The sequence below is a fragment of the Pseudobutyrivibrio ruminis genome, assembly GCF_015057245.1.
GTDB lineage: Bacteria > Bacillota > Clostridia > Lachnospirales > Lachnospiraceae > Pseudobutyrivibrio > Pseudobutyrivibrio ruminis_E.
In genome coordinates, this window is sequence record NZ_SVET01000001.1 from 1 (window position 1) to 57,671 (window position 57,671).

At 37.1% G+C, this 57,671-nt stretch carries 64 protein-coding genes (1 of these 64 running past the window's edge); 3 read left to right on the forward strand and 61 right to left on the reverse strand.

The genetic code is table 11. The features are described from left to right. Positions 1-327 precede the first annotated feature (327 nt). The 10 genes from E7274_RS00005 to E7274_RS00050 form a co-directional block, all read right to left on the reverse strand. On the reverse strand, positions 328-1,065 hold the full coding sequence (locus E7274_RS00005; protein ID WP_304172706.1) for a NifB/NifX family molybdenum-iron cluster-binding protein: 738 nt from the start codon (positions 1,063-1,065) through the stop codon (positions 328-330). A gap of 64 nt (positions 1,066-1,129) precedes the next feature. Beyond that, positions 1,130-1,651 (reverse strand): 2'-5' RNA ligase family protein, encoded by a 522-nt coding sequence (locus E7274_RS00010; RefSeq protein WP_304172708.1) that lies wholly within the window; start codon positions 1,649-1,651, stop codon positions 1,130-1,132. 135 nt (positions 1,652-1,786) lie between these two features. After that, positions 1,787-3,247 carry a carbon starvation CstA family protein gene (locus E7274_RS00015; protein WP_304172710.1) on the reverse strand — a complete coding sequence of 487 codons (1,461 nt, stop codon included), beginning with the start codon at positions 3,245-3,247 and terminating at the stop codon, positions 1,787-1,789. A 120-nt stretch (positions 3,248-3,367) separates the two neighbouring features. After that, positions 3,368-4,378: a LytS/YhcK type 5TM receptor domain-containing protein gene (locus tag E7274_RS00020; protein ID WP_304172712.1), complete on the reverse strand. Its 1,011-nt coding sequence runs from the start codon at positions 4,376-4,378 to the stop codon at positions 3,368-3,370. A 100-nt stretch (positions 4,379-4,478) separates the two neighbouring features. Continuing rightward, positions 4,479-4,715 carry a hypothetical protein gene (locus E7274_RS00025; protein WP_304172714.1) on the reverse strand — a complete coding sequence of 79 codons (237 nt, stop codon included), beginning with the start codon at positions 4,713-4,715 and terminating at the stop codon, positions 4,479-4,481. A gap of 23 nt (positions 4,716-4,738) precedes the next feature. Continuing rightward, on the reverse strand, positions 4,739-5,476 hold the full coding sequence (locus E7274_RS00030; protein ID WP_304172716.1) for an alpha/beta hydrolase: 738 nt from the start codon (positions 5,474-5,476) through the stop codon (positions 4,739-4,741). Between the two features lie 29 nt (positions 5,477-5,505). Beyond that, positions 5,506-6,438 (reverse strand): GGDEF domain-containing protein, encoded by a 933-nt coding sequence (locus tag E7274_RS00035; protein WP_304172718.1) that lies wholly within the window; start codon positions 6,436-6,438, stop codon positions 5,506-5,508. Positions 6,439-6,673: 235 nt separating this feature from the next. Further along, positions 6,674-7,222 (reverse strand): DUF3990 domain-containing protein, encoded by a 549-nt coding sequence (locus E7274_RS00040; RefSeq protein WP_304172720.1) that lies wholly within the window; start codon positions 7,220-7,222, stop codon positions 6,674-6,676. A 26-nt stretch (positions 7,223-7,248) separates the two neighbouring features. Further along, positions 7,249-7,995 carry a lysophospholipid acyltransferase family protein gene (locus E7274_RS00045; protein WP_304172722.1) on the reverse strand — a complete coding sequence of 249 codons (747 nt, stop codon included), beginning with the start codon at positions 7,993-7,995 and terminating at the stop codon, positions 7,249-7,251. 67 nt (positions 7,996-8,062) lie between these two features. Continuing rightward, positions 8,063-8,392, reverse strand: coding sequence for a LysM peptidoglycan-binding domain-containing protein (locus E7274_RS00050; protein WP_304172724.1), 330 nt, complete (start codon positions 8,390-8,392; stop codon positions 8,063-8,065). 171 nt (positions 8,393-8,563) lie between these two features. Here E7274_RS00050 and lexA point away from each other — a divergent pair, with 171 nt between their 5' ends. Then, positions 8,564-9,178, forward strand: a complete 615-nt coding sequence (gene lexA, locus E7274_RS00055) for a transcriptional repressor LexA (protein ID WP_044934479.1) — start codon at positions 8,564-8,566, stop codon at positions 9,176-9,178. Positions 9,179-9,228: 50 nt separating this feature from the next. Here lexA and rsfS read toward each other — a convergent pair whose 3' ends face one another. The 29 genes from rsfS to E7274_RS00200 form a co-directional block, all read right to left on the reverse strand. Further along, the gene (gene rsfS / locus E7274_RS00060; protein WP_033154117.1) at positions 9,229-9,576 is read right to left on the reverse strand and encodes a ribosome silencing factor; all 348 of its coding nucleotides are present in this window, start codon (positions 9,574-9,576) and stop codon (positions 9,229-9,231) included. Positions 9,577-9,590: 14 nt separating this feature from the next. Further along, positions 9,591-10,778: a nicotinate-nucleotide adenylyltransferase gene (gene nadD, locus E7274_RS00065; RefSeq protein WP_304172726.1), complete on the reverse strand. Its 1,188-nt coding sequence runs from the start codon at positions 10,776-10,778 to the stop codon at positions 9,591-9,593. Between the two features lie 10 nt (positions 10,779-10,788). Next, entirely contained in the window at positions 10,789-11,076 is a 288-nt protein-coding gene (gene yhbY / locus E7274_RS00070) for a ribosome assembly RNA-binding protein YhbY (protein WP_304172728.1), read from the reverse strand. A 12-nt stretch (positions 11,077-11,088) separates the two neighbouring features. Beyond that, positions 11,089-12,375, reverse strand: a complete 1,287-nt coding sequence (gene obgE, locus E7274_RS00075) for a GTPase ObgE (RefSeq protein ID WP_304172730.1) — start codon at positions 12,373-12,375, stop codon at positions 11,089-11,091. 68 nt (positions 12,376-12,443) lie between these two features. Continuing rightward, entirely contained in the window at positions 12,444-12,728 is a 285-nt protein-coding gene (gene rpmA / locus E7274_RS00080; protein ID WP_015549701.1) for a 50S ribosomal protein L27, read from the reverse strand. A gap of 3 nt (positions 12,729-12,731) precedes the next feature. Then, positions 12,732-13,058 carry a ribosomal-processing cysteine protease Prp gene (locus E7274_RS00085; RefSeq protein ID WP_033154120.1) on the reverse strand — a complete coding sequence of 109 codons (327 nt, stop codon included), beginning with the start codon at positions 13,056-13,058 and terminating at the stop codon, positions 12,732-12,734. 2 nt (positions 13,059-13,060) lie between these two features. After that, positions 13,061-13,369 (reverse strand): 50S ribosomal protein L21, encoded by a 309-nt coding sequence (gene rplU / locus E7274_RS00090; RefSeq protein ID WP_028236391.1) that lies wholly within the window; start codon positions 13,367-13,369, stop codon positions 13,061-13,063. 138 nt (positions 13,370-13,507) lie between these two features. Then, complete coding sequence (locus tag E7274_RS00095; RefSeq protein WP_304172732.1) at positions 13,508-13,876, reverse strand: hypothetical protein; 369 nt, start codon at positions 13,874-13,876, stop codon at positions 13,508-13,510. A 113-nt stretch (positions 13,877-13,989) separates the two neighbouring features. Beyond that, entirely contained in the window at positions 13,990-14,874 is an 885-nt protein-coding gene (locus E7274_RS00100; RefSeq protein WP_304172734.1) for a ribonuclease E/G, read from the reverse strand. Then, positions 14,864-15,580 carry a TIGR03936 family radical SAM-associated protein gene (locus E7274_RS00105; RefSeq protein ID WP_304172735.1) on the reverse strand — a complete coding sequence of 239 codons (717 nt, stop codon included), beginning with the start codon at positions 15,578-15,580 and terminating at the stop codon, positions 14,864-14,866. The genes E7274_RS00100 and E7274_RS00105 overlap by 11 nt, the downstream gene beginning before the upstream one ends. Then, entirely contained in the window at positions 15,570-17,435 is a 1,866-nt protein-coding gene (locus tag E7274_RS00110; protein WP_304172737.1) for a TIGR03960 family B12-binding radical SAM protein, read from the reverse strand. The genes E7274_RS00105 and E7274_RS00110 overlap by 11 nt, the downstream gene beginning before the upstream one ends. A gap of 7 nt (positions 17,436-17,442) precedes the next feature. Next, complete coding sequence (gene hisIE, locus E7274_RS00115; protein WP_304172739.1) at positions 17,443-18,723, reverse strand: bifunctional phosphoribosyl-AMP cyclohydrolase/phosphoribosyl-ATP diphosphatase HisIE; 1,281 nt, start codon at positions 18,721-18,723, stop codon at positions 17,443-17,445. 22 nt (positions 18,724-18,745) lie between these two features. Then, positions 18,746-19,339: an imidazoleglycerol-phosphate dehydratase HisB gene (gene hisB, locus E7274_RS00120; RefSeq protein ID WP_074788919.1), complete on the reverse strand. Its 594-nt coding sequence runs from the start codon at positions 19,337-19,339 to the stop codon at positions 18,746-18,748. Between the two features lie 75 nt (positions 19,340-19,414). After that, positions 19,415-20,701: a histidinol dehydrogenase gene (gene hisD, locus E7274_RS00125; RefSeq protein ID WP_304172741.1), complete on the reverse strand. Its 1,287-nt coding sequence runs from the start codon at positions 20,699-20,701 to the stop codon at positions 19,415-19,417. Further along, the gene (hisG, locus tag E7274_RS00130; protein WP_033154127.1) at positions 20,688-21,347 is read right to left on the reverse strand and encodes an ATP phosphoribosyltransferase; all 660 of its coding nucleotides are present in this window, start codon (positions 21,345-21,347) and stop codon (positions 20,688-20,690) included. The genes hisD and hisG overlap by 14 nt, the downstream gene beginning before the upstream one ends. Beyond that, entirely contained in the window at positions 21,344-22,333 is a 990-nt protein-coding gene (gene hisZ, locus E7274_RS00135) for an ATP phosphoribosyltransferase regulatory subunit (RefSeq protein WP_304172743.1), read from the reverse strand. Before hisZ ends, hisG begins: the two co-directional genes overlap by 4 nt. A gap of 107 nt (positions 22,334-22,440) precedes the next feature. Continuing rightward, positions 22,441-22,971, reverse strand: coding sequence for a Holliday junction resolvase RecU (locus E7274_RS00140; RefSeq protein ID WP_304172745.1), 531 nt, complete (start codon positions 22,969-22,971; stop codon positions 22,441-22,443). Further along, positions 22,958-23,893 carry an RluA family pseudouridine synthase gene (locus tag E7274_RS00145; RefSeq protein WP_304172746.1) on the reverse strand — a complete coding sequence of 312 codons (936 nt, stop codon included), beginning with the start codon at positions 23,891-23,893 and terminating at the stop codon, positions 22,958-22,960. The genes E7274_RS00140 and E7274_RS00145 overlap by 14 nt, the downstream gene beginning before the upstream one ends. Further along, the gene (locus E7274_RS00150) at positions 23,862-25,823 is read right to left on the reverse strand and encodes a YgiQ family radical SAM protein (RefSeq protein WP_304172748.1); all 1,962 of its coding nucleotides are present in this window, start codon (positions 25,821-25,823) and stop codon (positions 23,862-23,864) included. Before E7274_RS00150 ends, E7274_RS00145 begins: the two co-directional genes overlap by 32 nt. A 68-nt stretch (positions 25,824-25,891) precedes the next feature. Then, positions 25,892-26,605, reverse strand: a complete 714-nt coding sequence (locus tag E7274_RS00155) for an ATPase (RefSeq protein ID WP_033154132.1) — start codon at positions 26,603-26,605, stop codon at positions 25,892-25,894. Positions 26,606-26,610: 5 nt separating this feature from the next. Continuing rightward, entirely contained in the window at positions 26,611-27,099 is a 489-nt protein-coding gene (coaD, locus tag E7274_RS00160; RefSeq protein ID WP_033154133.1) for a pantetheine-phosphate adenylyltransferase, read from the reverse strand. Between the two features lies 1 nt (position 27,100). Then, the gene (gene rsmD / locus E7274_RS00165) at positions 27,101-27,652 is read right to left on the reverse strand and encodes a 16S rRNA (guanine(966)-N(2))-methyltransferase RsmD (RefSeq protein WP_304172750.1); all 552 of its coding nucleotides are present in this window, start codon (positions 27,650-27,652) and stop codon (positions 27,101-27,103) included. A 14-nt stretch (positions 27,653-27,666) separates the two neighbouring features. After that, on the reverse strand, positions 27,667-28,146 hold the full coding sequence (locus E7274_RS00170) for a CinA family protein (protein WP_304172751.1): 480 nt from the start codon (positions 28,144-28,146) through the stop codon (positions 27,667-27,669). Between the two features lie 2 nt (positions 28,147-28,148). Beyond that, the gene (gene pgsA, locus E7274_RS00175) at positions 28,149-28,691 is read right to left on the reverse strand and encodes a CDP-diacylglycerol--glycerol-3-phosphate 3-phosphatidyltransferase (RefSeq protein ID WP_304173298.1); all 543 of its coding nucleotides are present in this window, start codon (positions 28,689-28,691) and stop codon (positions 28,149-28,151) included. A gap of 11 nt (positions 28,692-28,702) precedes the next feature. Further along, positions 28,703-30,034 carry a 30S ribosomal protein S12 methylthiotransferase RimO gene (gene rimO / locus E7274_RS00180; protein ID WP_304172753.1) on the reverse strand — a complete coding sequence of 444 codons (1,332 nt, stop codon included), beginning with the start codon at positions 30,032-30,034 and terminating at the stop codon, positions 28,703-28,705. 3 nt (positions 30,035-30,037) lie between these two features. Then, positions 30,038-30,280, reverse strand: coding sequence for a DNA-directed RNA polymerase subunit omega (gene rpoZ, locus E7274_RS00185; protein ID WP_033154135.1), 243 nt, complete (start codon positions 30,278-30,280; stop codon positions 30,038-30,040). 2 nt (positions 30,281-30,282) lie between these two features. After that, entirely contained in the window at positions 30,283-30,918 is a 636-nt protein-coding gene (gmk, locus tag E7274_RS00190) for a guanylate kinase (protein ID WP_033154833.1), read from the reverse strand. After that, a complete protein-coding gene (locus E7274_RS00195; protein ID WP_304172755.1) occupies positions 30,914-31,174 on the reverse strand; it encodes an extracellular matrix/biofilm biosynthesis regulator RemA family protein in 261 nt (86 codons plus the stop codon). Before E7274_RS00195 ends, gmk begins: the two co-directional genes overlap by 5 nt. A 1-nt stretch (position 31,175) precedes the next feature. After that, positions 31,176-32,054, reverse strand: coding sequence for a YicC/YloC family endoribonuclease (locus tag E7274_RS00200; protein ID WP_304172757.1), 879 nt, complete (start codon positions 32,052-32,054; stop codon positions 31,176-31,178). Positions 32,055-32,194: 140 nt separating this feature from the next. On the opposite strand from E7274_RS00200, the gene E7274_RS00205 reads away from it, so the two are divergent. Then, positions 32,195-33,946 carry an Rqc2 family fibronectin-binding protein gene (locus E7274_RS00205; RefSeq protein ID WP_304172758.1) on the forward strand — a complete coding sequence of 584 codons (1,752 nt, stop codon included), beginning with the start codon at positions 32,195-32,197 and terminating at the stop codon, positions 33,944-33,946. On the opposite strand, the gene recG is transcribed toward E7274_RS00205, so the two are convergent. From recG to rsxC, 22 genes are all read right to left on the reverse strand, one after another. Continuing rightward, positions 33,914-35,962, reverse strand: a complete 2,049-nt coding sequence (recG, locus tag E7274_RS00210) for an ATP-dependent DNA helicase RecG (RefSeq protein WP_304172760.1) — start codon at positions 35,960-35,962, stop codon at positions 33,914-33,916. The genes E7274_RS00205 and recG overlap by 33 nt on opposite strands. Before the next feature lie 4 nt (positions 35,963-35,966). Further along, the gene (locus tag E7274_RS00215; protein ID WP_304172762.1) at positions 35,967-37,502 is read right to left on the reverse strand and encodes a DAK2 domain-containing protein; all 1,536 of its coding nucleotides are present in this window, start codon (positions 37,500-37,502) and stop codon (positions 35,967-35,969) included. A 13-nt stretch (positions 37,503-37,515) separates the two neighbouring features. Beyond that, positions 37,516-37,875 (reverse strand): Asp23/Gls24 family envelope stress response protein, encoded by a 360-nt coding sequence (locus E7274_RS00220; RefSeq protein WP_033154141.1) that lies wholly within the window; start codon positions 37,873-37,875, stop codon positions 37,516-37,518. A gap of 140 nt (positions 37,876-38,015) precedes the next feature. Further along, the gene (gene rpmB, locus E7274_RS00225; protein WP_015549663.1) at positions 38,016-38,201 is read right to left on the reverse strand and encodes a 50S ribosomal protein L28; all 186 of its coding nucleotides are present in this window, start codon (positions 38,199-38,201) and stop codon (positions 38,016-38,018) included. 135 nt (positions 38,202-38,336) lie between these two features. Next, positions 38,337-39,767, reverse strand: coding sequence for a peptidoglycan D,D-transpeptidase FtsI family protein (locus E7274_RS00230; protein ID WP_304172763.1), 1,431 nt, complete (start codon positions 39,765-39,767; stop codon positions 38,337-38,339). Continuing rightward, positions 39,760-41,088: an FtsW/RodA/SpoVE family cell cycle protein gene (locus tag E7274_RS00235; protein ID WP_304172765.1), complete on the reverse strand. Its 1,329-nt coding sequence runs from the start codon at positions 41,086-41,088 to the stop codon at positions 39,760-39,762. Before E7274_RS00235 ends, E7274_RS00230 begins: the two co-directional genes overlap by 8 nt. A gap of 2 nt (positions 41,089-41,090) precedes the next feature. Further along, positions 41,091-43,199, reverse strand: coding sequence for a U32 family peptidase (locus E7274_RS00240; protein ID WP_304172767.1), 2,109 nt, complete (start codon positions 43,197-43,199; stop codon positions 41,091-41,093). A 43-nt stretch (positions 43,200-43,242) separates the two neighbouring features. Next, positions 43,243-43,668 carry a cell division protein ZapA gene (locus E7274_RS00245; protein WP_033154144.1) on the reverse strand — a complete coding sequence of 142 codons (426 nt, stop codon included), beginning with the start codon at positions 43,666-43,668 and terminating at the stop codon, positions 43,243-43,245. Positions 43,669-43,733: 65 nt separating this feature from the next. Further along, positions 43,734-44,747, reverse strand: a complete 1,014-nt coding sequence (ruvB, locus tag E7274_RS00250; protein WP_033154145.1) for a Holliday junction branch migration DNA helicase RuvB — start codon at positions 44,745-44,747, stop codon at positions 43,734-43,736. A 12-nt stretch (positions 44,748-44,759) separates the two neighbouring features. Beyond that, on the reverse strand, positions 44,760-45,368 hold the full coding sequence (gene ruvA, locus E7274_RS00255) for a Holliday junction branch migration protein RuvA (RefSeq protein ID WP_044934530.1): 609 nt from the start codon (positions 45,366-45,368) through the stop codon (positions 44,760-44,762). After that, positions 45,365-46,795, reverse strand: a complete 1,431-nt coding sequence (gene miaB, locus E7274_RS00260) for a tRNA (N6-isopentenyl adenosine(37)-C2)-methylthiotransferase MiaB (RefSeq protein WP_304172769.1) — start codon at positions 46,793-46,795, stop codon at positions 45,365-45,367. Before miaB ends, ruvA begins: the two co-directional genes overlap by 4 nt. Positions 46,796-46,807: 12 nt before the next feature. Beyond that, positions 46,808-48,052 (reverse strand): glutamate-5-semialdehyde dehydrogenase, encoded by a 1,245-nt coding sequence (locus tag E7274_RS00265; RefSeq protein WP_304172771.1) that lies wholly within the window; start codon positions 48,050-48,052, stop codon positions 46,808-46,810. After that, positions 48,049-48,642 carry a 5-formyltetrahydrofolate cyclo-ligase gene (locus E7274_RS00270; protein WP_304172772.1) on the reverse strand — a complete coding sequence of 198 codons (594 nt, stop codon included), beginning with the start codon at positions 48,640-48,642 and terminating at the stop codon, positions 48,049-48,051. The genes E7274_RS00265 and E7274_RS00270 overlap by 4 nt, the downstream gene beginning before the upstream one ends. After that, entirely contained in the window at positions 48,623-48,844 is a 222-nt protein-coding gene (locus tag E7274_RS00275; RefSeq protein ID WP_177175553.1) for a DUF896 domain-containing protein, read from the reverse strand. Before E7274_RS00275 ends, E7274_RS00270 begins: the two co-directional genes overlap by 20 nt. A 2-nt stretch (positions 48,845-48,846) precedes the next feature. After that, entirely contained in the window at positions 48,847-49,680 is an 834-nt protein-coding gene (proB, locus tag E7274_RS00280) for a glutamate 5-kinase (protein WP_304172774.1), read from the reverse strand. A 101-nt stretch (positions 49,681-49,781) separates the two neighbouring features. Further along, positions 49,782-51,551 (reverse strand): flavocytochrome c, encoded by a 1,770-nt coding sequence (locus E7274_RS00285; RefSeq protein ID WP_304172776.1) that lies wholly within the window; start codon positions 51,549-51,551, stop codon positions 49,782-49,784. 9 nt (positions 51,552-51,560) lie between these two features. Further along, positions 51,561-52,352, reverse strand: coding sequence for an RnfABCDGE type electron transport complex subunit B (locus E7274_RS00290; protein WP_033154152.1), 792 nt, complete (start codon positions 52,350-52,352; stop codon positions 51,561-51,563). A gap of 13 nt (positions 52,353-52,365) precedes the next feature. Next, a complete protein-coding gene (gene rsxA, locus E7274_RS00295; protein ID WP_033154153.1) occupies positions 52,366-52,950 on the reverse strand; it encodes an electron transport complex subunit RsxA in 585 nt (194 codons plus the stop codon). Continuing rightward, on the reverse strand, positions 52,950-53,807 hold the full coding sequence (rsxE, locus tag E7274_RS00300; protein WP_304172778.1) for an electron transport complex subunit RsxE: 858 nt from the start codon (positions 53,805-53,807) through the stop codon (positions 52,950-52,952). Before rsxE ends, rsxA begins: the two co-directional genes overlap by 1 nt. Beyond that, positions 53,800-54,423: an RnfABCDGE type electron transport complex subunit G gene (locus E7274_RS00305; RefSeq protein ID WP_304172780.1), complete on the reverse strand. Its 624-nt coding sequence runs from the start codon at positions 54,421-54,423 to the stop codon at positions 53,800-53,802. Before E7274_RS00305 ends, rsxE begins: the two co-directional genes overlap by 8 nt. Then, entirely contained in the window at positions 54,416-55,354 is a 939-nt protein-coding gene (locus E7274_RS00310; protein ID WP_081821939.1) for an RnfABCDGE type electron transport complex subunit D, read from the reverse strand. The genes E7274_RS00305 and E7274_RS00310 overlap by 8 nt, the downstream gene beginning before the upstream one ends. Before the next feature lie 17 nt (positions 55,355-55,371). After that, the gene (gene rsxC / locus E7274_RS00315) at positions 55,372-56,691 is read right to left on the reverse strand and encodes an electron transport complex subunit RsxC (RefSeq protein WP_033154157.1); all 1,320 of its coding nucleotides are present in this window, start codon (positions 56,689-56,691) and stop codon (positions 55,372-55,374) included. A gap of 159 nt (positions 56,692-56,850) precedes the next feature. Here rsxC and E7274_RS00320 point away from each other — a divergent pair, with 159 nt between their 5' ends. Then, positions 56,851-57,671 carry the 5' portion of a ribonuclease H-like domain-containing protein gene (locus E7274_RS00320; RefSeq protein WP_304172782.1) on the forward strand. 238 nt of this gene lie beyond the right edge of the window, so 821 of the gene's 1,059 nt are visible here — the first part of the coding sequence; its start codon is at positions 56,851-56,853; the stop codon falls past the right edge of the window.

Genomic DNA, 57,671 nt, shown 5'->3' on the forward strand with positions numbered 1-57,671 from the left:
GAATAAGAATGCCTCCGGCCATATCGGTGATAAGTTGCATCAGATTATTAATCCATTCGGGTGCGCTCTCCCTAATTTCCTGCAAAAACAACAAATACTTAATATCCAAACAAGTTACTCCTCCTATCTGCTTATTTACATCATCATAAATCCCGATTTTTTAATGTCTTTATTCTAGTTGATTTGACTACCTAATTAAAGCTTTAATTACCATATTTCCAAAATTTGTTTAATAGAATTATACTTATGCTGTTCTGCATATTTTTTAGTTCTTGTAAATTAAAAAAGGCTACCGCAATTTTTTGCAGTAACCTTTGGAATATGTATTTACTTGTGGCAGCTTCCATGACCGTGTCCATGACAACTATGACCTTCACCATGTTCTTCGTCGTGATGCGAACAGTTTGCTTCACCTGAAGCTGCAAGTGTACCTGCTAAGAATGCATTTATCACTTCATCAGTATTTCCGCTTGCACCAGCGTATAACTGAATGCCTGCCTCCTGAAGGGCCATTACAGCGCCACCGCCGATACCACCACAGATAAGAACATCTACTTCTGCAAGATTTAAAACACCTGCAAGAGCGCCACAGCCCTCACCATTAGTACCTACAACCTCAGAGCTAACAACCTTACCATCCTCGATATCGTAAACTTTGAACTGTTCTGTTCTTCCAAAGTGTCCAAACACATTTCCATTATCATAAGTTACCGCTACTCTCATTATATTTACTCCTTTTGATTTCAATTTATTATCAAAAAAAGCTTGGTTTCTATTCAACTCTACATTACCACCGGATATACGAATTCGCTTTCCTTCTATAAGTGCAGTAGCTATTTTTTTTCTGGCACTCTCATACATAGCTGTAACAGTTGTTCTGGCTACCCCCATGCTGTTTGCACAATCCTCTTGATTCAAACCTTCAGCATCTAAAAGTTTCAAAGTCTCATACTCATCTAGAGTAAGGGTGATTGTTTCCAACTCAGGTTTCTCAGAATTTTCTGGAACAAAGCTATAGTAATCTGGAAATACACGTATCTTTCTACATTTTGGTAATCTAGGCACAATAGAATCCTCCTGCCTTTATTGACATATGTCAAATATAATATATCAGTATTCCTGACATATGTCAAAATAATTCTATATTACAAACATCTTCATGAGGATTAACCTTTGCTAATCCTATGCGAACAATTTGTGCTTCAATATTCTTAAAATCACGCATAGCTTTAACAGCTTCATTCATTTGATCGATAGCTAATGTCTTGCCTAGTGTAGTATGTGGTAGCCAAGACAAAGGCCTGTAGTATTTGCTTATTGTTGTCTCAGGAACCTCAGCAAATGAGTCACAGATATCCTGCTGAAGATTAAACAAGTACTGGTTTAAATATGGCGCAGCATATATTACCTTCTGCATAAACTGGCCTACAGATATTATTGATATATCACCGCCATGTAATTTGTTATTAAGATTTTCAAATGTAGGCACCAGTACATCTATGCTTCTAGCTTCTATTGCGGTTAGTGTCATATGGGGAGGCACGTTATTATCTAGCATAAAACTATTGCCTGATGCCTCTGCTATTTTGCAAATATATTCCTGAAGCTTTTCAGTTGTATTTTTATCAAAATATGCTGATATTAAATACATTTACACCTCTTTCATGATTGTCTGATTTATTATATGTATAAAAAACACTTATGATTGAAAATTACTAATCAACCATAAGTGTTTTGATTTGTACTATATGCTTACCTTATCGGCTTCTATATTATTCACATTATATCATACATGATGCATCATCTTGAAGTGAGAAACTGTATCATGTTGTTTTAATGTAGCTCTTATAAATAATCCAAGGAAAACAGCGGCTGCAATTATTCCTATTGGATAAGCTATTTTTGTAGATAGATGTAAGCACTCTGGTGCACAGAAGAAATATGTGACTGAAACTGCTGACATAAATGTTGCAGGAACTGCTGTGAACCAGTAATTCTTTGCATTTTTATATAGATACATTGATGCGGTCCAAAGAGCTATCATGGCAAGTGTCTGATTTGACCAGCTGAAATATCTCCAGATTACACCATAGTTTAATTGGCTAATCAGTGCACCGGCTGCAAGAAGTGGAACGCAAATATACAGACGGCTAAGGTATGGCTTCTGGTCAATCTTGAACCAGTCAGCGATTACAAGTCGTGCAGATCTGAAAGCTGTATCACCAGATGTAATAGGACAAGCTATAACTCCAAGCATTGCTAAAACGATGCCGAAACCGCCCATTGTCTTTGTGCAGATATCATATACACAAGTAGCCTGACCATTTGCAAGCATTGCTGTTAAACCAGTTGTAAGACCTCCTGTCGTTGCATAAATTGCACTACCTGCTGCTGCCCAGATAAGAGCGATGATACCTTCACTAACCATAGCACCGTAGAATACCATATGGCTTTCTTTTTCTGAAGAACAGCAACGAGCCATTAGTGGTGATTGAGTTGCATGGAAACCTGAAATAGCACCACAAGCAACAGAAACAAACATCATTGGCCAGATTGGTGTGTTATCTGGATGTAAGTTGGCTAACTGAATCTCTGGAATTGTGTAACCGTGTGTAAATATACCTATAGCTACGCCAAATGCCATTACTATAAGGCATATTCCGAATACTGGATAAAGCTTTCCGATGATTTTATCAATTGGAATGAATGTGGCAATGAAATAATAAATTAAGACTATTGCCAACCAAAAATACGTGTTCGTCAGAAGACCTGAACCACCCTGATTTCCAATTAATAAAGAAATCAAACCAGCAGGACCAACTGCAAATACTGTACCAACCATTACAAGAAGTACGACGCTGAATATGCGCATAATAGTCTTCATTACATTTCCAAGGTATATGCCTGTAAGCTCTGATACGCTGGCTCCATCGTGACGCATGCTCATAAATCCTACAGAAAAATCATGAACACCACCAGCTAAAATGGTACCTAGTGTAATCCAAAGAAAAACTGATGTGCCCCACTGCGCACCTGCTAATGCACCATAAATTGGACCAAGTCCTGCAATATTTAGAAGCTGGATTAAAAATAGCTTCCATTTTGGCATTACAACGAAATCGACGCCGTCATTGATTCTCACGGCTGGCGTTTGTCTATCATCTGGTCCGTAGAGTTTTTCTATTACCCTTCCGTAGACAAAGTACCCTCCTATAAGTACTGCCAGACAAATAATAAAACTAATCATATACATACACCCCCGTTACATTTATTTTGTCCTATAAGGACATCTCTTAACTTGTAGTATAGTATCTAATTTTACCTACAACAACGGGTTCGGACTGAAATGCTAAAAACAGGTACTGATTTACATGCTATAATAGTCCTTTATTTTGTGGATTATCTTTCTGCTGATTGGAATAATAGTATGATTATCATCTTTCATACAAAGTGCATAACCGTTATTGGCATCTGGTTGTAAGGATTCACCTTTTGTAAGATTTGCAATATAGCTTCTATGAATTCTTACAAATGAGTTGTCATCAGATTCTAGTTTCTTCTCCCATTCAATAAGTGGCTCATTGCTATAATAAGTCTGGTTTTTACAATATATTTTTGCTCCTTTATGAATGGCCTCGATGTAATAGATATTGTCAGCTTCTACAAGCTCTGTGTGATCTCCTGCCTGTAATCCAAAAGGGCCAATCTTTTGCTTAGCTTTTGTCTTTTCAAGTAAATCGTTGTTTATTGTTTCAAGCCTTTCATTATCTTCTTGAAGCATTTGTCTCATATATACATCTTTAAAAATTGAAAAGAATAAAAGCATACCTATGGAATTGATAATTACCATTGGAATTGTTAACGTCTTTACGATTTCTATTGCTATGGAAAATGGTTTCACAAATATTAAAAGATTTATCATATGAAACCCTTCCGCAGCAGCTGTAATTACAAGTAGCGTGGTCCATTTTAATGTATAATTCTTCTTTTTAAGAATCTGATATATGACAGCTGACAGTATTCCCTCTAAAAATGTAGAATATGCGCAAGCAAATGTGGTTAATCCATGTGGGTCAAATAGAAATCGATGAATTGCGCCTATTGTTCCTGCTGTAATGCCAACTATTGGTCCACAAAGTAGCCCGCCAGCTAAAACCCCCAATACTCTTGTATTTGGGATGGCACCTTGGACGACACCTCCAGTGCAGGTTGAAAATATGCAAAATCCACCAAAAATTCCGCCAAGTACAAACCGTCCTAGCTTGGCGTGACCGCTATCCTGGCATAAAATATGGTCAATATATGGAATTTTTGTCAAAGCAAGAGCAATTAAAGCCAGTAGCCCTATATTTATAACCATGTCATAACATAATTCCATAAGTCGTCTCCTTTTACATATTTTATTTTACGTCCCAGCACCACAAGTTGCAATAGGTGTGAAAAAAAGGACCTATTCTATGAATAGGTCCCTTAACATATTATCTTGGTGGTATAGGATGTGCAGCCCTTTGGCCTTCTATTGCAAATGTCATATCATTTTGTGCATTTATTTCTTCTGATGGATTTTCAAATGGTATATCTTCTTTAATCTTGTGTTCGGGTATTTTACCTTTAACCTGCAGTGTATAATCAATCTTTCTTGCAATCCATCCAATAAATACAACTGCAATTAATAGAACAAGTAAACCAATTAAATAAATTAGAGCTACATTCATAACTTACCCTCCTTGCAATTAAATCATAAACCCTTTACAAACTCCTGTACAGCTTCAACAGCTTGATCAAGATGGTAATCATAGCAATGAGTATCACCAGGTATAAGCTTCAATGTGCAGTTAGCGAATTTCTTTGATGCTTCAATTCCATATTCTACAGGAACTGCTTCATCGGCATCTCCGTGGACGATGAGAACTGGGCCGGTATACTTTTTAATTTCTGCATCTAAATCAATAGATTGAGCAACTCTTATATAATTGCCACTAAGTTCTCTTCCATCCCATGACTGAAGCATATCTGGGATGTTTTCAGGATCAAAAGGCTGTCCCAATAATTCCCCTTTTTTTGCTCCTTCTATTATAACATAAGCTGGAGAAAGTGGAATTAAAGCCTTAATTACATCTCTTTCCATTGCGGCAGCTAGTGTAACTGCAAGACCACCCTGTGAGTGGCCGCACATGTAGATATCTGTAACGAAATCAAGAGTTTTAGCGTAATCTACAACTGTAAGAATGTTGTTAAGCCATTTATAGAGATTGTGATTTTTGAATTCACCATCGCTGTTGCCGTGGCCATATAAATCCACTCTTAAAGTGGCAACTCCTATTTCGTTTAATCCCTTTGATACTGCAAGGATGTGGTCCTCCTCGATATGTCCTGTAAATCCATGAAATACCAAACATAGTGGACATTTAGTAGCACCATTTGTAGGCATATCAAGCTTTGCATTTAGCTTAAGGCCGTCATCAGTAATAAACATTATTGTCCCCCTTTAAAACATTATTTATTTTAGCAAACCTGGTTTCTACCATTTTGTTTTGCTTCGTATAATTTAATATCAGCACTCTTGATGAAGTTTTCTAGGCTTTCATTAGGCTGGTATTTTGCAATTCCAAATGATGCTGTGACCTTTATAGGTGTACCATTATACTTTAAATTCTGATTAGCTATTGTTTTGCATAGACCTTCAATTATATTGCAGAATGTTTTATTATCTGTTTCCCTTGAAGATATTAGCAAGAACTCCTCTCCACCCCATCGAGATACTCTTATGTGTTTCTGGGAACTGAGAATTTTTGATAGTTCTATTAAGATATAATCACCTGCTAAATGTCCATATGTATCATTTATAGTTTTGAAATAATCGATATCCATTATTGCTATCGAAATATCTGTAGTATCTTTTGATTTGTTGAAGCATGTAATCCTGTCAGTTGTATATCTTTGCATGTACTGTCGATTATAGAGCTTAGTAAGATAATCTGTATTAGCTATCATTTTTACATCATAACTATACTGATTGGTTCTTAAGGACGAATTGTATACATGTACAATAATTTCAATAAAGATTAATAATGAATTAATGGCAAATAAAATTTTGGCTATGTTTTCCGAAACATAATATCGCGTATATATGATTTCATTGTAATCAAGTATAGTTAAAACAAAAAATGTCACCATAATGAGAATCACAAATAGATACATGATTGCTCGGTCAATTATTGTTTTCATTGGGGTATAGTATGGAGTGACTGTTCCCAACAACATACCAAAACACCATAGAATAAAACCACAACTATAGCCTAGAAATACAGTTGCCAAAACGATATGCAAATATATTTCTATCATACTCATTCTGTATGCAACCAGCTCATAGCCAATCTTGCACAAATGACATGTATATACATATAAAGCGATGCTAAATACGTTGATAATAGCCATTGGAGTGCAGCCGACAGCTATGTAAAAAACTTCTAATGCGGTATGAACAAAAATATAAAATAATGAAAAGTAATAATATCCTTGACTAGGACTTGTGACAGTAATATGTGGATCTTGAATAATTAGCGATTCTACAAGATTCTTAGTAGTATTTTTTAACATTTTCATACATTAAACTCTCCAATAAAAAACTCCGAAATCATTTTAAATGATTACGGAGCATTTTTACAGTATTTTATGAAAGTATTTGAGATATTGCTTCTTGATATTCTTCCTCTTCTTTTTTTACAATATCCTGATAACGAAGGGCATGTTCGTGACTAAGGATTTCTGAACCAATCCATTCCAGATGAGTAGCAGCCTTCTGGGTCTTTAATACTATTTGATAGTAACATCCGCCCTGAAGAAGCAACTCAAGAGCTTCTTTTTTGGAAAGAAAGCCACTAGTGATAATACCAAAGGTATTGTACAAAGTATCGTTTGCGATAGGTCCCTTTATAACGTCGTATTCAGATAAATAGTCATCTTTGGCAGCTCGATTGTTGAAAATATAGTCTGCCCATTCTGAATCTCGGCTGAATTCTTTTATATTAAGTCCGCCTAATTCCAATTCATATTTATTAATTATGATGTCATATCCTGCCTTTTCACGGGCCCAACGGCCTGCAAAGTCTGAATCATCAGATGTATAGAAGCCCTGACCAAAATCGGCGTTTTTGCGGCCGTAATGAATGTCAGGATTTTTGATTTCTTCGTAGGATGTATGGAAAAGCTGTAACTTCATATCATTTACCTATTTTTAAATGACGATTAGTACTCAGGATCTTTTTCTGGATTATTTACATATACTCCAAATTCTTCCATTGTAGAAATGATGGTATTTCTAACAATATCTGCAACCTCATGGGTTTTCATATCTTTGTAGGTTTCGTAATAGATTGGCTCACCAAATATTACTTTGGTGGTAACTGGACCAGGCTTAAAGCTATTAAAAGCAAGGTAAGAATCGATAAGTGTAACAGGAATGATAGGTACCTGAGCCTTCATAGCGCATTTGAAGCTGCCTGGCTTGAAACGCTGAACGATATTGCCATTGCTGGCATATCCGCCTTCAGAGAAAAGAATGAAGCGTTTTCCTTCCTTTACTTCCTCTTCTATCTGAGCCATGATACGAATGTTTTGACGTACGTCATCCAATGCTAAACGCTTGGCACCAAGTAAATCTACCATTTCGCGAACAAGAAAACCGTATGATTTGGCCTTGTCCATAACGAAGGTACAAGGATTGTGATGCGCATACATGATTCCAAGAGCGTCATATTTGCCCTGATGGTTTGGATACATGATGTATCCGCCCTCCTCAGGAAGATTTTCTGTGCCATATACCTCTGTGGTAATTCGGGCAGATTTCTTAAGATAACGTATAAGTCGGAGTGCATATGCGTATCTTGTTTTCTCTGGGTATTTTTCTTTATGTTTTATCATTTTACGCATAGTAGGAACAATTTCAGGTCCACGCTTTGCGTTAAACAGAATTGCTATTAAAAAACGAATCATAATAACTCCCTATCCATATTCTCTATATATGATAGTACCATAAATGGGGGAGCCCTGTGAATACTTACTACAACATATCGTATGAAGAGTATTCGATAACGAGATAATTACCAGCTGTAATATCATCGTCCAGAAGATGATTCATTGATTTGATATTGTTGATGAAATCCTGTTTGTCTGTATAATCTGGGCCCATGAACTGATCTGCTATGGACCACAAAGTATCACCTGGCTGGATTTCATAGCTGGTGTAATATGTGTAAACCTGACGATTTGTTTCGGCTGCTGCTCTATTAGAAAAGAGAATGAAGCTGAATAATAAAGTAGCGATAATGCCTGCTAATAACATGATTTTTCTATTTCTAACGATACGTTCTGACTTGCTATATACCTTCATAATATCAAACCCTCCAAAATAAATGTTCGGAACCTTTGTTCTGGTATCAATATAAATCCGAACGTTCGTTTTGTCAATACTTTTTTCGAACAAAATTTCGGAAAATGTGTTTGCAAAAGTATGTTCTTTGTGCTATTGTAAAATTAATAAAAAAAGAAAGGAGCCTTTCCTATGGCATACGGAAAAATTTCTGCAAAACAGCGCGAAATCCTTGAAGTTATTAAAAAAGAAATTTTAAATAAAGGTTATCCTCCTACTGTTAGAGAGCTTTGTGATGCATGTAATCTTAAATCTACATCATCTGTACACTCTCATTTGGAGACTCTTGAAAAGAATGGATATATCAAGCGTGACCCATCAAAGCCACGTGCTATTGAAATCGTTGATGATAATTTTAATATTGTTCGTCGTGAGGTTGTCAATGTTCCTGTAGTTGGAAATGTTGCTGCTGGTCAGCCACTTCTTGCAGTTCAGAACATCGATGAATACTTCCCTATTCCAGCTGAGCATATGCCTAATCAGCAGGCTTTCATGCTTCGTGTCAAGGGTGAGTCAATGATTAATGCTGGTATTCTTGATGGAGATACTATTATTGTTATGCAGCAAGATACAGCTAAAAATGGTGATATGGTAGTTGCTCTCGTAGATGACAGCGCTACTGTTAAGACATTCTATAAAGAGGATGGACACATTCGTTTACAGCCTGAAAATGACACTATGGATCCTATCATTGTTCCAGACTGTCAAATCCTTGGTAAAGTATTCGGTGTTTTCCGTTTCTTCTAGTGTTATTTATACTAAAAAAGCCAATCCTTTCGGATTGGCTTTTATTAATTCTATAAGTCAGCAGCATCAATAAGGATGCCATCTTTCCAAATTCTTTCTAAATCGTAGAATAATCTATCTTCTTCAGAGAATAAGTGAACAATTACATCTTCGTAGTCCATAAGTACCCATGTGCTTTGTCTATTACCCTCGATAGATTTAGCGTGAATTCCGTTTTCGTAAAGAATTCTATCTACTTCATCTTGCATTGCATTCATCTGACTCTGGTTTGATGCAGAAGCAACGATGAAATAATCAGCCATGATACTTACATTTGAAATATCGATAGCTTTAACATCGATAGCTTTCTTATCGTCAAGTGCTTTGCAAACAAGTTTTGCCATTTCTCTTGAATCCATATTGTACCTCTCTTCTATTTATTAAGTAATTTACGATAATAATTAAACGTATCTATTGTTGTTGGATCTACCATATCAGGATTGCTATTAAGATAATTTACTGAATCCTCAAGAATCATATATACGCACAAATCTAAATCGCTATAAGCTACCGAACGAATTATATCTAGCCGTGGCTGTTTATCACGGCCTGGCTCAATATAATCTGACACAAATATGATTTTATCTAATAAACTCATATTTGGACATCCAGTTGTATGAACTTCAATCGCATGAGCGATTTGCTTGTCCTTTACGTCATACTTTTCTTTAGCGTAATAGGCTCCAACTTTGCCGTGAAGCAAGTGTGGATATTTATACTCTATATCAGTTATAGGAATATTGTTTTTCTCACATACGTTGATACGTTTTTCATCTGAGATGCATTTTGCGCAGTCGTGAAGCATACCAGCTACCATAGCGTTTATAGATGGATAATTCCATCTTATTGCTAAGCTATATGCTGTATGAGCTACTCCTATGGTGTGAACATATCTACTTACTTTTAACTCCTTTTTCATTTCATTATCAAGACGCATAACGTCTTCCATGGTGTATGAATCAGGGGCATAAAGATTATGCTCAATTATGTAATTAAAGACTGCTTCTGGCATCTGATTTTTAATATCTGGATTTATTCTGATTTTGTTTCTTATTGATGAGGAAGCAATATCGTTTGCAATATAATCAATTAAGAAAAAATCACCATCAAAGATATTTTTGCATTCATGGATAGATTGCTCTATTTTATCCATATCATCCCCGGCTCTAGGTGCTGCAAGGACATTACAATACTGGGAAATGATTTCAGGTTTAACCCAATTTTTGAAATTGATAAGGCTGTCGCTACCCATAATAAAGAATAATTCATCATCCGGGTGCTCTTGATGTAATTCTGTAAATGTAATATAAGAATAACTTTTTCCAGCTCGATATATTTCTCTGTCGTCTATTTCTAGCCCGTCGATGCCTTCGATTGCAAGGCGCACCATATCGTATCTGCATAAATCAGCAACAGTTTCACTAGTATCCTTGTGAGGCGGTGTGCCTGAAATAAGGAAATAGACAATATCTAAGTCAAACTGCTTTTTAGCAGCCTGCGCTATTTCTATATGGGTGTTATGAATCGGATTAAATGTACCACCATAAATGCCAATTCTCATGATGTCTCCTTTACTGTGGAAGCTTAATAACAGGCTTTTTAGCAGCTCTGTAAAGCACGATCTTACGACCGATAACACGAACAACTTCTGCATGTGTACGCTCAGCTAATACTTGAGCGATTTCCTTAGGATCATCAAAACAATTCTTTAATACATTTATCTTTATAAGCTCTCTAGCCTCTAAAGCTTCATCAACTGCATTTGTATATTCTGGTGTAAGTGAAGCCTTGCCGATTTGTAAAATAGGGCTCATATCGGCTGCTAAAGATGATAAATAAGCTCTCTGTTTATTTGTCATTTCTATACCTCTTTATTTGTAGTAATCAAATACTAGACCATACATACGAACTGTATCGCCTTCCTGGATACCCTTTTCCTCAAGCTCCTTCAAGATGCCTTGCTCTTTGAGGAAGTTCTGGAAGAATAAGAATCCCTTCTCAGACTCAAGGTTTGTGTATCCAAGCATTTTTTCAATACGTGGTCCTTCAACAACGTAATCGCCTTCATCGTTAATCTCAACTGTGTAAGGCTCGTCATTGAATGCTCTGATTGTAGGATCAAACTCCTGCTCATAAACGATTGGAGCATCATCACATGTATCAAGAAGTCGTACAACCTCGTATAAAAGCGCTTTAATGCCCTGACCGCTAACTGCAGAAATAGCAAATACTTTGATGCCCTTAGGCTCAAATTCTGCTTTTAATTCTTCAAGAACCTGATTAGATTCCTCTCCGATTACATCCATTTTGTTGGCTGCAATAACCTGTGGCTTTTTAAGAAGAGCTGAATCATATGCTTCAAGCTCAGCAGAGATAGTTTTAATATCCTCAACAGGATTACGGCCTTCTACAGAAGCGCCATCAACCATATGAATGATAACCTTTGTTCGTTCGATGTGACGAAGGAATTCATGACCTAGTCCGATTCCTTCAGATGCACCTTCGATAAGGCCTGGAATATCAGCAATAACGAAACCATTTATATCATCAACATCTACAACACCAAGATTTGGGCTAAGTGTTGTAAAATGATAATTTCCAATTTTAGGGTCTGCATTTGTTACACGTGATAAAAATGTTGATTTACCAACGTTTGGATAACCTACAAGACCTACATCAGCTATAACCTTGAGCTCAAGGATAACCTCTAATTCAATTGCATCTACACCTGGCTTTGCGTACTTAGGTGCCTGCATTGTAGAAGTTGCAAAATGCTGATTTCCAAGTCCGCCTTTACCACCAGGAAGAACGATTTGACGCTTGTTATCGCCTGACATATCTGCAATAACCTTTCCTGATTCGGCATCTTTGATAACAGTTCCTTCTGGAACCTTTAGGATTAAATCCTCTCCATTTTTGCCATGACAATTGTCTTTGCCACCCTCCTGACCTGGAGCTGCAGCAAATTTTCTACGATGTCTATAATCTGTAAGTGTGTTAAGGCCTGGATCTACTTCGAAAATTACATCTCCGCCTTTACCACCGTCGCCACCATTTGGACCACCATTTGGTACATATTTTTCACGACGGAAACTAACGTGACCATCGCCACCCTTACCTGATTTTATAATAATCTTTGCTCTATCAGCAAATGCCATAAAAATCTCCTTATACTGAAATGAAAAACGACCCGACTTTACGTAACACGTATAGTCGGGTCAAATAATTACTGCTCTACAGGATAGACAGAAGCCTGCTTCTTGTCTCTTCCCTTTCTCTCGAAACGAAGTACTCCATCAACTAAAGCAAAAAGTGTATCGTCTCCACCGAGACCTACATTATTGCCTGGAAGAATCTTTGTACCGCGCTGTCTATAAAGAATGTTGCCAGCCTTTACGAACTGACCATCTGCTCTTTTAGCACCTAATCTCTTAGACTCAGAATCTCTACCGTTCTTTGTAGAGCCTACACCCTTTTTATGAGCGAAGAACTGAAGGTTCATCTGTAGCATGTCTTACACCTCCTTAATTTCTAGTGAAATATACTCATCACCGTATTGTTTTTGAATCTCGCCCAAACCAAGCAACATAGAGTCAATTAAAAGCTGAGCTCTATCAGATAGCTTTTCTGAAAAAGACATAACTAAATGTCCTCCGTCTTCAGCTGCCTCAACACTAAAAGCATCATCAGTAAAACGCTCAATGCTGTTAAATGTGTTAATAGCTAATACTGAAACTGCAGCACAAACAATGTTTTGTCCTGCTTCCTCGGAACCGGCATGACCGTCCAAAGAAATCTGTTTAATATCTGCTGCTTGCTTGGAAATAATCACGGAAACCATAATTAACCGTTAATCTTTTCAATCTTAACCTGTGTGAAAGCCTGTCTGTGGCCATTCTTCTTGTGGTAACCTGTTTTTCTCTTGTACTTGTAAACGATTACCTTCTTACCTCTGCCTTCTTTAACAACAGAAGCCTCTACTGTTGCGCCCTTAACTGTAGGGTCACCAACCTTGAGATCCTTGTCGCTAACAGCAAGAACCTGATCAAAAGTAACCTTCTCACCAGCTTCAACGCCAAGCTTTTCAATGGTAATGATATCGCCTTCAGAAACTTTGTACTGCTTACCACCTGTTGCAATAATTGCGTACATGGTTGCTCCTCCTTTTTATCATTACTCGCCAGTTTCGGTGGTGCTTCGGAATGAAACACACTTCAAAAAACCACACTGAGCGGCATACTCAAGTATAATAGCACAGCAATTGGCTATCGTCAATAATTTAATTGAATATTACTCTACTGTATGTATATCTCCGAGATGTTTCTTAAGATATTGATCTAAAGATGAAAGATTTTGACCATTACTTTCTCTTATTTTTCTGGCTTCATCTTCAAGACAATGCCTACAAGCTCTGTGCAAATTATCCTGCTCGGTACTTTCAAACCATTTATCAAATTGGTCTTCTAAGTCGATTTCTGACTTGAATCGAAACTTACTTAGCTGCAGGGTGAGTTGTGATATTGCACGCTGCTTAACGGCAATTCTTGCATCGTCTGTTAAGTTTATCTCAGGATAATCTTTGTTATACTTTACAATCTCCTGATCTGCAATCTGTTCAGCCTTTTTCTCTACTACAGGAATTATTTCGTTTAGTTCCATAATAGATGCCTATCCTATGATAAGGATTATTCCTTTCTGAATCAATGTTTGCACCAAATCATATGAATTATATCATCATATTATGTTTAATCTGTTATAACACTAACTTTACTTTATATTGTAAAGGTTGAAAAAATTTTGCTGCGGGTGATTTCAAGAAGTCCTAGATTTGAAAAACCATGGATTGTGATTCGAGAAATATCATCGGTGGTTAAACTACCTGCTACTTCAATCAATTTCTCCTCTTCTGCTTTTGATACTTTAAGTAGGTCAATAAGGATTATACCTGATATAGAACGTAATCTGATTTCCCTGAAAGCTGCTTCCAGTGCCTCTACATTAACCTCAAATGGATTTTGTTTTCCGTAGTTTTTGCCGGAATTGACATCGATTACAGTCAAAGCTTCTGTTGGTTCAATTACGATGTTCCCACCAGATTTCAAATGACAGATTCTAGAACAAATATTATCTAATAGTTTAGTTAATCCATAGAGATTCCATAATGATAAGGAATCATCGATGTAATATCTAAATGATGGATTAGCTTCATGGATGTCCGGCATATCAGTAATAACTTCGGTGTCAGAATCACAATATTTATCTAAATAATAGTTTATGAATGTAGGATTATCGGTATAGTCTTCATGCTTTATGAAGTTACAAGAATATGGCTTAATGCCTTTTCTATCCTGATAAATTTGAACGTAGAATTGATCTTCCTGGCATACTTTTTTCTTGTCGGAATGCCTTGTGACATAAGAATCTGGAATAAGCTTTTTATTCTCGATATATCCCTTTGTGTTTGAATCAAGCTTTAGGATACAACCGTCTACATCGTTAAGCACTTTTTCTACTGTAGCAAGATATACCTCGCCGATTTTGGTAACATCCAGATTGATAAAATCTACAGGCTTGTCAAATTCATCAAAAGAAACAAGGAGCCGAAGCTCCTTATCTAAATATATTCCTTTTGTAATTACAACTTTTTTAATGTTCATCTCCAATTTCTCCTAGAGAAACAAAGCTGTCTGGCTCTCCTGTATACATATCTACACGCTGAATGTCCAATGAAAGCTCGTCAAATTCAGGCAAACCTAAATACTCATGAAAGGCTTTTACTACAAGCTCTGGTTTAATGTTATCTGTACTGCCGCTTGAAAGAAGCAAATCGTATACAGGCACATTATCTTTTATTTCAAGGTTAAAGCGATAGATTAATGGTTTTAAATCTAGCTCTCTTTCGCCTTTTTTAGTTTTCTTAATAATATTTATAGAAGCAGCTTCATCAAAGAACTTTTCTTTTAAATCTATGATATTTTCGATATAGCATGCATCATCCTTAGGATCTTTGTATGTAACGATATAGCTGGCAGCTGTAACTGCACTCATACATTTTTCAGCATTATCTGGAAGATATTTGAAACCTGTAATTGCAAGGCCCTCGACCATGTTGCGATTAAGGCTTTCAAGACCTTCTTTTGATGATACTTCTTCCTTTAAATCGATATCCATATATTCGCCCACAGATGTAAGTCCAACACCAAGAGGTGCTGCAAAAGACATAATCTGGTGTGGGTTGAATCCCTCAGAATATCTAATTGGGAGATTTGCTCTTTTTACGGCTTTCTGGAAAAATCTCATTAAATCCAAATGGCCAACATATCTCATTATTCCTGTTTTTTCAAATTTAACTCTAACGCGCATTGTGACATACCCCCGAACCTATAGATTTTGCGCCGCATCCGCTGCAGCCCATCTTACAATTTGGAGTAACCTTGCCAGCCATGGCGTTATTCCATTCTCTCTTTAAGAAATCCTTTGTTACATGACAATCAATGAAATCCCAAGGGAAGATTTCGTCTAAATCACGCTGTCTATAAGCATAAAAATCGATTGAAATATTGTTTTTCTCAAATGCAGCAAGCCACTTATCAAAATCGAAATATTCACCCCAAGCATCGAAGAAGCATCCGCTATTGTATGCATCAAGAATTGCTGGACAAAGACGTCTGTCTCCTCTGGCAAATACACCCTCAAGAACAGTAACATCAGAATGATGCCAGTTGTATTTTAATGATTTTTGATTAAGCTGTGCTTTCATTTCGTCATTTACAACCTTAGCACGGCGGAGATATTCTCCTGCTTCGTACATAGGAGCCCACTGGAATGGAGTAAATGGCTTTGGAACAAAGAAAGATGTAGATATAGTAATCTGACATCTACCCTGTCGCTGTTCCTTTGGAACTGTATCATAGTACGCAGCAGCAACTTCATTGGCAAGCTGAGGAATTGCTTTCATATCTTCGTCTGTTTCACCAGGTAAACCTAACATGAAGTAGAATTTAACCTTGTTCCAGCCACCCTTAAATGCAAGTGTTGCACCACCGATAATGTCTTCTACTGTAAGTCCTTTATTAATGACATTACGCATTCTTTGAGAACCTGCCTCTGGAGCAAATGTGATGCTTGATTTACGAACATCCTGAACCTTGCTCATTACATCCAAAGAAAATGCATCAATACGTAAGGATGGCAACGATACATTTACACCCTCTGATAAACAGTCGTCAATGAGAAAATCCATAAGCTCACCAAGTGCATGATAATCACTTGATGAAAGGGAACTAAGGCTGATTTCTTCGTGACCGGTAGATGCTAATAATTCCTTGGCCTGAGCCTTTAATACTTCAACGGATTTTTCGCGATTTGGACGATAAATCATACCAGCCTGGCAGAAACGACATCCACGAATACATCCGCGCTGTATCTCGAGCACAACTCTGTCCTGGATGGCACGAACAAATGGGATGAGCATCTTTGTTGGGTAACTAGATGAATCCATATCTTTAACAACCTGTCTTTCGACTGTTGCAGGAACATCAGCGTAGATTGGTTTGAAATCTGCTATTGTTCCATCTTCCTTGTATGACACTTCATAAAGAGATGGTACATATATGCCTGGAATATGACTGGCTTCTCTAAGGAAAGACTTTCTATCGAAGCCCTTTTTCTTGTGTACTTTGTAAAGCTCGAGAAGTGTTGGATAACTTGTCTCGCCTTCGCCTACGTAAACCAAATCTACAAAATCTGCGATTGGCTCTGGGTTTGTGGCACAAGGTCCACCAACAATAACGATAGGATCATCATTTTCTCTATCCCTGCTTAATAATGCAACTCCAGCTAAATCAAGAATTTGCAAAATATTTGTATAACACATTTCGTATTGAAGTGTCATTCCAATAAAATCAAAACCTTTGATTGGGTCCTGTGATTCTAACGCAAAAAGAGGTATATTACGCTCCTTCATCAGATTATGCAAATCTGGCCATGGCGAATATACCCTTTCACAATATGTATCCTGACGCTTGTTGAGCATATCGTAAAGGATGGCAATTCCTAAATGAGACATACCGACTTCATAGACATCAGGAAAGCACATGGCAAATCTGATGTCTACGTCAGCAGGATTTTTGATTACGCTATTAAATTCATTGCCGATATAACGTGCAGGCTTATCAATCTGCATCAAAATATCGTCTGGTAATGCTAATTTCTTCATAAATAATTTATCTTTGAGCTAACTCCGATGTGATGTCTTCCCATGTTACACCTTTTTCAGCCATGAGAACCATCATGTGATAAAGGAAATCAGATATTTCGTATTTGGTCTCCTCTGGGTCAGGATTTTTAGCTGCAATAACGATTTCTGTAGCTTCCTCTCCCACCTTTTTAAGGATTTTATCAAGTCCTTTATCAAATAAATAATTAGTGTATGAGCCTTCCTTTGGATTCTTTTTTCTATCCAAAATAATGGCATAAACATCTTCGAAAACCTTAAGTGGATTTCGCTCAACATACTCCTTTTTAACTATTTCGTTGAAGAAGCAGCTTGGTGCGCCAGTATGACATGCTACTCCAACTTGAGAAACTTTCGCCAAAATAGTATCAAAATCACAATCAGCAGTCAATGACTTGACGTACTGTGTATGGCCGCTTGTTTCTCCTTTAACCCAAAGAGCTTTTCTTGAACGAGAATAGTATGTCATCTTGCCAGTACGTATTGTAGAGTTCAATGACTCTTCGTTCATGTAGGCAAGCATAAGAACTTCTCCTGTCTGGAAATCCTGAACTACAACTGGTACAAGGCCATCTGAGTTTGGTTTTAAATCTGACCAGCTAAGCTTTGGCTCGAAATTGTCCATTTTGATGCCAGAATCTGAAAGTTCACTCTTTAACTGCATGATATCTGTATCGGTATCATTGATAAAGGCACCAGAGATTCCTCTGATTTGATCTGATTTAAGTAATTTCTCTACATATGCAAAATCATTGTTATCAACCTGGACAATGTATGGAATGCTTGTGATATTTTCAAGCCCCTCTAAAAGAGTGGTGTTCATGATTAAAAGCTCGTGAACATTATCCTGAAGAAAATCCTTTGTTTTGAAAAGAAAATCTACAGTTGAAAGTGAAACAAGCATTTTGTTAGCACCAAATCTTGCAGATGCTTCTTTTATTAGGTCGATAGTCTCTGGCTTTGAGCCGTTTAAAATAACTTCGATACAACCAGCGTATAAAAGTTTTTTAACATCTTCTAGGCGCTTAATATTTCCGCCGCCTGCTGTCTTAACCTGAACGTTACGATTAATTTCTCTAATAGCTAAAATGTTTTTCTCGTGCTCTTCATCTGTAGATGATAAATCATAGCAAATGATTTTATCGATTCCGCTATCATCATAAACAGATGCAAGCTCTAATACGTCCTTTTTATTTTCAAGCTCTGTTGGACTTTTAACTGCCATTCCATCTTTGATGTAGATGGTGGCAACTATATTTTTGTGCTCCATTGTAAATACCGCTCCTTTAATACTAGATTGAACCCTTTGTTGTCATTGTATCTGCAATTCTAGGATCAATAGTGGTTGCCTCGTCTAAGGCTTTTGCAAAAGCTTTAAAAATCGCTTCACACATATGATGAGAATTGCCTGGTGTTAAAACTTTGATGTGAAGGTTCATAGCTGCAGAATATGAAATAGCATAGAAAAATTCTTTTACCATTTCTGTGTCCATATATCCTATTTTTTCTGTAGGAAAATCTGCTTCAAAGGATAAATATGGGCGATTACATAAATCCACTGCAACAAGAACTAAAGTCTCATCCATAGGAAGAATGCAACTACCGTATCGCTTCATGCTTTTTTTACTGCCGCACGCTTTTTTGATTGCATTGCCAAGTACAATACCAGTATCTTCTATGGTATGATGACAATCGACCTGCAAATCTCCTCTGATTTCTGCAGTCATATCAAATAAGCCATGTCTTGTAAATGCATCAAGCATATGATCAAAAAATCCTATGCCTGAATTAACCTGACAGTTACCTGAACCATCTATTTTAAAATCGATGGTAATGTCTGTTTCTTTTGTTTTTCTAGCAACACGTGCTCTACGTTCTTCCGACATAACACCGCCCCAAATAATTATTTTTACAACCTTTTTTATTATACCTAAATATTACAAAATATCAAAGTAACTATATTACTCAAAACGCACTTTAATTGAGTTTGCATGTGCTGTCAGTTGCTCGTTGTTTGCAAACTTAACAATATCTGGATATACCTTTTCCAAAGCTTCCTTTGAGTAAGAAATAATGCTTGATTTCTTGATGAAATCGTCTACGGAAAGTGGTGAGAAAAATCTCGCTGTTCCATTAGTTGGAAGGACGTGATTTGGTCCAGCAAAATAATCGCCTAATGGTTCCGATGAATACTGTCCAAGGAAAATTGCTCCAGCATTTTTAACGTAAGTCATATCCTCAAATGGATTTGATGTTACGATTTCCAAGTGTTCTGACGCAATTGCATTTACGCAATCAATAGCATCTTTTTTGTTTTCTGCAATTAAGAGATAGCCAAAATTATCAAGTGACTTTTGAATGATATCTTTTCTCGATAGAATTTTTACAAAACGCTCTATCTCGCTTTCTACTTTATCAGCAAGCTCTGCTGAAGTTGTTACTAGGATTGCTGAAGCTAATTCATCATGTTCAGCCTGCGAAAGAAGGTCTGCAGCAACATAAGTTGGATTAGCTGTTTCGTCTGCGAGTACCAATATCTCAGAAGGACCAGCAATAGAATCGATTGAAACATATCCAAATACAGCCTTCTTAGCAAGAGCTACAAATATATTGCCTGGGCCAACAATCTTATCTACCTTTGCGATAGATTCTGTTCCAAAGGCAAGAGCTGCGATTGCTTGTGCACCACCACACTTGTAAATTACATCAACCCCGGCTTCGTTAGCGGCTACTAGTGTACTTGGGTTGACTTTTCCTTCTTTGTTACAAGGTGTTGTCATGTATATTTCAGGAACTCCAGCAACCTTTGCTGGCATAACATTCATTAGAACCGATGATGGATATACAGCCTTTCCGCCAGGTACGTAAACACCTACTCTTGCAAGAGGTGATACTTTCTGGCCAAGGATAATACCTTCCTCGGATGTAAACCAGCTATTCTGCTTTTGTTTTGCGTGATAGCTTTCGATGTTTACAAGGGCTTTTCTTATTACCTCTACAAGCTCTTCTGGAACAAGACTGTAAGCCTCTTCTATTTCTTCTTTTGTTACAACAATATTAGAAGCGTTAATATCTGCTCCATCGAACTGCTTCGTATATGCGAATACAGCTTCATCACCCTTTTGACGTACCGTATTTACGATATCGTTTACAGTACTTTCATATTCGGTATATTGACTTGGGCTACGCTTAAGTAGTGATTCTAGTATGTTGTTTATCGTATCTTTGTTGAGCTTAAGCTTTCTCATTTTCTAATGCTCCCTTCAGCTTTTCAATTAAATCTGTAATTCGTTCATTTTCCATTTTCATTGAAACCTGATTTACAACCATTCTTGCTGATAATGGACAAACTTCTTCTAAAACTACAAGACCATTTTCTCTAAGTGTTGATCCTGTTTCTACAATATCTACAATCACCTCAGATAGACCTACGATAGGTGCTAATTCGATAGAACCATTTAGCTTAATGATTTCTACTGTTTGATTTTTGATATTGTAAAAATAGTCCTTTGCGATTCTAGGATATTTACTTGCTACACGAATAAGCTCATGATGCTTTAATAGCTCTGCTGCTTCGGCTGGTCCACACACGCACATCCGACATTTTCCAAAGCCAAGATCCAATACTTCGTAAATATTTCTATTTTCCTCTAGAATAGTATCCTCGCCAACAACACCAATATCTGCTGCGCCATATTCTACATATGTTGGCACATCAGGACCTTTTGCTAAGAAAAACTTAAGCTTTAAATCTTCATTAACAAAGATAAGCTTTCTAGTATCAGGATCCTTCATTTCTTCACAAGTAATACCAATAGTTTCAAAGAGCTCTAAGGTCTTTTTTGCTAAACGTCCTTTTCCAAGGGCAAATGTTAAATATCTATCTTCACTCATGACTGTCTCCTAAGTGCTAACATTAACTGATCAACTGTAATTGCAAAACCAATAGCTGGAGCTTCCTTTCCAAAGTGGCTTAGAAGGGAATCGTATCTGCCTCCCTTTACAAGAGGCTCACCTACGCCGTAGGAATATCCTGTAAATATAATGCCTGTGTAGTATTTGTATTCAGAAATCATTCCTAGCTCAAATGAGATGTAATCCATCACCTTATTCTTGTTTAATAGCTCATATAGTTTTGCAAGGTACTCTAAAGCATCATAAACTTTTTTATATTTCTTAGCCTTTTCCATATATGGAGCCCATTCTTTAGGTGAATTCATTATTTTGCCTGTGATGTCAAACAAATCAATTAATCCGCGGCTCACTTCTGCTTGCTGTAAAAGCTCTTTTGCACCAAAGAAGTTTTTATTTGAAATAAGATTAATAAGCTTTTCTTCCTGGTCGTCAGAAAGGTTTGCTGCTTCAATTAACCCTCTAACAACATCGATATGGCCCACGCCAATTTCGAATTCTTTTAAGCCCAGCTTCTTTAACGCATTTACGGTAATTGTAAGAATCTCTGCATCAGCATCAACAGAGCTATCTCCAATAAATTCACATCCTGCTTGAGTGCTTTCTTTTAATCGACCCTGAAGACTATGATAATTGATAAAAACATTTCCTTCATAAGAAAGCTTCACTGCCTCATCTGTATCAGAAAAATACATTGCAGCAGCTCTGGCTACTGAAGGTGTAATATCTGGTCTTAGGACTAGTGTATTACCGTCTCTGTCAAAGAACTTAAACATCTCGTTTGATTTGCAGCTACCTACTTCTTTTGAAAATGTATCAAAGTATTCAAATGTAGGTGTAGATATTGGAGAATATCCTGCCTCCTTAAAACATTTTCTAAGATTATAAAGGGCATCTAAACGCTGCTCATATTCACTGTTGTAAATGTCTCTAACTCCTTCTGGAGTGTGTAATGTAAGATTTTTCATTTCGCACCTCTTGTATAAACTTATACTTTAGTCTGCTAATGTAATAAAGTGATTATACAATATAATTGCCCCACAGTCAAATAGACCATGAGGCAATTGCATTGTTATTATTTTCTATTTTTTAAATCTACGTTTATCATATCAAGATAAGGAACTAGCAGATTTGGCTTTGTAGTAAAGAAATATTTTTCATCAAGCTCTTCTATCCTAAAGCTCTTTCTGCCTCCCTCTTGCATTCTATCCCAAAATTCCTTTAGCTTTTCAAAGGTCAGATAATAATATACATCTCTCTCGCTAAAGAAAATAAGAATAAATGCTAGACCATCTTGGGCCTCCCAATTTCCCATGAAATTCACCTGGTGTTCATGTATGTTTTGAAGGGGAAATGTGTCTTTATTACATTCCTTTGCATCAAAACATACAGGAATCCCCTGGATTGCACCCACATAATCGACGGTAGATTTTTGGTCGAAGTAAGCAAGGGTTATATGACCCTTGTTATCCATATCGATAGGTGTGATAGGTGTTGGTATCTTTTGAATGAGGGCTAATCCATTTTCAGCATATACCTCATTTGTTTTATTAATAAATTCTTCGAATGTGGAACCGCGAAGTCCACGTGATTTATATGTAGCCATTAAACTCCCCTGGTAAATCACAGACAAACTTTCTTCCATCAGCAAACTCTATTGAGTATGCATGTAAAAGCTGTCCTCTAACATTTTCTTTTTTATTAATTGATGTGTTTCCGTATTTATTATCACCTAATATAGGATGACCAATTGAAGCCAGGTGCGCCCTTATCTGATGAGTTCTACCAGTGATTAGGTGAATTTCCAGTAAGGTAAATTTATCACCAATATGTGATATAGGCCTGTAAGCTGTTTTAATAGGCTTAGAATCCTTTGTTTCAGTTTTAGTTATAGAAACCTTATTGGTTGCTTCATCTTTTGATAAAAATCCGTCTATCTGCTGAGTTTGCTCAATATTCCCAAGCACCACTGCACGATACAATTTCTTGCAGCTTCTCTCCTTTAATGCTTCGCCAAGCTCCTGAGCTGCTTTAAGTGTCTTTGCAAATAAAACTATGCCTGATGTATTTCTATCTAGCCTGTTACATATGCTAGGATGAAAATGCTTGAAGCTTTCTTCTGTAAGGCCTTTTTCGTTTATCAAATATGAAATGGCCATTTCATTAATAGAGATATCTGATGGTGAATCTTTTTGTGACTTGATTCCAGCAGGTTTGTTAATGATAATCATTTCGTCATCTTCATAAATCACATTGATATTATGGTCTACTTCTTTTAGAGAATGATATAATTCGTCCCTCTCACCGGCTCCTGTCATTTTGGCATATGTTTCATCAGAAAACCAAATCTTTACTATATCACCAGTATTAAGTTTTTCTGTGCCATCAGCTTTTTTGTCGTTAAGTGTAATGTTTTTCTTACGAAGCATTTTGTATATAAAGCTAGTACTTGCTTCACTAAGAACACGTTTTAAATATTTGTCAAAACGCTGATTACTATCGTTTACGTCTATTTTTAGTTCTTTCATTTGTCTTATTTTGTTTTCCAGAAGGCTGTTTTTTAGTATTTTTATTATTTTTTATAGAATTTGATTTTTTGGAGTCATTATTCTTCTTTGAATCACTCTTTTTTGAGTCATTCTTTTTGAATTCCTTGCCTTTAATCTTTCTAGGAGGAATCAAGCATTCCTCTCCAAATCCAATCAAATCTTCTCTGCCTGCTTTTATAAGGGCTTCCTTTACAAGATCATAGTTTTCCGGTCTCTTGTACTGTATGAGAGCTCTTTGCATTGCTTTCTCATGAGGATTCTTGCATATATAAACAGGCTTCATATCCCTAGGATCAATTTCTGTATAGTACATGGTTGTGGAGATTGTACTAGGTGTTGGATAGAAATCCTGTACCTGTTCCGGCGATAAATGATGGTCGCGAAGATACTCTGCCAAAGCAATCGCATCATCTAATGTGCTTCCTGGATGAGAACTCATCAAATATGGTACTAAGTATTGCTTTAAACCAATCTCTTTATTAATCTTGGCATATTTATCACAAAAACTATTATAAACAGAAATATCAGGCTTTCCTAAGTAACTAAGAACATTGTTTGAAATATGTTCAGGAGCTACCTTGAGCTGGCCACTAACATGATACTTACACAGGTCACGAAGGAAGGTGTCGTCTTTGTCATACATTACATAATCGAATCTTACGCCAGAACGAACGAAGACTTTTTTTACCTTTGGGAGCTTGCGAAGCTTTGTAAGAAGGCTTACATAATCCTTGTGATCTACTTCTAGATTGGGACATTTTGTAGGGAATAGACACTGTCTATGCATACACACGCCCTTTTCCATCTGCTTTTTACAAGAAGGATTTCTGAAGTTGGCAGTTGGCCCTCCTACATCATGTATATAACCTTTGAATTCTGGGTCCTGAGTTATAAGCTTTGCCTCATTTATGATAGATTCATGGCTTCGAGACTGGATTATTCTACCCTGATGGAAAGTTAGCGCACAGAAGTTGCAACCACCGAAACAACCACGGTTACTAATCAGTGAAAACTTTACTTCTTTGATGGCTGGTATACCGCCATCTTTTTCATATATTGGATGATATGTGCGCATATATTCAATGGCGTATACATCATCCATCTCCTGTCTTGTTAAAGGCTTCTGAGGTGGATTTTGGATTACATACATAGCACCATCATATGTTTCAACTAGCTTTTTGGCTGTGAAAGCATCCGTATTTACGTACTGAGTATAGAAACTCTTAGCGTATGTCGCTTTATCTGCTTTAATATCCTCGTAAGAAGGCAATATAATTGCATCCTCAGTGAAAGATTTATCTCGAGTTTTAAAAACTGTACCATCGATATATGTAATATCTTTTACATCCATTCCAGATGCAAGACAATCAGCTATTTCTACAACAGAACGCTCTCCCATTCCATAAGAAATCAGGTCCGCACCAGAATCTAAAAGTATAGAACGACGCACCTTATTTGACCAATAGTCATAATGAGCAAGTCTTCTGAGAGATGCTTCTATTCCGCCTATAATGATTGGCTTCTTTTTGTAGGTATGTCTAATCAAATTACAGTACACTACTGTTGCATAGTCTGGTCTTAGACCAATTTTGCCGCCTGGAGAATAGTTGTCGTAATCTCTGCGGTGCTTGGAAACACTGTAATGATTTACCATTGAATCCATGTTTCCTGCACTAACAAAAAATCCCAATCGTGGTTCGCCAAGTATATTGATAGAATTATCATCCTTCCAGTCTGGTTGAGCTATAATGCCCACTGTATATCCATGTAATTCAAGTATACGACAGATAATTGCAGCACCAAATGATGGATGGTCTACATAAGCATCGCCACAGACGTAGACAAAATCTAGCTGTTCGATACCTCTATCTTTCATATCTTGCTTACTAATAGGTAAAAACTGTGCCATATAAACCTCTTAAATAAAATAAGCCAACTGTATGTAATACAAGTTGGCTGTAAAAACTCATCTTATGATTATTCCTTGTTGAAGAACTGCTCAGGAATATCAAGTGCTGGTAAATCCTCATCAGCATCATTAGCGTTTGAAGTGACATTTGCCTGCTGTTGTGGAGCTGGCTCATTCACAGCTGCATCACCTGTAGAATCTAAACTTTGAGCTGGATCAGAATCTCCATCATTTAATGAATCAGGAACAAGCGCTGCTCTGTTTCCATTAACTGTATCTAAATATACCTGCATTGTGCCAAGGAATGCCTCGTCACGAGCTTTTGTAGTATCAATTGCATTTGCAAGGATAGTTTGGATATTTGCTAAGAGCTCATCAGTATAAGCGATAGCACCCATTCTGATGTTATTAGCATCTTCTGTAGCTCTATCAATCTTTTCTTGAGCGTTTTTCTGTGCAATTAAAATTACTTCATTAGCCTGAGCATATGCCTGTTGCATAATTTGATGTTCAGATACAAGTTCGTTAGTCTGAACCTGTGCCTGACTGATTATTTCATCAGCCTTTGCCTTTGCATCTGCGAGAATCTGTTCTCTGTTTGCAATCATTCGCTGATATTTTCTGATTTCATCAGGAGTCTTTGTTCTAAGCTCCTGTAAAAGTGATTCAAGCTCGTCCTTGTTAACTACGATTTTGTTTGTAGAAAAAGCAGATGGCTTACAATCATCAATATAAGCTTCGATTTCGTCAATGATATCTTCAATTTTGCTTGTACTTGCCATGGTAATTACTTCTCCTTGTCTTTAATTTTGGCTTCTATGAGAGGTATAACCTGAGGTGGAACAAATAGGCTGATATCTCCTCCATAAGACGCAAATTCCTTTGCGACTGTAGAACTCAAATAAGAATACTTTAAAGATGTAGGCATAAATAAAGTCTCTAAATCTGGATATTGAACTTTATTTGATTGAGCTATTTGAATTTCGATTTCAAAATCAGTAACAGCTCTAAGCCCTCTAATTATTACCTGTGCATCCTTTGCCTTTGCAAAGTCTACTGTAAGTCCTTCGAAAGAATCGACCTTTACATTGTCTAAATTTTCAGTCAATTCTCTTATCATGTTAACACGTTCATCAATGGAAAACAACGGATTTTTTTGCTTGTTATTTAAAACGCCAACAACAAGTTCATCACAAAGCTTGCTAGCCCTTTTAATAATATCAAGATGCCCATAAGTTATTGGGTCAAAGCTTCCTGGATAAATTGCTCGTCTCATTTTACGCCTTCTTTAAAAATATATGCTTATTAGTCTTGTATAGTTTTTCTTTAGTAATGGTATAGCCTAATTCAGAAACATAGTCTAAATCTGTTTCAAGACTTGCTTCTACTATAATAGTGGTTTCGCTTGAAATATAGCTTTTGTTTGCTAATGATTCCAAAACCTGCTTTTCAATAAGTTTGTTATATGGAGGATCCATAAAAACAAAATCAAACTCTTCACTTCCATTAAGCTTGTTCAATGCTGAAAAAACATCTTCTTTGTAAAGAGTAGCTTCATCAGTGAACTTCGCTTTGGACAAGTTGTTTTCAATACATGAGATGGCTGATTTGTCTTTTTCTACAAAAACAGCTTCACTCGCTCCTCTACTAAGGGCTTCGATTCCCATTTGACCACTGCCTGAAAACAAATCTAAAAATCTGCAATCAGGAATATCAAAAGAAATCATATTAAATAATGTTTCTTTGATTCTATCAGAAGTAGGTCTGGTACCGAGTCCATCAGGAGTTTGTAAATTCATCCCGCGTTTACTTCCGGAAATTATTCTCAAATTTATTACCTCAATTAAATGCTGAGTTCTTTCATGCATTCGTCTAGAAGCTGAAACACTAAATTAGTCGCTTGAGTTCTAACTTCTGTTCTATTTCCAGATAAATGCAATTCTTTAACCTTTACTTTGGATTCGCCATAAGAGCATCCAATATAAACAAGACCCACTGGCTTCTTTGGAGAACCTCCTCCTGGACCAGCAATACCTGTCGAAGATAAACCGAAATCAGCTTTTGCTTTTTTCTTGACCCCGATAGCCATTTCTTTTGCAGTCTGTTCACTAACAGCACCGTAAGCCATAAGTGTTTCATCTTTTACGCCTAAATTTTTCATTTTGGCTTCGTTGGAATATGTAACATATCCTTCATTGAAACAATTTGAGGCTCCAGGAAAATCTACAATGGAACTTGCAATCATGCCGCCTGTGCAAGACTCTGCAGTTGAAACTGTAAGCTTGTTAGCTATCAATCTTTCAAGAATATTGGAAATATCCATAATTAGTTTTGCTCCTTGAGAACTTCACTATTCTGGTATATGTAAATTACAAGTGAAAGAACTGTAAGTATAAGTGATACCCAAATGAATATCTGTCCTAGTACCTGTAACCAACCAAATGGAAGATTTGCAACAAGGATAATAATCATAATCATCTGTGAAACTGTCTTAAGCTTTCCGAAAATGTTTGCTGCAATAACAACCCCATTTTCAGCAGCTATAAGTCTGAAGCCTGAAATAATAAACTCTCTTGCTACAATAATAATAACAATCCAAGCATATAACTGGCCTGTAGAAATAAGACAAATCATTGCTGAACATACTAAAAGTTTATCTGCTAGAGGATCCATAAACTTTCCAAAATTTGTAACAAGATTGTATTTACGTGCAATCTTTCCATCTAACATATCTGTTAGTGATGCTACAATAAAGATTAAATCAGCAATAATACGAAGTGCCTGATTTTCAGGGTTGATAAGTAAAAATAAAACAAAAAATGGAATAAGTACAACTCTGAATAATGTAAGTTTGTTAGGTAAATTCATTTCCTTTAAATTCATAACTTTACATCTCCTATTAAATCATATTCGTCAAAACCTGTAACTTCTACATCTACAAACTGTCCACTTGTAAGCTCAGTATCGCTATTTACAAAAATGAATCCGTCTACTGAAGGTGTATCGCGGTATGTTCTACCGATAAAGACACCGTCTTCTGGAAGCTTTCCTTCGATGAAAACCTTAAGTGTTCTGCCGATGTAGTTTTTATTATTTGCAAGAGAAATGTCTTTTTGGCAAAGCATCACTTCATCTAGCCATTTTTTCTTTAAATCTTCATCCACTTGATTGTCCCAAGTAGCTGCCACAGTTCCTTCTTCTTTTGAGTAAGCAAAAGCGCCAAGTCTATCAAATGACATGTCTTTGATAAATTGCAACAATTCCTCATGCATTTCCTGTGTCTCACCAGGGAAACCGCAAATCAATGTTGTTCTAAGAGAAATATCTGGCATAGCTTTGCGTAATCTGTCCGCAATATTCATAATGTCGGCTTTATTAGTCTTTCTTGCCATATTATGAAGAAGCTGATCATTACAATGTTGAATAGGCATATCAATATAGTGGCAAATCTTTGGCTCTGATGCCATGCATTCAATGAGCTCATCGGTGATTTCCTCTGGATATGCATAGAGAATACGAATCCACTCTATTCCATCAATTTCGCATAGCTTGTGCAGAAGATCTGTAAGAGATTTCTTGCCATAAATGTCCATGCCGTAGACTGTTGTTTCCTGAGCAACAAGAATGAGTTCCTTTACTCCATCTACAGCCAACTGCTTTGCTTCTGCTAAAAGCTTTTCCATAGGTACAGAGCGATAATCGCCACGTAAGTATGGAATTATACAGTAGGTGCAGCGTTTGTTGCAGCCTTCAGCAATCTTAAGGTACGCATAGTGACCACCTGTTGTAAGAACTCTTCGACCATCCTTAGGAAGTCCTTTTAATTCTTTCTTGAAAACAGGCTTTTCACCATTCTTTTCTAAAACAATATTGATTGCATTTATTAATTCATCATATGAATTAGTTCCAATAATAGCGTCAACCTCTGGAAGATCTTTAAGAATATCCTCAGTAAAACGCTGAGCCAGACACCCAGAAACAATAAGTCCCTTAAGTTTGCCTGACTCTTTATATGCTCCTAAATCAATGATGGTCTGGATGCTTTCTTCCATTGCATCAGCGATAAATGAACATGTATTTACAACAATAATATCTGCATCTTCCTCGTTGTCACATATAGTGAAACCATGATCAATAAGATCACCGAGCATATGCTCTGAATCAACAAGGTTTTTATCACAGCCTAATGAAACAAATAATACTTTATTCATAGGTTAGTTGTTTGCATCCTCATTAATAATTTTGATAGCGCCTTCGTTAAGCTCATTAACAGCGATTGAAAGTGGCTTTTCACCCTTCTGGTAGTTGATGAGTGGCTCAGCTCCGTCGATAATCTGACGAGCACGCTTTGCTGTAGCAGCAACGATTGTGTAACGGCTGTTTACAACTGGCTCCTCTCCAACCTCAACATTTTCATTTACCTTTTCCATAAGTTCAACATAAGATGGATGTATCATAATTAATTACTCCTTTCAAATATCTTTAATTCTTCTTGCATTTCTTTGATTGCTGAGCGATTTCTTTCAACTCTGTAATGCTCAGCCTGAATTATATTATGAACCTGATCTACAGCTTTTTCCAATGAATCGTTTACAATCAGGTAATCATACTTGTCCATGTTTTGAGATTCCTTGCATGAAATAGCAAGTCTCTCTTTGATTACTTGTTCAGTTTCTGTGCCTCTGCCAACAAGTCTGTTTTCAAGCTCTTTAGCAGATGGTGGCATTGTGAAAAGTAAAAGTGCATCAGGAAACATTTTCTTAACCTGAAGAGCACCCTGGATTTCTATTTCAAGGATAACGTCCTTTTTACGCTCAATTAACTGCTCTACATAAGCGCGAGGTGTTCCATATGAGTTGCCATTAAATGTTGCATACTCAAGTAACTCGTTGTTTTCTATCATTTTGTCGAATTCTTCTCTTGTTTTGAAGAAGTATTCTCTTCCATCTTTCTCTCCTGCACGAATATCACGTGTTGTTGCGGAAATAGAAAGATTGTAATCATTAGGATGTGCCTCAAGCAAATGCTTCATGATTGTTCCTTTGCCGGCTCCTGAAAAACCAGAAAGAACAATTACAAGACCCTTATCACTAATCATTGTCTGTCTCCTCCTTAAGTGAATTATCGCTAATTCTATTTGCTATTGTATCTGGCATAAGTGCAGATAAAACCACATACTCATCGCATATTATCACACATCTAGTGCGACGCCCCTGTGTTGCGTCAATTATATTGCCCTTTTCTTTTGCATTGGCAACTATACGCTTTGAAGGTGCCGAATCGGAGGTGATCATCGATACAATTTTATTGCTATTAATAATGTTTCCAAAACCTATATTTATAAAAGCCATATTATTCTATATTCTGAATCTGCTCCCTAACCTTTTCTATAAGTGTTTTAAGAGTGATACCGATATCTGCAATTTCTACATCTGTAGATTTTGAAAGAATGGTGTTTGCTTCGCGATTAAGCTCCTGGGCAAGGAAATCAAGCTTTCGGCCAACCTCTTTATCTAAATCAAATACTGATCTGGTTTCAGCTACATGACTCTTCAAACGAACCATTTCCTCATCGATACAAATCTTGTCTGCGTACATTGTAACTTCCTGAGCGATGCGTCCCTCATCGATTTTGGTGTCATCAAGAAGTTCTTGAATCTTTGAAGTGAGACGAGCTTTGTATTCTTCGATAATCTGCGGACTGCGTTTTTCGAGCTTGTCTACAAGAACAAGCATCTCATCCATCTTAGAAATTAAATCAGATTCTAAACGCTGGCCCTCAGCAATTCTTGATTCGATGAATTGATCAATGCAATCTGAAAGAGCTGAAAGAACTAATTCCTTCAGGCTATCTTCATCAGCATCATTTTCTGTAAGCTCAATAACATCTGGAAGACGAACAATGCTGCTAGCTTTCATATCGTTGTCTACACCGAGCTTTTCAGCCATAGCAGAAATAGATTCATAATATTTAGCTGCCATAGCATCGTTTACAGATACCTGATAGCAGGCATCAGAATGCTCGAGTAAAGTGATGTAAACATCTACCTTTCCTCTAAAAATACTTTCGCCAATTTTGTTGCGAACTACACTCTCTAAAAAATTAAGTTTCTTTGGGAGTTTGATATTTAAATCAAGATATCTGTGATTAACAGACTTCATTTCTATTGTGACACGGGCATCAGAATTTTCAGCAAAGCCTTTGCCGTATCCAGTCATACTACGAACCATGTGAAGATGTCTCTCCTTAGAATTTTATAATAAAAATTACATTACTCTGAAGTGTACACAGTTGTAATTAATTATAATTAAATGTATCATGATAGTCAACAATAAAGGATGAAGTACTACTACTTTGAAAGGACAAGAAAATGGCATTAGATGGTATTTCTATTCATGCTTTAGTACATGAATTTAACGAGACATTTTTGAATGGAAAAATCAATAAAATTTCTCAGCCTGAAAAAGAGGAATTATTGATTACTATAAATACTCAAAATGGAAATAAACGATTGCTAGTATCAGCAAACGCTTCTCTTCCATTTATGTATATCACAGATGAGAATAAAACTGCACCAGCTCAAGCTCCTGGATTCTGTATGTTGCTTAGAAAACATATAGGCGCAGGAAGAATTATCGAAATTTCTCAAATGGGAATGGAACGTGCTGTTCGTTTTAAAATTCAGCATTTAAACGAAATGGGTGATATTACATACAAATATCTTTATATTGAGATTATGGGTAAGCATTCTAACATAATCTTTTGCAACGAAGATAATATGATTTTGGATTCCATAAAGCATATTCCTTCATCTGTAAGTTCTGTACGCGAAGTTTTACCAGGACGTGATTATTTTATTCCAACTCAGGAAGGAAAAACTAATCCTTTGGAATCATCAGAGGATTCTTTCAAGAATACAGTTCTTAAACGAAGTGAGTCGGTGTTCAAGGCATTAATGTCATCATATATTGGCATCAGCCCAACAATTGCAAATGAAATCTGTTTCAGAGCAGGGATAGATTCTGATGCAAGCTGCGCTTCTCTTTTTGATGAACATAAAGAAAAGCTTTGGGTTAGCTTTACTGGATTGATGGATGATATTCGAAATGATAACTACTCTTACAATATCATTATAGATGCTGCAAATGGAAAGCCACTAGAATATGCACCAGTAGCTCTTACAATGTATCAGGACATGGAAACAAAATCTTTTAAAACTATGTCTGAGGTTTTGATAGAGTTTTATGCTAAGCGAAATCAGTATACAAACATTCGTCAGAAGTCTGCAGATTTGCGTAAAATAATAAACAATCATATTGAGCGTGCTTCTAAAAAATTGGATTTACAATTAAAGCAGCAAAAAGACACAGAAAAACGCGATAAATACAAGATTTATGGTGAAATGCTTCATACTTATGGATATGAAGCGAAGCCAAATGATAAATCTATAACTGTTATAAATTATTATGACAATAAAGAGCTGACTATTCCTCTCGACCCGGATTTATCAGCCACAGAAAATGCTAAGAAATACTTTGATAAATATGCAAAGTTAAAAAGAACAGCCGAAGCTCTCAATATTTATATTGAACAGTCTAAGCAGGAACTAGAACTTCTTCAATCTATCGAAGCTGCTTTAAATATCGTTGAAAATGAAACAGATTTAGCTGAAATTCGACGTGAATTATCGGATCATGGATTTATTAAAAAGCATTCTGGTAATAAAAAAGAAAAAATCAAGAAAAGCAAACCATTACATTTTGTTGATGATAATGGATTCGATATTTATGTTGGCAAAAACAACTACCAAAATGACGAGCTTACTTTTAAATTTGCTACTGGAAATGATTGGTGGTTCCATACAAAAAAGATACATGGCAGCCATGTAATTGTTAAAACAAATGGTAAGGAATTACCGGACAGTACATATGAATATGCTGCAGAGTTAGCCGCTTACTATTCTTCTGGTCGCGATTCTCAAAAAGTTGAGATTGATTACTTACAAAAGAAGAACGTAAAAAAGCCCGCTAGCGCTGTAGCAGGCTTTGTAGTTTATTACACTAATTACTCTCTTATGGCCACTCCTACATTAGAGCACGTAAAATTGATTAGCCAAGAATGAGTTTAATGTAGACCTTAGAGCTGGATGATTTTCCAGTTCTGGGTCTTTTTTTAATATGTCGTCTACGTCAGAGGATGCCATTTCAAGCTCATCGGCGTCTTGATAAATATCGGCAACCTTAAAGCTGAACTCGCCACTTTGTCGCACTCCAAACATATCTCCAGGGCCTCGTAATTTCAAATCTTCTCTGGCGATATAGAAGCCGTCATTTGACTTAAGCATAATATTCAAGCGCTCTGATTCTTGGTTATCTGAGCTTGAATTCATTAAAATACAGTAACTTTGGGCGTCACCTCTACCAACTCTTCCTCTTAATTGATGTAGGGCTGCAAGACCAAATCTATTGGCATTTTCAATCATCATAACTGTTGCATTTGGAACATTGACACCGACCTCTACAACAGTTGTAGAAACCAATATATCAGTTTTATGATTAGCAAAATCATCCATCACCTGATTCTTTTCAGAAGGCTTCATTTTTCCGTGCAATACGCCAATGTGATATTTATCTTTAAAGTGGTCTTTTAATTTCTTACTGTAATCCGTAACATTTTGCGCTTCAGTTGTTTCTGATGCCTCGACAAGCGGGCAAATTATATATACCTGATGCCCTTTTGCAATTTCATCGGAAACAAATTTGTAAGCGGTTGCTCTCATGCTTTCTTTGATTACACATGTTTTTATAGGCAATCGATTGGCTGGAAGTTCCTTGATTGCAGAAACATGCATATTTCCATAGAGGATCATAGCCAGGGTTCTAGGAATCGGGGTCGCTGACATAACAACAATATGAGGATGATTTCCTTTTGAGGAAAGTTTATCTCGTTGCTGTACGCCAAATCTATGCTGCTCATCAGTGATTACTAATGCCAATTCTCCAAAAGATCTGCCTTCTGATATCAATGCATGAGTGCCAATGATTAAGCATTGCTCATTTTCATCCACCAGCTTTTGCATAGCTTTCTTTTCAGAAACTTTCATAGAACCAGTAAATAAAGCTACAGGAATATCTAATCCAGCATCATCAACCCATTTTTTGAAACTTTCATAGTGCTGCTTTGCAAGTACTTCTGTAGGCGCCATGATTGCTGCTTGATATCCAGATAACGCAACGTCCAACATGGCCAAAAAGGCAACGATGGTTTTACCACTTCCTACATCACCTTGAATTAATCTCTGAGTAATGTATTCTCCTGTTAAATCGCTAGAAATGTCATCAATGACCTTTAATTGATCATTAGTTAAAGCGAAAGGTAATAAGTTTCTAAAATCGTCTGTTTCCTGATGATGTGTGATGTTGAATATATTAGGATATGAAACGCCTTTTTCTTCCTGCAAGCGGGAATTAAGTATAAAGAAAAACATTTCTTCATAAGCAAGACGACGGCGTGCTTTTACCAGCTCATCAAAATCCCTAGGAAAATGATATGCGTAAATCGCATCCTTATATGACATAAAATCGTTTTTGGATTCTATATCCTCAGGCAACCGGTTTTCTGGAATGTTACAGTGCTCAAATCCACTTTTAACTGATTTTAATACAAGATTGTTGCTTAGGCCTTTAGTTAAATGATAAATAGGCTGTATTTGCTTGCGGATTTCCTCGTATTTATCTCTTTCAAATATTAAAGGCTGTGTAATCTTGTATCGCCCCTTGTCAAATAATAGCCTTCCGTAGAAAATATATATTTTGCCTGGCTCTAAGCTGGATTTAATATAATTCGAATTAAACCAAGCTAAATCAACTGCCACATCATCCACATAAGCTGTTGCTGATAATACATCCAGTTTGTTTCTTGTTCGAAATATCTTTGGGCTTGTCTTGATACGCCCAGCTATGCTAACAAGTGAATTGACGTTATCTTTGTTTGGTTTCGATACTTCAGGATAAATTAAATAGGTACGCGGAAAAAAAAGGAGTATATCCTCTATGGTATATACTCCTAACTTGTTTAATAATTTAGTTGTCTTCTCTCCAACGCCCTTAATAGTGTCAATCGGTGATAACAACTCCATAATATTACTCCACTGAAACGATGTATGCGTAAACAGCCTGTCCGCCTTCTGAAATTTCAACTTCAAGATCTGGATACTTCTCAAGTACCTTGTCGCCAAGTGCCTGAGCATCATCCTGATTTGAACCTTCACCCCAGTAGATAGAAACTACAGCGGAATCATCAGAAACCATCTCGTCGATCATCTCGAGGAATGCAGTTGAAATATCAGCATTTACAGAAAGGAGGCCCGAATCACCCATACCCATCCAGTCGTCTTTTCTGATTTCTTTGTCATCAATAACAGTATCACGAACAGCGTATGTAACCTGACCAGTCTTAACATTAGAGATTTCCTCTGTCATGGCAGCCTGGTTATCTTCAACGCTAGCGTCTGCAGCGAATGAAATAAGAGCTGTAATTCCCTGAGGGATTGTCTTTGTAGGGATAACGATAATCTTTTTATCCTCACAAATAGCAGCTGCCTGATTTGCTGCGAGAATGATATTTTTATTGTTTGGTAAAACAAATACAGTCTTTGCATTAACCTTTTCTACTGCTGAAAGGATATCGTCTGTAGAAGGGTTCATTGTCTGACCACCTGGAATCATGTAGTCACAGCCAAGCTCTGTAAAGATAGATGTAAGGCCTTCGCCTGTAGCAATTGAAACGAATCCCATTTCCTTTGCTGGCTCTGTAAACTTAGGAGCTTCTTCCTTAACATCTTCTTTTTCGCTAGAGAATACTACTTCATCAGAATTTGTCTCTGTGATTGTAAGATCAGAAACCTTTCCAGATGCTAACTTCTCTAACTTAGCTTTTAATTCTTTGATCTGGTATGAAGCAAGTGGCTTCTCAGATTCGATAACGAATTCAACAGCATACTTAGAAATGGCTGGCTTAGCCTTTGGAGCCTCTACAGCTTCTGTAGAGTAGTCTACTTCCTTACCAATAAGGGCATCGTAAGCACCCTTAAGAACCTGAACAAGACCCTGTCCGCCTGAATCTACAACGCCAGCCTGCTTCAAAACTGGAAGCATATCTGGAGTTCTTGCAAGTGTATCCTCTGCTTCTGCGATAACAGCTTCAGCAAATTCTACGATATTGTCTGTCTTTGTAGCCATCTCTGCAGCCTTGTCAGCAGCAGCGCGGGCAACTGTAAGAATTGTACCTTCCTTTGGTTGCATAACTGCCTTGTAAGCAGTCTGAACAGCCTTTTCAAAGGCCTCATTTAAAAGTGGAATATCAACTTCGTCGTGGCTTGAAATAACCTTTGTAAAACCACGGAAAAGCTGAGACAAAATAACACCTGAATTACCTCTTGCGCCTCTAAGTGAGCCAGATGAAATAGCCTTAGACAATGTCTTCATGTCTGGATCCTGAAGCTCCATTACAGCATTTGCTGCTGACATGATAGTCATAGTCATATTTGTACCTGTATCACCATCAGGAACTGGGAAAACGTTTAATTCGTTAATCCATTCCTTTTTAGATTCAAGATTTTTTGCGCCCGAAAGGAACATCTTTGATAATAAAGACGCATCGATAGTTTGAATCTCCACGTATAAATCCTCCTTAGTCAATAACTCTTACGCCTTCAACGTAGATATTGATTGTATCAACAGTTAAACCAGTAAAAGACGAAACTTTATATTTTACTGTTTCGATGAGGTTCTCTGCTACTGCAGCAACGCTAACACCATATGAAACAATAACATGAAAATCTAACGAAATTGTGTTGTCCTCATTGATATTGACACTAATTCCGTGATTTAAATAATCTTTCTTGAGAAGCTTAACCAAGCCATCTTTCATATTGACAGCAGCCATGCCTACAATGCCGAAGCACTCTACTGCAACTGAACCGGCATAAGTAGCAATAACATCTGTGTCTATAACAATCTTACCAAGCTCTGTTTCCATTTGACCTTGCATAAAATTACCTCCAAATTCGCATATTTACTCATGATGAGAACATTATATACTATGTTTACTAAAAATGAAAGTAAGGATTAATGCCTAAAACAAAAAATAAAAGCCACCCTTCCGAGTGACTTTCAATATCGTGTGTAAGATTAAGCACGCTCAACCTTGCCAGAACGTAAACAAGAAGTACATACATATAACTTCTTAGGTGTTCCATTCACATTACACTTAACGGACTTCACATTAGACTTCCACATATGATTGGATCTTCTATGAGAATGGCTCACATTGTTACCGAAATGAGCGCCTTTTCCACAAACTGCACATTTTGCCATGATTGCACCTCCTTGTAATTTATTTCAAAAACAAATTGCATTGACTAAACGCAACAATCGAATTATAGCAAAGCAAATTGTAAATTGCAATGATTTTTTCACCATATCTTGATTTTATTTTTCTAAGATAGTGTGTTATTGGAAATATGCATCAAAAACCTTTGCTGCCAATGGAGCTGCATGCTTACTTCCATATCCTGCTCCCTCCATTATAACAGCAATAGCCAGTTCTTTTCCAGTACTATCTGTCGCATATCCTACGAACCAGGAATGAGTCATACTTTTATTAGTTGTATACTCTGCTGTTCCAGTTTTGCCATAAACTTTTAATTCACCGAAATCTACGCTATCAGCGGTTCCGTCCATTACAACAGCTTCCATGTATTCATTTAGTAAATCTACCTCAGAATCGGACATAATTTGTCCGTAGCTCTTTTCGTCTGTCTGACTAACAATATTGCCTTCGGCGCTTACCAACTTATCTGCGTAATATGGTTCCATCAACTCACCACCGTTGGCGATTGCGGAAACGAGCATACACATATGAAGAGGCGAAACTGTGGTGTTACCTTGACCTATGGCTGTTTGAGCAACAAGCTTATCGTCACTATTTGAAAGAGAAAAACTAGATGCTTTAGTGGCTTCAATCTGAGTAGGTAATGTATCGTTAAATAACAATTCTTCTGCTGTTTCAGTGAATTCATCTTTATCAAGATTGATTCCCATATATGCATAAGCGCTATTGCATGAGTTGGAAAATGCTTTTAATAGATTCTCCGAACCGTGAGACTCATTACTACTACAATGAATTGTATAATCTCCTACTTTAAGGGACCCATTACAATTATAACTAAAATCCGAATTACCGTTATTTGCTCTTAAATAGGCAATGGTGGTGACAATTTTAAATGTTGAGCCTGGTGGATACGCTCCTTGTGTAGCTCTATTTAAAAGCGCAGATTTAGTGTTTGACTCACTATTTATGTCATCCCAGTATGTTGCAATTGTGTTTGGATCGTAATCAGGTTTTGATACCATCGCAATTACTTTTCCTGTAGAAGGCTCGATTGCTATTACTGCACCGTCATACATTCCCATGCCTTCGTAAGCAGCAAGCTGTGTTTCATAATCAAATGTCGTATATAAATCATCACCAGGACTTTTTTTGCCACTGAGATTATTATTAATCTGATCCTTAAGTGAAATGTGGCTTTTCAGCAGATCAAATGAATAATACGCCTCTAGACCTGCCATACCTTGGTCTACATAGCCTACAGCGTGGCTAAACAGCCTTTCGTCTGGATATACACGTATTTCTTGCTTAGAATCGTCGTAGCTTGTTTTGGCTATAATATGCCCATCAGCGGTATATATGCTACCTCTGGTTACATCATCTGAAAAAGCAGAAAATCTTGAATTATAAGAATTATATATGAAATCTTTTGCTCCTTCTTTCACGTAATAAGAAAGGTAGACAATCATAGCAATAAAGACCATGGCAAACATGATTGCTATAACATATATTTCTTTTCTGATTGCTTTCTTAGTAGTCTTCTTTTTAGTCATAACGTCTTCTGCCTTTGTTTATATATATTAATTCATCAGAACACTGTGCGATGTAGAAACAAATAAACATTGAAAGTAGCGAGCTGCCACCATAGCTGATAAAAGGTAAGGTGACACCTGTGGATGGTATAAATTTGATTACGCCACCAATATTTAATATAGCTTGAATCGAAAAAATAATTGCAATTCCATTGATAACCAACATATAGAAGCTGTTATAACATGCAAAAGCTCTATTAAAAAGCATAATGCTGGTGCACATTACAATAACTATTAAGCATATAGCTACAACTGCTCCTAATTCCTCTGAAATAGCTGCAAATATGAAGTCCTTGGTAACAACCGGTATCTTATTTGGCTGACCATTTGTGAGTCCAGAGCCGAACCATCCTCCAGATCCTATTGCGAATAATGACTGTGTAATTTGATATCCTTTATCATCGATAACTGATAATGGGTCAGACCATGCAATAAATCTGGATTGTATATGCGGAAATCTATTGTATGCGAATATTCCACCAGCAAAAGCTACAATAAATTCCAACGATAAAACAATATAATTCTTGTAAGCTATGAAAATGATAAAAACATAGGCAACAAGAAATATCATAGCTGTTCCTAAATCTTTCGAGAATACAAGGACTAAAACATGCAGCCCTGCGCCTATTGTAGAAAACAAAAAGCCGCGCATATCTTTGTAAGTCACTATACAACCGCTGATAAAGAATAGATAAGTAAGCTTTACAAATTCACTAGGCTGTATGCTTATGCTTCCAAAGGAAAGGGATAGCTTTGCGCCATACTCCACCTTTCCTGTGAAATGCACTATTAAAAGAAGCGCTATGCCAACAAGGGCAAAAATAAATAGCTTTCGATTGATATGCTTGATGTTTTTAAGTACCAGCATAGCTAATATAGCAAATCCTGCAGAAGCAATGGCAAAAACAAACTGTCTGGTTGCCCTGCTCATATCAAGTCTTTCTAGTGCAATAAAACTAAAGCTTAGAAGCATCAACATATTATTTAAAAGAGCTCCAGATTTGCCATAGTTTAGTTTGGTCATTGATATGCTTATTGCAACAAATAAAGCCAGCTGAAAGATAACCAAAAGAATAATTCTAGGGTCTTCTTTTACATAGTATAAAATGACGGAGCCGTTTATCAGAAAACAGACTACCATGATAGCTTGAATAGTAGATAAAATCCCTGATAAATCTTCACCGATTTTTGCCTCAAATATCTGTATAACATCTAATAGTGTAAACACCATTACAAAGATTAAAATTGTTATTCTGGAAAAAGTTATCAGAACGCTAACCAACGTTATTCTACCCCTCTTTTTAAATGTCCTTTAGTAAAGTCTTCTTTGAATTTAAAAGGTTGATTCTTGATAAATACATCTTTATAAAGATTAAGTATTTCTTCGGTTTCTGATTCAGACTCAACAGTGAAATCCAATCTGAATTCTTTGACACCAAGAGAAAGCAATTCATCCTTTAAATCAAATGCCATATATCTCTTGCTGTTGTAGATAGTGTTGTAACAGTTATTACAGTCACATGCTACAATGAAGCTTTCATTTTTTCGGTCTACTAGTGTAATCTGGCTGTTAGCCTTTTTACATCCGATAGTGTTCTTAACAGTGCAATTAGCTGTAATCATCATAGGAATACGGCTGTAAATAATCATCTGAGAATTATGATTATCTCTGTGCTTTAATTCCTTTAATGAAAGCTCATAAGGGATACAGCTATAATTGAATCCAAGCTTTTCAAATGCTTTAACACTTCTGTTATTGAAGGTATATAACCTGTGGTCCAGTATTACTTTTTTCTGAGGATAATTAATGCTAGATAAATAACCTAGCTCATCGTAGCTTGCTGCTATTACACCGTCTGCGCTATCGTCTATATCTAAAGACTTGATTTTGCTGGTTCTAAATACTGCTGGCAGGTAAATATATACTTTGCCAGAAAAATATTGTTTTGCAGTCTCAAATAAATGGGATGGAACCGCAATAGCATCAATAAAATCAAAGTTTTTCAATGCTTTAATCTGCTCTTCTTTTAGCAATGTGATGAAAGCCTTTGGTGAAGCCTGAATATTGCTAGGAACCTTTAATTCCTCAAATGGAACTACTATTTTATTCTTCTCAGTAGATAATATAGCAGTAAGCTTTGCAATGGCTTCTCTTCTTGCATTCTTCAAAGCTGAAACAGGCAAGAAAATATCGTCATCATAATCAATGTTTAATTTATCAATTTCAAATGATGTATTTCCCAGACCAGATACCGCTTTTACGATATCTTCTTTGCTGGTGGCTCTATTTTGAGCTTTTTCAATAACACTTCCTGTAAATTTACCTTCATTTCCGTTATCATCCATGAAAGTAACCTGAAGCTCTTTTCCTAGATTTGCACTAACCTTGCAGTTAACTTTTATTTTTCTTTCTAGTATTTCTGCATTAGTAGATTCTGCTTTTGTATGGGATGGGGCCTCGAAAGTCATCATTTCAGGGCCGTTGTGGGAATGCAAATATAAATCTGTAAATCCACTTCTGTTTCCTGAATTTAAAAGACGTGTTATGTCCTGATCTGATACAGAATAATTAGCAGCACCCTTATACAAATACTGATCTATATAATGTCTATATACAGATAAAACTCCAGTTGCATAGTCTATCTGCTTCATTCTTCCTTCGATTTTAAAAGACATTACACCTGCTTCAATCATTTCAGGAAGATACTTTATAGTACAAAAATCCTTAGGACTAAGGATGTAATTTCCTTTTTTGTTAAGTTTATTATTTTTATCATCAAAAGCTTCGTATGGAAGTCTACAAGGCTGAGCACATCTTCCTCTGTTACCAGATCTTCCACCTAAAATTGATGACATTAAGCACTGTCCGGAATAGCAAACACAAAGTGCACCATGCACAAAAGACTCGATTTCCAAATCAGGGCAAGCACTATGAATTCTGCTAATCTCATTGATAGATATCTCACGAGCTGTAACAATACGAGATGCGCCTAAATCCTCAAAGTATTTGGCACCATATTCGGTACAAAGACTAGTCTGAGTGCTCACATGAATATGAGTATCTGGGAAATATGTTCTTATGAAATTAAATACACCAAAATCCTGAACGATAAATGCATCGATTCCATTTTCCACGTATGCTTTTAGGTATTCGTATAACTTGCCTTCGATTTCAAGATTTTTAAGCAATGTATTAACAGTAAGATAAGCCTTCGCCCCATGTAAATGAGCATATTTGATAGCCTCTTTGGCGTCTTCGATTGAGAAGTTCTTAGCATATGCTCTGGCACCAAACAAATCACCACCAAAATAAACTGCATCAGCTCCTGAATTGATAGCAGCCTTAAATATTTGTAAATCGCCTGCTGGCGAAAGTAATTCTAATTTATTCATAGATATCCTCAAAAAATAAGGGCCCCATCAAGGGACCCAATTATTATTCATCTGAAATAGAACCTAGAAGGGCATCCTCTAGGGAAGCCTCAAGCTTTGTCTTGTGAAGAAGAAGCTCCTTGTTCTCCCTTTCAAGCTTTGTAATTGTTTCTTCTAAAGTTTCTGTCTTAAGCTGTGCTGATATTAAATCGTGTTTGAGATTATAAATTTCTTTATCACGAATATCTAAATCAGATTCAAGGGATTCAACCTGGGTCTTCGCCTTGAAGTAATCGTCAGCAATATTTAGCTCAAGCAAAGTAGCCTTTAAATCAGCAGAAATACGCTTGTAATCGTCTATTGAATTAAACTCGTCAAGCTTTGAATTTATGTAGTTGGCAACCTTCTGAAGATATTCCTCCTCTTCGTAACCGCTCAACGTATAAACTTTTCCGCCTATAAGCACTTTTGCGCTCTTCTCGGAAACCATATACCGCATCCTCCCTGTAAAAATCAATTATAATTATATATATTATTTTGCATAAAAACAAGATTTCACATTACATTTTCTGGAATTGGCATGTGAAAATGTTCGTATGCTTCTTTTGTTGCAACTCGTCCCTTTGGAGTACGAATAATTAGGCCATTTTGAAGCAAATATGGTTCGTAAACATCCTCGATTGTGCCTGAATCCTCTCCTACTGTAGCAGCAAGATTATCAAGACCTACTGGTCCTCCGTTAAAACGTTCAATAATTGCAAGCAAAATATTCCTATCGTTATTATCTAATCCTAAGGTGTCAACCTCTAAAGAATCTAGTGTTGCGGCAGCTACATCCTTTGTGATAACACCATCAAATTTAACTTCAGCGTAATCCCTAACTCGTTTCAAGTATCTATTGGCCAAACGTGGGGTCCCTCTTGATCTAAGAGCAATTTGGTATGCCCCCTCATAATCAATAGGAGCATCAAGCTTTCCTGCAGATGCTGTAACGATTGTAGACAGCTCCTCTGGAGTGTAATAATCCATATGGCCGATTATTCCGAATCTGTCACGAAGTGGAGCGGACAAAAGACCAGGTCTTGTTGTGGCTCCTATTAAAGTGAAACGTGGTAATTTTGTATGAATTGAACGGGCTGTAGTGTCCTTGCCCATAACAATATCTACAGCAAAATCTTCCATTGCGGAATATAAAGTCTCTTCTACTGGCTTTGAAAGACGATGAATTTCATCGATAAATAAAACATCACCATCCTTTAAAGTCATAAGAACTGCTACTATCTCACCCGGTATAGTAATTGCTGGGCCAGATGTAACTTTTATATTTGAATTCATCTCTGAAGCTACAATCCCTGCAAGAGTGGTTTTTCCAAGGCCAGGAGGTCCATATAAAAGTACATGATCCAGTGCCTCGCCACGCTTTTTTGCAGCCTCAATATATATTTGCATGTTCTCTTTGACTTTATTCTGACCAATGTAGCCATCAAAGCTCTTTGGCCTAAGAGCGTTATCTGTAACTAAATCCTCGTGAGATGCAATTGTAGAAGTTATTTGTTTGTTTGAAAGCATATATTCTCACCTTTAAATAAATGACATCTGTTTTAATGTATCGGAAAGCAACTGTTCAGTGGTTGTGGAGTCTGTTATTGTCATCTTATCTAATGCTCTAGCAGCGTTGCTTGGTGAATAGCCAAGTGCTACAAGTGCTTCTAATACTTCTTCTTTTACGGTTGAAGTAGTGGCAATCTTAGTCTGCCCAGCCGAAAGCTTACCTTCGAACGCATCAACAATATCAACTTTATCCTTTAAATCGATTATTGCTCGTTCTGCTGTTTTCTTTCCTACTCCAGGAACTTTAGCAAAGGCCTTTGAATCGCCACCTGCCACAGCAAATCGAATATCTGAAACGGTCATGGAGCTAAGGATTGCAAGCGCTCCCTTAGGTCCAATTCCGCTGACAGAAAGAAGAAGCTCAAACATCTTAAGCTCCTCCTTGTCATAGAATCCATATAAAGTAAGAGAATCCTCTTTTGGAATCAGCTTGGTGTTAAGCTTGATTTCTGAGCCAATGGCAGGAAGACTGCCAATGGTATTCATTGAAGAATTAACACCATAACCTATTCCATTATTGTCAACGATAATGACGTTGCCATCAATATCTGTAAGTGTGCCTCGAATGAATGCTATCATTTTTTCTCCCCAATAAAATAAAATCCTTTACAACAGTTTAACTTAACCTCAACGATTTTTCCAATCAAAGATGCATCTCCTGGAAAATGTACTGTTGTATTGTTTTCAAGCTTGCCTGATACCAATGAAGAATCCTGCTCATTTACTTCTTCAACAAGTACTTTTTGAACGGTGCCTTCAAGTGATTTAACTTTTTCATGTCCATGTTTTTGTACTAAGGCAAGTAATCTATCAAATCTATCTTTGATTACGTCTTCTGGAACCTGATTATCCATTGTAGCGGCTGGAGTTCCAGTACGTTTTGAATAGATAAATGTAAATGCACTGTCATAATGAACTTTATCTACTACGTCCATTGTCTCAAGGAAATCTTCCTCTGTTTCACCAGGGAAGCCAACGATAATATCTGTAGTAATCGCTACATCAGGGATGCGAGCTCTAAGCTTTTCTACTAAGCCAAGATAATGCTCCTTTGTATAACGTCTGTTCATTTTCTTAAGAATTTCACTACTTCCTGACTGAAGAGGTAAATGCATGTGCTTACATACTTTTGGAAGTGTAGCCATTGCCTCAATAAGGTCATCTGATAAATCCTTTGGATGAGGAGTCATGAAACGAATTCGCTCAAGCCCCTCAATATCATTAACCATTTTAAGAAGCTCTGCGAAGGTAACCTTTTCTTCAAGGCCTACGCCGTATGAGTTAACATTCTGACCAAGAAGCATAATTTCAACTACGCCATCTGCCACCAATGCTTTAATTTCGTTAACGATATCCTCTGGCTTTCTAGAACGTTCTCTACCTCTAACATAAGGTACGATGCAATATGTACAGAAATTATTACATCCGAAACTGATATTTACACCAGATTTGAATGGGTATTTTCTAGAAATTGGAAGGTTCTCTACGATTTTGTCGGTATCCTTCCATATATCAATAATCATACCTTTTTTATTAAGTAACGCTGTTGTAAATAACTCCGCAAACTTGTAAAGGTTGTGTGTTCCAAAGATTAAATCTACAAATTTGTAGTTGTTCTGTAAATGCTCGATAACAGTAGGCTCCTGCATCATACAACCGCAGAGACCAATCATCATATTCTTATTCTTTTTCTTGTAACCGTGAAGAATACCAAGATGACCGTACACCTTGTTATTTGCATTCTCTCTAACAGTACATGTATTGTAAATTACAAAATCAGCATTCTCATCTGTTGTTTCTTCATAACCAATTTCCTTAAGAACACCAAGAAGCTTCTCAGAATCTCTTGCGTTCATCTGGCAACCAAATGTAACAACACAGCAAGTAAGCTTTCTTCCAAGCTCTTCTTCTCTTTTAGCTACAATTTTTGCAGCCTCCTTAATGAAATAATATTGGCGTTCTGGCTCCTCTGTTGGAGCATTGTTTAATAAATCTGTAATACTCATTTTAATTCCTAACTATTTTCTAATTTGTCCGTTACCACGGATTGTATATTTATAACTTGTTAATGCTAAAAGTCCCATTGGGCCTCTTGCGTGAAGTTTTTGTGTGCTAATTCCTATTTCTGCTCCAAAACCAAACTCAAATCCATCTGTAAATCTGGTTGAAGCATTAACATAAACACAGGATGCATCAATACCATCCAAGAATGCATTGGCATTAGCTTCGTCATTGGTAATGATTGATTCTGAATGGCCAGTGTTATACTTATTGATATGTTCAATTGCCTCTTCTACTGAAGAAACAGTTTTAACTGAAATTATATAATCTAAATATTCCTTACCAAAATCTTCTTCTGTTGCATCTAACGAGCCATCAAGGTATTGCTTTGATTCTGCATCAGCAAATATTTGTACGCCGTGCTCTTTTAGCTTTGCGTTTAGAGCAGGAAGTAGCTTGGCTGCTATATCTTTATGTATAACAAGAGATTCACAGGCGTTACATACACCAATTCTCTGTGTTTTTGCATTTTCGATAATAGATATAGCCATATCGATATCTGCATCATAATCAACATAAATATGGCAGTTGCCAGAACCTGTTTCAATTACAGGAACAGAAGCATTTTCTACAACTGATTTAATAAGTCCAGCTCCCCCTCGAGGAATAAGAACGTCTACATATCCGTTCATTCGCATAAGCTGATTTGTAGACTCTCTTGTAGTATCTTCGATTAATGTAATAGCATCAACCGGAAGGTTTTCCTTCATAAGAGTATCCCTGATAATCTTTACGATAGCCTTGTTTGATTCAAGAGCATCAGAGCCGCCTTTTAATATAGTTGCATTGCCAGTTTTAAAACAAAGACCAAATACGTCTGCAGTAACATTTGGTCGTGCCTCGTAAATGACACCAACAACACCAATTGGAACAAGTCTTTTTGCTATATGAAGCCCGTTAGGTCTATCCCACTCTTCGGTGATTTTTCCGATTGGATCCTCAAGCTCTACAACCTGACGCAATCCCTCTGCCATTCCACTAATTCGTGATTCATCTAACTTCAATCGATCTAATAATCCCTGAGATAATCCCTTTTTCTCACCGTTAGCCATGTCGATTTGATTGGCGCTAATAATATCAGCACTATTTTTCTCAAGGGAATCAGCAACTGCTAATATCCCTTTGTTTTTAGCCTCGGTAGATAATAAAGCTACTTTGTACTTTGCTGCCTTTGCTTTTGTTGCCTGCTCAATTAATGTCATAATCTACTTCCTTTCAAAACCAAGTTTTCAGTAACAATATAATCCATCGGTATATCATGGGATTCGATTTGAATAGTCTTCGCCAGCTGCTTTGAAAAGCAAGGCGCAATGCTCGTTATTTCTGGATGCTTTTCGAAAAATCTATCATAAAAGCCGCCTCCATAACCAATTCTATTAAGCTTTTTATCGAATATCAACCCTGGGGTTATAGAAATAATTGACTGATTGAAATCAGTAAGTAAATTTATGTCAGATTTTGGTTCCATAATATTGTATGAACCAATAGAAAAATCCATTTCTAAATCGACTATTTCATAGAAATACAACTGATGATTCTTTTTATCACATTTCGGGAAATATAGATGCTTCCCCTGCTGTAATAAAATGGAATATAACTGTTTTAAATCAACTTCGCTTCCAAATGGATAATAGCATAAAAAAATATTAGCTCCTTTAAAATCAGATTCTAAAAGAGCCAAAACATTTTTACTAATAAGGGATGACAGTCGATTTCTTTCTGAAATTGAAATACCATCTCTAATGCTTTTATAAGTTAATCTAATATCATTACTAGTTTGACTTACTTCCATATTTTTCGCCAAGGTTTTCTACCTTACCATCTTCGTCTACTATATCAATATTGTTAAGCTGGGTTCTGATGTTGCCTTTGATTGCATCAATATATGCTCTTCTAAGCTTAGCCTGCTCTGCTTTTTCAGCATCAGTAAGACCTTCACCTTTCTGCTTATGGTAAAGTTCATTAATTCTTGCGATATCTTTCTCTGTAATCATAATTAATCCTCTAATAAATCTAATACATGAACATCATCTCTTTTATTTGCAGTAAAGAGTGTGCCCTTGTCTTTATTTTCGAAAATACGATGAATATTTCCTATGTGTGCGCCGTTTGTAATGACCATATCTGCACCAGAATATGTAGCTATTTGAGCTGCTCTAAGCTTTGCAGTCATTCCTCCCGTACCGACATTTGATGTGCTATCCGAAGATGCCATATCCAAGACTGAATCTATATCATTAACAACTGGCACAAACTCAGCATTAGGGTTTGTATTAGGATTATCTGTATATAGTCCATCTATGTCGGATAAAAGTATAAGTGAATCAGCTTTTACAAGTGCTGCAACGATAGCTGATAATGAATCATTATCACCAAACTGAATTTCATGGGTTGCAACAGTATCATTTTCATTTACGACAGGAATAACTCCAAGATTAAATAACTGTTCAAATGTATTACGAGCATTTTCTCTGGATTCTGGATCAGTCATTGTTTTCTTGGTCATAAGAATCTGGCCGGCTCTTTGATTGTACTCAGAAAAAAGCTTTTGATAAACCGACATAAGATAAGCCTGGCCAATAGATGCACAAGCCTGCTTTGTAGCCAAATCTGCGGGACGCTCTTTTAAACCAATTGCATATCGGCCAACTGCGATTGCGCCAGAAGATACAAGGCATACATCCTTGCCCTGAGCTCGCAAATCACAAAGCTGACGCACTAAACGCTCCAACTTAGTATAATCGATATTTCCAGTTGCATCATGTGTTATAGTTGATGAACCAACCTTAACAACTACTCTTTTCTTTTTTGTAAAATCTACACCGTACATATTCTTCTCCCACAATAATATCCGGTACATAATACCACTATTTTGGCATATATTCAATAAAAATGCTCCCCGTAAAAACGAGGAGCATAAAAAATACTTAATTATTTTTCAATGTATTCAATTGCGCTTTCAGCTGCGATTCTACCATAAACAACGATATCAGCAACAGCATTACCGCCGAGACGGTTAGCGCCATGGATACCACCAGTAACCTCACCGCAAGCATATAAGCCTTCGATTGGATTACCATCAGTATCAATAACCTCTGCAGAAGTGTTAATCTTAACACCACCCATACAGTGATGGATACCAGGTCCAACATTTACTGCATAGTAAGGACCAGAAGAAAGATCAGTCTTAACTGCTCCGATTTCACGTCCAAAGTCTTCATCTACTCCAGATGCAACATAACCAGACCATGTCTCTACTGTTTCCTTTAAAGCCTCTGTAGCATCAGCATCAAAATCCATTGCCTTTGCAAGATCATCAAGAGTTTCACCATTTACAAGATATCCACCCTTTTCAAGCTTAGAAATAACAGCTGAACCTTCATACAAATCCTGGTTTACGATAAGCCATACATTACCTGTAGGCTGCTCGATTTCTGCAGCAGATACTTCATCTCGAGTACCTGTCTCGTTGAAGAATCTGTGACCTTCTTTGTTTACAAGGATAGCGCCATCACCACGAAGTGCCTCACCAACTAATGTACCATCTGTTGGAACAACTGTAGGATGAAGCTGAATCTGATCAAGATCAACAAAATCAGCGTTAAGATCTCCTAAGAAATCAATTGCATCACCACTTGCTGTAGTAACGTTTGTAGAAATGTATCCTTCTAAGTCAGGACGATATTCTGTAACCTTATCCATGTTACCACCGAAACCACCTGTAGCTACAATTACAGCATCAGCATGAATTGTAACATTGTTTCCAGATGAGCCTGTAGCCTTAACGCCTGCAGCCTTACCATCTTCCATAATGATTTCTGTAGCAGCTGTGTTTGTGTGTACTTCGATTCCAAGCTCATCCATTCTTGCAGAAAGCTTATCTACAAGGTAAGAACCAACTGGAATAATGTTTCCGTCAGCATCAACTGGTCTATGTGTACGGTTTGCACTTAAACCACCCATAGTAGCAAGAGGTCCGTTTAATTCGATTCCCTCAGAATCAAGCCAATCGATGGCATCTGATGAATTTTCAGCTAACACCTTTACAAGCTCAGGATCGTTCATGTTCTTACCACTTGCCATTGTATCATCGATAAATGACTGAACAGAATCCTCAACCCCTTGCTCTTCCTCATAATGAGTCTCAGCAGCGTTCATACCGGAACTTGCACGTGCAGTGTTACCACCAAGGATTGAGTTTTTCTCAAGAAGGATAACACTCTTTCCTTCCTCTGCAGCACTAATAGCGGCTGTCATACCAGCTCCACCACCACCGATAACTACTATATCAGCATTTCCTTCATAGTCCTCAGCAACAGTCTTTGTGCCATTAGAACCATCAGCAACAACACCAGCTTCATTAAGAGCTGCATTTACAGCCTCAAGGAAACCTGTAGAACTGTATGTAGCACCAGCGATAACATCTACATTACTGTTCTGTTCTTCGATAATTTGAGTCTTTAAGTTGCTCAGTGCAACACCACCTACTGAAGGTGTTTCATCAGGAGCATCATAAGTAATATCTGTGATAGTATCACCATCAACAAATACTGTAACTTCGATGTTACCTCCAAAGCCTTGTGCATTAGCAACATAAGACTTACCAGAAGCTCCCTTCTTTACGAGTGGAGCTAAACCACAGAATAATGCAAGTAATATACAGATTGTTACACCTAAAATTTTCTTTGTACTATTACGCATATTTCCTCCTTACAAAATGATCTTTCTTGGGCAAGCTTCTGCACATTTGCCACAGCTTGTACATTTATCTTGATCTATGTGAGCAAAGAATCCATCAACATGAATAGCATCACTTTCACAGACCTTTTCGCACTTGTGGCAACCAATACAGCCAACTTTACAAACGCTCATAACATCTTTTCCCTTGTCATTATTGTGACAACGAACAGCGTGACCAAAATCGTAAGGAATAAGCTCGATAAGATGATTTGGACATACAGCCACACACTTACCACAAGCCTTACAAGCTTCTTTGTCAACTAAAGCTACACCGTCAACAATATGAATAGCGTCAAATGGACAAGCCTTTACGCAAGAGCCAAAGCCCATACAACCATAAGAGCAAGCCTTAGGACCGCCACCTGGAACATATGCCATTGCCTGACAATCCTCGACGCCTGTGTAATCGTAAAGCTGAGTAGCATTCTCACATGTTCCATGACACATTACAAATGCAACTTTACGAACACCTTCTTCAGCAGCAACACCCATAATCTCAGAAATCTGAGCCGCAACAGGTGCGCCACCAACTGGGCACTGATTTACAGGTGCCTCTCCCTTTGCGATAGCTGCAGCCAAGCCAGAACATCCAGCATATCCACAACCACCACAGTTATTTCCTGGAAGAACTGCAAGAACAGCCTCTTCACGTGGATCAACTTCTACCTTAAACTTTTCAGATGAAAAGCAAAGGAAAAATCCAATTATACAACCGGTAGCGCCAACTATAACAGCTGCCAGTAAAATTCCTGTTATACTCATTTGTTAGCCCTCCTTAAATTACTCCAGCGAAGCCCATAAAAGCCATAGCCATAAGTCCTGCTGTAACAAGAACGATAGCTGAACCCTTGAAAGCCTGTGGAAAATCGTTGTATTCAATCTTTTCTCTGATGCCAGCCATGATTACGATTGCAATTGTAAAGCCAAGAGCAACACCAAAACCATTAATTACTGACTCAAGAATATCATATTCCTTAGTAACGTTATTGATAGCTGTACCAAGCACTGCACAGTTAGTTGTGATAAGTGGAAGGTATACACCAAGTGACTTATAAAGTGAAGGTACGCTCTTTTTAAGGAACATCTCTACGAACTGAACAAGTGCAGCAATAACAAGAATGAAAACGATTGTCTGCATATATTCAAATCCAGTAGGAGCCAAAATAAACTTATAAATAAGTGATGTAACGAATGATGAAATAGTAATTACGAAGATTACTGCTCCACCCATACCTGCTGCTGTCTCAACCCTCTTTGATACTCCCAGGAATGGACAAAGACCAAGGAACTGAGAAAGAACAACGTTGTTAACAATAGCTGAAGCTACTAATAAAAGAATTAAGCTTGTTACGTAACTCATTATTTTTCCTCCTTTCCAGCGATATCGTCAGCATATGAAGAATCAGAACCAGATTTTTCTACATCTTCTGTATTCTTTGCATTTGCAGTCTGTTTTGTTTCTGTAGGAACAGCCTGTGGCTTAGCAACATCCTTAGGATCAACCGGTGGAACCTCATCAGCCTTGTGAACCAAAGACTTTCCTGTGCATGCACTTGATAAGCTACAACCTGAGCAATCTCGGCCTAAGCATCCCTGTACTGCTGGAAGTGGCTTACCCTTTGCTTCCATGTTACGTCTAACAACGTTCATGATGGCAACAAGACAACCAAGTACGAAGAAAGCTCCAGGAGCAAGACCAAATAATGTGATGTGATAATCATTAAGTGGTGCAATAACTGCTCCGAAGATAGATCCGTTTGCAAGGATTTCACGGACAATACCAATAAGAGTAAGTCCTACTGTGAAACCAAGACCCATACCAATACCATCGAACATTGAAGGTATAACTGGATTCTTGCTAGCGTAGCTCTCTGCACGTCCTAAGATGATACAGTTAACTACGATAAGTGGAATATAAATACCAAGTGATTCATATAATGAAGGTGTAAAACCTTCCATCAAAAACTGAACAATTGTAACGAAGGATGCAACTACAACGATGAAAGCTGGCATTCTCACTCTATCTGGAATGATATTTCTAAGTGCAGAAATAAGCATGTTAGATAAAACAAGAACGACTGTTGTAGAAAGACCCATACCAATACCATTAATAGCTGATGTGGTAACAGCAAGTGTTGGACACATACCAAGCATTAATACAAAGGTAGGATTCTCCTTCCAAAGTCCGTTATAAACTCTTTCTAGGTTCTTATTCATTAGAAGCACCTCCTACAATAGATTCGAAGTAGGTGACACATGCATTAATACCACCTGTCATAGCACGCGATGTTATAGTGGCAGCTGAAATAGCATCTACTTCGCTTGATGAAGATGCGCCAGTCTTTGTAACTGTAAAGATTTCTGCTGCTCTGTTAATGAACTGAGCTGAGAATGAACCATCACCTGTATCTTTAGCCTTCATACCAAGACCAGCTGTTTCTGAGATATCAGTAATTGAATAGCCATTGATAATACCATCATTTGTGATACCTACAGAAAATGTAATATTTCCGCCGTATCCTGCTGATGTTGTAACTGTAAGAACGTATCCAATTACATTGTTTGATGCATCAAGTGCCTCAACGCAATTATCGATTGTCTCTGTGCTGTATCCTGCCTCATTAACGTAAGTTGTGGCAGCTGAGGAATCGAAATCCTCAATTTCAGCAAATGAAGCTGCATCTGCAAATACTGACGAATATGCTTCCTTCATAGCGTCCTGATGAGCTTTCTCAATAGGTGCTTTTGTGATTTCGTATACAAGTCCTAAAGCGAAGCCTGCTACAAGAGTAATACAGGTAAGGACTAAAGCGTCTTTTACCAATTTATTCATTAGACTTCACCTCCTTTGAAATTCCAAAGGCTCTAGGTACTGTAATCTTTTCGATAAGTGGAACGAGAAGGTTGCTGAAGATGATAGCGTAGCTAACGCCCTCTGCGCTGTTTCCAAAGAATCTGAAGATACCAGTTAAAACACCGAGGCAAATACCAAAAATGACCTTGCCAAGAGGTGTGATTGGCGATGTAACATAATCTGTTGCCATGAAGAATGCACCAAGCATTAATCCACCACCACAAAGGTGTGCAACAAGGAATGTTGTATCTAAGCCGTGTCCTCCAAATAAAATAACGAAAATGGAGAATGTAAGAATGTAAACACCAGGAATAACTAAATCAATTACGCCTAACAAGATAAGAATAATTGCTCCAATCAAAATACAAAGAGCGCTAGTCTCACCGATTGTACCTGCTGTACGACCAATTAACATATCGAGAGTGTTTACATTTCCACCACCGATTGATGCAAGAGGTGTAGGACCAGCAACGCCATCGTACTCGAAATGAGTCATTGTTCCTGCGAATGAAATAAGCAAGAATACACGTCCACCAAGTGCTGGGTTCATGAAGTTCTGACCTAATCCGCCGAATAACATCTTTACAACTACGATTGCAAAAACGCTACCGAGCACTGCCTGCCATACAGGAAGTGTATGTGGTAAGTTGAGTGCAAGAAGAAGTCCAGTAACAGCTGCACTTAAATCACCGATTGTATTCTTCTTCCCTACTGCTTTTTCAAATAAGAATTCTGATAATACACAAGATGTGATACATACTGCTATAAGTAATAATGCACGAATTCCAAAATTGATAATACCAAATAGTGTAGTTGGCATAAGGGCAATTATCACATATAACATGATAATACTACTGTCGTCCTTCGCTCTGACATGTGGAGATGAAGAAACTTTTAATAAATTACTCACTTTCTACCCCATCCTTTCTACTTTTTTCTCTTATCTGCAAGAATTTGTTTTTTCATAGTCTTAATTGACTGAGCCAGTGGCTTTCTAGCTGGACAAGCAAAGCTGCAGCTACCACATTCAATACATTCAAGACCATACCATTTTTCGAACGTTTCCTTGTCTCCGTGATCAGAGAACTTAGAAAGTCTAGAAGGTATTAATTTTTCAGGACAAGCTTCAACACATCTACCACAGTTAATACAAGCAGTAGTTTCGTACATTGAAACTTCATCTTCTGATAAGCAAACAAGAGCGCCTGATGTCTTTGTTGTAGGGATATCAGCATCCATAACAGCAAATCCCATCATAGGACCACCTGAAATGATTTTTGCTGGCTCTCTAACGAATCCGCCAGCTGCTTCAAGGATTTCCTTGCAGCTCATACCGATGCAAATTCTGTAGTTGCGTGGCTCCATAACTGCATCACCAGTAAGTGTGAATATACGGTCCATAACTGGCTTTCCTTCAACAATTGCTGTATAGATAGCATTTATAGTAGCAACGTTGTCTACGATACATCCAGCATCAGCAGGAAGCATCTTTGAGTTAATTTCACGACCTGTGCACGCCTTAATAATCTGACGCTCACCACCCTGAGGATACTTTGTAAGAAGTGGAACCACTTCGATACGTGGCTCGTTCTCAACAAGCTTCTCTAATGATGCAATAACATCAGATTTGTTGTCTTCTACGCCAAGTAAACCTTTTGCCTTTGGGAAAAGCTGAAGAATAATCTTCATGCCAGTGATAAGCTTTTCTGGCTCTTCAACCATACTTCTGTAGTCTGATGTAAGATAAGGTTCGCATTCAGCACAGTTTGCAATAATATATTCAATCTTCTCAGGATTGTTAGGTGAAAGCTTTACATGAGTAGGGAAACCAGCACCTCCCATGCCTACAATACCTGCATCCTGAATTTTCTTGATGATTTCTTCATTGGAAAGCTTTGTATAATCCTCGCAAGGTTCAAATCCTGTCTCAATGAATTGGCCATCACTTTCAATTATGATAGAATTAACCATGTCGCCTGTTGCGACGCGTCGAGGCTCAATAGCCTTGACTGTACCGGAAACGCTTGAGAAAATTGGTGCAGACACAAATCCGCCTGCTTCTGCAATTTTCTGACCTCTGAGCACACTATCGCCTACTGCGACACATGCTTGTGCTGGTGCACCTATGTGCTGGGATAATGGATATACCATTAAGCCCTGTGGCTTAATATCCTTAATAGGCTTTTCTTTGGAAAGTTCCTTGCCTTCATAAGGATGGACGCCACCTTTAAATGTTCTAAGGCCCATTAGCATTTACTCCTCTCTTTCTTTAACGTTAATTAAATTATATCATTTAAAATACTGAAGTAGAGAAAATTTATCATTAATATTGTACATTTTCGAATACCAAAGTATGAAAAATTTGTGTATAATTTAATGAAAAAAATTTATAAAGCGAGTTATATTATGGAAATAATAAAAAACACTTATGAATTAGATAACTTAAGCTATGCAATCGACAAATATTTTGATAAAACCACACTTTTCTTTGATATTGAGTGTACAGGCTTATCTCCTAGGAAATCTTTTATTTATTTAATTGGATATGCTACAAGAAATGATAATTCTGTCACTATCACACAGCTATTGGCAGCTAACGAATCTGAAGAAATCGAAATAATTACTGAATTCGAAAATGTAATGGCGAGTTATGATAATCTACTAGGATTTAACTCCACACGATTTGACGAATCATTTATCCTAGAACGATGTAGAAAATACAATTTCAACACCAAGATTAAATCTAAGAATCATATGGATATGTATTTAAAAACAACAAAAGCCAGATGCCTTCTAGATTTACCAAACTATAAGCAAAAAACTATCGAGCAATATTTAGGGTTAAATAGAGATGATAAATATAACGGTGGCGAGCTTATTCCTGTATACGAAAAGTATTCTCTCACCGGTGATCTAGAATCCAAAAACCTTATTCTTCTTCATAATTATGAAGACGTTCAAGGAATGATTTATATAACTGATATTCTGACTTATCCAGATTTATTTAATTCGCAATTACGATATGTTTCTCATGAATTGGAAGCCGATAAACTCAGATTTATTGTTGAAACAGATATTATAATTCCAAATTCAATAAATAAACAACGAGATTACGGCCTATATATCATAAAGGACAACCGTATATACGTTACGCTTGATTTGTTCAACGGAGAACTGCTCACTTTCCTGCCTGATTATAAAAACTATTATTATCTTATAAACGAGGA

Bases quoted from the DNA above. Each gene is read 5' to 3' on its own strand.
- rsxA (WP_033154153.1), bottom strand. From the start codon at position 52,950: ATGAGTTACGTAACAAGCTTAATTCTTTTATTAGTAGCTTCAGCTATT.
- E7274_RS00195 (WP_304172755.1), bottom strand. From the start codon at position 31,174: ATGGCTTTTATAAATATAGGTTTTGGAAACATTATTAATAGCAATAAA.
- rsxC (WP_033154157.1), bottom strand. From the start codon at position 56,691: ATGGGCCTTAGAACATTTAAAGGTGGCGTCCATCCTTATGAAGGCAAG.
- E7274_RS00150 (WP_304172748.1), bottom strand. From the start codon at position 25,823: ATGGCACAGTTTTTACCTATTAGTAAGCAAGATATGAAAGATAGAGGT.
- coaD (WP_033154133.1), bottom strand. From the start codon at position 27,099: ATGAGACGAGCAATTTATCCAGGAAGCTTTGACCCAATAACTTATGGG.
- E7274_RS00265 (WP_304172771.1), bottom strand. From the start codon at position 48,052: ATGACATTAATTGAGCAGGCAACAAAAGCAAAGGCAGCAAAGTACAAA.
- rpmB (WP_015549663.1), bottom strand. From the start codon at position 38,201: ATGGCAAAATGTGCAGTTTGTGGAAAAGGCGCTCATTTCGGTAACAAT.
- E7274_RS00145 (WP_304172746.1), bottom strand. From the start codon at position 23,893: ATGAAAGAACTAAAAATAGACGTAAACGATAGTAATCAGCGTTTTGAC.
- E7274_RS00155 (WP_033154132.1), bottom strand. From the start codon at position 26,605: ATGGCAAGTACAAGCAAAATTGAAGATATCATTGACGAAATCGAAGCT.
- miaB (WP_304172769.1), bottom strand. From the start codon at position 46,795: ATGAGTATTACAGATTTATTAAACAATGCTCCAACAGAGGAGCCAGAA.
- E7274_RS00240 (WP_304172767.1), bottom strand. From the start codon at position 43,199: ATGAATAAATTAGAATTACTTTCGCCAGCAGGCGATTTACAAATATTT.
- nadD (WP_304172726.1), bottom strand. From the start codon at position 10,778: ATGAGAATTGGCATTTATGGTGGTACATTTAATCCGATTCATAACACC.
- proB (WP_304172774.1), bottom strand. From the start codon at position 49,680: ATGTACGGTGTAGATTTTACAAAAAAGAAAAGAGTAGTTGTTAAGGTT.
- E7274_RS00010 (WP_304172708.1), bottom strand. From the start codon at position 1,651: ATGTATTTAATATCAGCATATTTTGATAAAAATACAACTGAAAAGCTT.
- rimO (WP_304172753.1), bottom strand. From the start codon at position 30,034: ATGAATAAAGTATTATTTGTTTCATTAGGCTGTGATAAAAACCTTGTT.
- yhbY (WP_304172728.1), bottom strand. From the start codon at position 11,076: ATGACAAATAAACAGAGAGCTTATTTATCATCTTTAGCAGCCGATATG.
- E7274_RS00050 (WP_304172724.1), bottom strand. From the start codon at position 8,392: ATGAAGGTATATAGCAAGTCAGAACGTATCGTTAGAAATAGAAAAATC.
- E7274_RS00270 (WP_304172772.1), bottom strand. From the start codon at position 48,642: ATGGAAGTAAGTCAAACTAGTAATGATATTAGATTAACTTATAAAAGC.
- E7274_RS00275 (WP_177175553.1), bottom strand. From the start codon at position 48,844: ATGATTACAGAGAAAGATATCGCAAGAATTAATGAACTTTACCATAAG.
- E7274_RS00140 (WP_304172745.1), bottom strand. From the start codon at position 22,971: ATGGCTACATATAAATCACGTGGACTTCGCGGTTCCACATTCGAAGAA.
- E7274_RS00290 (WP_033154152.1), bottom strand. From the start codon at position 52,352: ATGAGTATAACAGGAATTTTACTGGCAGCTGTTATAGTTGGCGCTACC.
- hisG (WP_033154127.1), bottom strand. From the start codon at position 21,347: ATGAGTGAAGATAGATATTTAACATTTGCCCTTGGAAAAGGACGTTTA.
- E7274_RS00105 (WP_304172735.1), bottom strand. From the start codon at position 15,580: ATGCGCGTTAGAGTTAAATTTGAAAAAACAGGAATAATGAGATATGTT.
- E7274_RS00305 (WP_304172780.1), bottom strand. From the start codon at position 54,423: ATGAATAAATTGGTAAAAGACGCTTTAGTCCTTACCTGTATTACTCTT.
- E7274_RS00020 (WP_304172712.1), bottom strand. From the start codon at position 4,378: ATGGAATTATGTTATGACATGGTTATAAATATAGGGCTACTGGCTTTA.
- E7274_RS00030 (WP_304172716.1), bottom strand. From the start codon at position 5,476: ATGTTTATTACTGATGACGGCCTTAAGCTAAATGCAAAGCTTGATATG.
- E7274_RS00170 (WP_304172751.1), bottom strand. From the start codon at position 28,146: ATGGATATTTCCAATATTCTTGAAAGATTGATAGCTAACAAGCTTACA.
- E7274_RS00015 (WP_304172710.1), bottom strand. From the start codon at position 3,247: ATGATTAGTTTTATTATTTGTCTGGCAGTACTTATAGGAGGGTACTTT.
- E7274_RS00035 (WP_304172718.1), bottom strand. From the start codon at position 6,438: ATGGCTATTATCAACGTATTTAGCATCGCTTTATATGTATATACATGT.
- rpoZ (WP_033154135.1), bottom strand. From the start codon at position 30,280: ATGATACATCCATCTTATGTTGAACTTATGGAAAAGGTAAATGAAAAT.
- hisB (WP_074788919.1), bottom strand. From the start codon at position 19,339: ATGTCGGAAGAACGTAGAGCACGTGTTGCTAGAAAAACAAAAGAAACA.
- E7274_RS00040 (WP_304172720.1), bottom strand. From the start codon at position 7,222: ATGAAGTTACAGCTTTTCCATACATCCTACGAAGAAATCAAAAATCCT.
- E7274_RS00095 (WP_304172732.1), bottom strand. From the start codon at position 13,876: ATGGAACTAAACGAAATAATTCCTGTAGTAGAGAAAAAGGCTGAACAG.
- ruvA (WP_044934530.1), bottom strand. From the start codon at position 45,368: ATGATAGCATTCATTCGAGGCACACTTACAGATATTGATGGCAACGTC.
- E7274_RS00045 (WP_304172722.1), bottom strand. From the start codon at position 7,995: ATGATTCGTTTTTTAATAGCAATTCTGTTTAACGCAAAGCGTGGACCT.
- E7274_RS00230 (WP_304172763.1), bottom strand. From the start codon at position 39,767: ATGACTAAAAAGAAGACTACTAAGAAAGCAATCAGAAAAGAAATATAT.
- hisZ (WP_304172743.1), bottom strand. From the start codon at position 22,333: ATGAAAAATCTTACATTACACACTCCAGAAGGAGTTAGAGACATTTAC.
- ruvB (WP_033154145.1), bottom strand. From the start codon at position 44,747: ATGCTTTCAAACAAACAAATAACTTCTACAATTGCATCTCACGAGGAT.
- E7274_RS00245 (WP_033154144.1), bottom strand. From the start codon at position 43,668: ATGGTTTCCGAGAAGAGCGCAAAAGTGCTTATAGGCGGAAAAGTTTAT.
- obgE (WP_304172730.1), bottom strand. From the start codon at position 12,375: ATGGCATTTGCTGATAGAGCAAAGATTATTATAAAATCAGGTAAGGGT.
- E7274_RS00100 (WP_304172734.1), bottom strand. From the start codon at position 14,874: ATGAACATTAAAAAAGTTGTAATTACAAAAGGAATATATTTAGATAAG.
- E7274_RS00220 (WP_033154141.1), bottom strand. From the start codon at position 37,875: ATGCAAGGTCAAATGGAAACAGAGCTTGGTAAGATTGTTATAGACACA.
- E7274_RS00200 (WP_304172757.1), bottom strand. From the start codon at position 32,054: ATGGTTCGTAGTATGACTGGATACGGCAAAGGCTTTGCTGAAAATTCT.
- rsxE (WP_304172778.1), bottom strand. From the start codon at position 53,807: ATGAATAAGAACCTAGAAAGAGTTTATAACGGACTTTGGAAGGAGAAT.
- E7274_RS00285 (WP_304172776.1), bottom strand. From the start codon at position 51,551: ATGCGTAATAGTACAAAGAAAATTTTAGGTGTAACAATCTGTATATTA.
- E7274_RS00205 (WP_304172758.1), top strand. From the start codon at position 32,195: ATGGCATTAGATGGTATTTCTATTCATGCTTTAGTACATGAATTTAAC.
- pgsA (WP_304173298.1), bottom strand. From the start codon at position 28,691: ATGAATTTACCTAACAAACTTACATTATTCAGAGTTGTACTTATTCCA.
- hisIE (WP_304172739.1), bottom strand. From the start codon at position 18,723: ATGGAGCACAAAAATATAGTTGCCACCATCTACATCAAAGATGGAATG.
- rsfS (WP_033154117.1), bottom strand. From the start codon at position 9,576: ATGGATTCAAGAGAAATGGCAAAACTTGTTTGCAAAGCACTTGACGAT.
- E7274_RS00025 (WP_304172714.1), bottom strand. From the start codon at position 4,715: ATGAATGTAGCTCTAATTTATTTAATTGGTTTACTTGTTCTATTAATT.
- lexA (WP_044934479.1), top strand. From the start codon at position 8,564: ATGGCATACGGAAAAATTTCTGCAAAACAGCGCGAAATCCTTGAAGTT.
- rpmA (WP_015549701.1), bottom strand. From the start codon at position 12,728: ATGCTACAGATGAACCTTCAGTTCTTCGCTCATAAAAAGGGTGTAGGC.
- recG (WP_304172760.1), bottom strand. From the start codon at position 35,962: ATGGAGTTGTTATCACCGATTGACACTATTAAGGGCGTTGGAGAGAAG.
- rplU (WP_028236391.1), bottom strand. From the start codon at position 13,369: ATGTACGCAATTATTGCAACAGGTGGTAAGCAGTACAAAGTTTCTGAA.
- hisD (WP_304172741.1), bottom strand. From the start codon at position 20,701: ATGAGAAAGCTTAAGCTCAACAAAGATACGATAAACAACATACTAGAA.
- E7274_RS00110 (WP_304172737.1), bottom strand. From the start codon at position 17,435: ATGAAGAAATTAGCATTACCAGACGATATTTTGATGCAGATTGATAAG.
- E7274_RS00085 (WP_033154120.1), bottom strand. From the start codon at position 13,058: ATGGTTTCCGTGATTATTTCCAAGCAAGCAGCAGATATTAAACAGATT.